The 57,671-nt window shown below is 52.4% G+C and carries 49 protein-coding genes and 1 pseudogene; 21 read left to right on the top strand and 29 right to left on the bottom strand.

What is annotated here, in order from left to right:
• Nucleotides 1-145 precede the first annotated feature (145 nt).
• On the top strand, nt 146-592 hold the full coding sequence (locus ACFPMF_RS24460) for a LytR/AlgR family response regulator transcription factor (protein WP_379850075.1): 447 nt from the start codon (nt 146-148) through the stop codon (nt 590-592).
• Between the two features lie 37 nt (nt 593-629).
• Here the strand turns inward: ACFPMF_RS24460 and ACFPMF_RS24455 are convergent, their stop codons facing one another.
• The 5 genes from ACFPMF_RS24455 to ACFPMF_RS24435 all read right to left on the bottom strand — a co-directional run bounded on the left by ACFPMF_RS24455 (nt 630) and on the right by ACFPMF_RS24435 (nt 7,021).
• Complete coding sequence (locus ACFPMF_RS24455; RefSeq protein ID WP_379850073.1) at nt 630-2,336, bottom strand: AMP-binding protein; 1,707 nt, start codon at nt 2,334-2,336, stop codon at nt 630-632.
• 301 nt (nt 2,337-2,637) lie between these two features.
• A complete protein-coding gene (gene argC, locus ACFPMF_RS24450; protein WP_379850071.1) occupies nt 2,638-3,621 on the bottom strand; it encodes an N-acetyl-gamma-glutamyl-phosphate reductase in 984 nt (327 codons plus the stop codon).
• The gene (locus ACFPMF_RS24445) at nt 3,618-4,868 is read right to left on the bottom strand and encodes a glycosyltransferase family 4 protein (protein WP_379850069.1); all 1,251 of its coding nucleotides are present in this window, start codon (nt 4,866-4,868) and stop codon (nt 3,618-3,620) included. Before ACFPMF_RS24445 ends, argC begins: the two co-directional genes overlap by 4 nt.
• Nucleotides 4,869-4,945: 77 nt before the next feature.
• Nucleotides 4,946-6,154 carry an argininosuccinate synthase gene (locus ACFPMF_RS24440; RefSeq protein WP_379850067.1) on the bottom strand — a complete coding sequence of 403 codons (1,209 nt, stop codon included), beginning with the start codon at nt 6,152-6,154 and terminating at the stop codon, nt 4,946-4,948.
• Between the two features lie 159 nt (nt 6,155-6,313).
• Nucleotides 6,314-7,021 (bottom strand): GNAT family N-acetyltransferase, encoded by a 708-nt coding sequence (locus ACFPMF_RS24435; RefSeq protein ID WP_379850065.1) that lies wholly within the window; start codon nt 7,019-7,021, stop codon nt 6,314-6,316.
• A gap of 362 nt (nt 7,022-7,383) precedes the next feature.
• Between ACFPMF_RS24435 and aat the strand changes: the two genes are divergently transcribed.
• The 5 genes from aat (at nt 7,384) to tnpA (ending at nt 12,049) form a co-directional block, all read left to right on the top strand.
• Nucleotides 7,384-8,010 carry a leucyl/phenylalanyl-tRNA--protein transferase gene (gene aat / locus ACFPMF_RS24430; RefSeq protein WP_379850063.1) on the top strand — a complete coding sequence of 209 codons (627 nt, stop codon included), beginning with the start codon at nt 7,384-7,386 and terminating at the stop codon, nt 8,008-8,010.
• A gap of 147 nt (nt 8,011-8,157) precedes the next feature.
• A complete protein-coding gene (proB, locus tag ACFPMF_RS24425; RefSeq protein WP_379850061.1) occupies nt 8,158-9,186 on the top strand; it encodes a glutamate 5-kinase in 1,029 nt (342 codons plus the stop codon).
• A 15-nt stretch (nt 9,187-9,201) separates the two neighbouring features.
• Nucleotides 9,202-10,452 (top strand): glutamate-5-semialdehyde dehydrogenase, encoded by a 1,251-nt coding sequence (locus tag ACFPMF_RS24420; protein ID WP_379850059.1) that lies wholly within the window; start codon nt 9,202-9,204, stop codon nt 10,450-10,452.
• Between the two features lie 123 nt (nt 10,453-10,575).
• Nucleotides 10,576-11,550 carry a sterol desaturase family protein gene (locus ACFPMF_RS24415; protein WP_379850057.1) on the top strand — a complete coding sequence of 325 codons (975 nt, stop codon included), beginning with the start codon at nt 10,576-10,578 and terminating at the stop codon, nt 11,548-11,550.
• Nucleotides 11,551-11,590: 40 nt separating this feature from the next.
• Nucleotides 11,591-12,049 (top strand): IS200/IS605 family transposase, encoded by a 459-nt coding sequence (gene tnpA / locus ACFPMF_RS24410; protein WP_379850055.1) that lies wholly within the window; start codon nt 11,591-11,593, stop codon nt 12,047-12,049.
• A gap of 174 nt (nt 12,050-12,223) precedes the next feature.
• Here the strand turns inward: tnpA and uvrA are convergent, their stop codons facing one another.
• Both uvrA and ACFPMF_RS24400 read right to left on the bottom strand, forming a co-directional pair.
• Nucleotides 12,224-15,136: an excinuclease ABC subunit UvrA gene (gene uvrA, locus ACFPMF_RS24405; RefSeq protein ID WP_379850053.1), complete on the bottom strand. Its 2,913-nt coding sequence runs from the start codon at nt 15,134-15,136 to the stop codon at nt 12,224-12,226.
• Nucleotides 15,137-15,238: 102 nt separating this feature from the next.
• Nucleotides 15,239-16,318, bottom strand: a complete 1,080-nt coding sequence (locus ACFPMF_RS24400) for a 2Fe-2S iron-sulfur cluster-binding protein (RefSeq protein ID WP_379850051.1) — start codon at nt 16,316-16,318, stop codon at nt 15,239-15,241.
• Between the two features lie 136 nt (nt 16,319-16,454).
• Here ACFPMF_RS24400 and ACFPMF_RS24395 point away from each other — a divergent pair, with 136 nt between their 5' ends.
• The 5 genes from ACFPMF_RS24395 to nhaA all read left to right on the top strand — a co-directional run bounded on the left by ACFPMF_RS24395 (nt 16,455) and on the right by nhaA (nt 23,378).
• A complete protein-coding gene (locus ACFPMF_RS24395; RefSeq protein WP_379850049.1) occupies nt 16,455-18,383 on the top strand; it encodes a hypothetical protein in 1,929 nt (642 codons plus the stop codon).
• Nucleotides 18,384-18,621: 238 nt separating this feature from the next.
• Nucleotides 18,622-18,756 (top strand): hypothetical protein, encoded by a 135-nt coding sequence (locus ACFPMF_RS24390; protein WP_379850047.1) that lies wholly within the window; start codon nt 18,622-18,624, stop codon nt 18,754-18,756.
• A 326-nt stretch (nt 18,757-19,082) separates the two neighbouring features.
• Nucleotides 19,083-19,496, top strand: a complete 414-nt coding sequence (locus tag ACFPMF_RS24385) for a response regulator (protein ID WP_379850045.1) — start codon at nt 19,083-19,085, stop codon at nt 19,494-19,496.
• 299 nt (nt 19,497-19,795) lie between these two features.
• Complete coding sequence (locus tag ACFPMF_RS24380) at nt 19,796-22,033, top strand: PAS domain-containing protein (RefSeq protein WP_379850043.1); 2,238 nt, start codon at nt 19,796-19,798, stop codon at nt 22,031-22,033.
• A gap of 160 nt (nt 22,034-22,193) precedes the next feature.
• Entirely contained in the window at nt 22,194-23,378 is a 1,185-nt protein-coding gene (gene nhaA / locus ACFPMF_RS24375) for a Na+/H+ antiporter NhaA (RefSeq protein ID WP_379850041.1), read from the top strand.
• Nucleotides 23,379-23,405: 27 nt separating this feature from the next.
• Here the strand turns inward: nhaA and arsN2 are convergent, their stop codons facing one another.
• From arsN2 to ACFPMF_RS24325, 10 genes are all read right to left on the bottom strand, one after another.
• The gene (gene arsN2, locus ACFPMF_RS24370; protein ID WP_379850039.1) at nt 23,406-23,966 is read right to left on the bottom strand and encodes an arsenic resistance N-acetyltransferase ArsN2; all 561 of its coding nucleotides are present in this window, start codon (nt 23,964-23,966) and stop codon (nt 23,406-23,408) included.
• A 345-nt stretch (nt 23,967-24,311) separates the two neighbouring features.
• A complete protein-coding gene (locus ACFPMF_RS24365; RefSeq protein WP_379850037.1) occupies nt 24,312-24,899 on the bottom strand; it encodes a TetR/AcrR family transcriptional regulator in 588 nt (195 codons plus the stop codon).
• Nucleotides 24,900-25,026: 127 nt separating this feature from the next.
• Nucleotides 25,027-25,884, bottom strand: a complete 858-nt coding sequence (locus ACFPMF_RS24360; protein ID WP_379850035.1) for an MBL fold metallo-hydrolase — start codon at nt 25,882-25,884, stop codon at nt 25,027-25,029.
• Nucleotides 25,885-25,956: 72 nt separating this feature from the next.
• On the bottom strand, nt 25,957-26,700 hold the full coding sequence (locus ACFPMF_RS24355; protein ID WP_379850228.1) for an alpha/beta fold hydrolase: 744 nt from the start codon (nt 26,698-26,700) through the stop codon (nt 25,957-25,959).
• Nucleotides 26,701-26,877: 177 nt separating this feature from the next.
• Nucleotides 26,878-27,075 (bottom strand): hypothetical protein, encoded by a 198-nt coding sequence (locus tag ACFPMF_RS24350; protein WP_379850033.1) that lies wholly within the window; start codon nt 27,073-27,075, stop codon nt 26,878-26,880.
• Between the two features lie 499 nt (nt 27,076-27,574).
• On the bottom strand, nt 27,575-28,714 hold the full coding sequence (locus tag ACFPMF_RS24345; protein ID WP_379850031.1) for a sialidase family protein: 1,140 nt from the start codon (nt 28,712-28,714) through the stop codon (nt 27,575-27,577).
• A gap of 23 nt (nt 28,715-28,737) precedes the next feature.
• Nucleotides 28,738-30,318, bottom strand: coding sequence for a RagB/SusD family nutrient uptake outer membrane protein (locus tag ACFPMF_RS24340; protein ID WP_379850029.1), 1,581 nt, complete (start codon nt 30,316-30,318; stop codon nt 28,738-28,740).
• 86 nt (nt 30,319-30,404) lie between these two features.
• Complete coding sequence (locus ACFPMF_RS24335) at nt 30,405-33,731, bottom strand: TonB-dependent receptor (protein ID WP_379850027.1); 3,327 nt, start codon at nt 33,729-33,731, stop codon at nt 30,405-30,407.
• 177 nt (nt 33,732-33,908) lie between these two features.
• Nucleotides 33,909-34,991: a FecR family protein gene (locus ACFPMF_RS24330; protein ID WP_379850025.1), complete on the bottom strand. Its 1,083-nt coding sequence runs from the start codon at nt 34,989-34,991 to the stop codon at nt 33,909-33,911.
• A complete protein-coding gene (locus ACFPMF_RS24325) occupies nt 34,988-35,593 on the bottom strand; it encodes an RNA polymerase sigma factor (protein WP_379850023.1) in 606 nt (201 codons plus the stop codon). The genes ACFPMF_RS24330 and ACFPMF_RS24325 overlap by 4 nt, the downstream gene beginning before the upstream one ends.
• Nucleotides 35,594-36,037: 444 nt before the next feature.
• On the opposite strand from ACFPMF_RS24325, the gene mgtA reads away from it, so the two are divergent.
• On the top strand, nt 36,038-38,548 hold the full coding sequence (gene mgtA, locus ACFPMF_RS24320) for a magnesium-translocating P-type ATPase (RefSeq protein ID WP_379850021.1): 2,511 nt from the start codon (nt 36,038-36,040) through the stop codon (nt 38,546-38,548).
• A gap of 91 nt (nt 38,549-38,639) precedes the next feature.
• Nucleotides 38,640-39,449 (top strand): CPBP family intramembrane glutamic endopeptidase, encoded by an 810-nt coding sequence (locus ACFPMF_RS24315; protein WP_379850019.1) that lies wholly within the window; start codon nt 38,640-38,642, stop codon nt 39,447-39,449.
• Here the strand turns inward: ACFPMF_RS24315 and ACFPMF_RS24310 are convergent.
• The 7 genes from ACFPMF_RS24310 to ACFPMF_RS24280 form a co-directional block, all read right to left on the bottom strand.
• Nucleotides 39,435-40,409 carry a 1-phosphofructokinase family hexose kinase gene (locus ACFPMF_RS24310; RefSeq protein WP_379850017.1) on the bottom strand — a complete coding sequence of 325 codons (975 nt, stop codon included), beginning with the start codon at nt 40,407-40,409 and terminating at the stop codon, nt 39,435-39,437. The two genes, ACFPMF_RS24315 and ACFPMF_RS24310, sit on opposite strands and share 15 nt — an antisense overlap.
• A gap of 65 nt (nt 40,410-40,474) precedes the next feature.
• Entirely contained in the window at nt 40,475-40,864 is a 390-nt protein-coding gene (locus ACFPMF_RS24305; RefSeq protein WP_379850015.1) for a hypothetical protein, read from the bottom strand.
• A gap of 18 nt (nt 40,865-40,882) precedes the next feature.
• Nucleotides 40,883-41,875: a 2-hydroxyacid dehydrogenase gene (locus tag ACFPMF_RS24300; protein WP_379850013.1), complete on the bottom strand. Its 993-nt coding sequence runs from the start codon at nt 41,873-41,875 to the stop codon at nt 40,883-40,885.
• 77 nt (nt 41,876-41,952) lie between these two features.
• Entirely contained in the window at nt 41,953-42,723 is a 771-nt protein-coding gene (locus ACFPMF_RS24295; RefSeq protein ID WP_379850011.1) for an LOG family protein, read from the bottom strand.
• A gap of 10 nt (nt 42,724-42,733) precedes the next feature.
• Nucleotides 42,734-43,261 carry a hypothetical protein gene (locus tag ACFPMF_RS24290; protein ID WP_379850009.1) on the bottom strand — a complete coding sequence of 176 codons (528 nt, stop codon included), beginning with the start codon at nt 43,259-43,261 and terminating at the stop codon, nt 42,734-42,736.
• Between the two features lie 12 nt (nt 43,262-43,273).
• Nucleotides 43,274-43,966, bottom strand: a complete 693-nt coding sequence (locus ACFPMF_RS24285) for a hypothetical protein (RefSeq protein WP_379850007.1) — start codon at nt 43,964-43,966, stop codon at nt 43,274-43,276.
• A gap of 176 nt (nt 43,967-44,142) precedes the next feature.
• On the bottom strand, nt 44,143-46,968 hold the full coding sequence (locus tag ACFPMF_RS24280) for a putative Ig domain-containing protein (protein WP_379850005.1): 2,826 nt from the start codon (nt 46,966-46,968) through the stop codon (nt 44,143-44,145).
• Between the two features lie 606 nt (nt 46,969-47,574).
• Between ACFPMF_RS24280 and ACFPMF_RS24275 the strand changes: the two genes are divergently transcribed.
• Nucleotides 47,575-47,739, top strand: a complete 165-nt coding sequence (locus ACFPMF_RS24275; RefSeq protein ID WP_379850226.1) for an Hsp20/alpha crystallin family protein — start codon at nt 47,575-47,577, stop codon at nt 47,737-47,739.
• 12 nt (nt 47,740-47,751) lie between these two features.
• Here ACFPMF_RS24275 and ACFPMF_RS24270 read toward each other — a convergent pair whose 3' ends face one another.
• Nucleotides 47,752-48,876 (bottom strand): L,D-transpeptidase family protein, encoded by a 1,125-nt coding sequence (locus ACFPMF_RS24270; protein ID WP_379850003.1) that lies wholly within the window; start codon nt 48,874-48,876, stop codon nt 47,752-47,754.
• 174 nt (nt 48,877-49,050) lie between these two features.
• Between ACFPMF_RS24270 and ACFPMF_RS24265 the strand changes: the two genes are divergently transcribed.
• The 4 genes from ACFPMF_RS24265 to ACFPMF_RS24250 are packed head-to-tail and all read left to right on the top strand — an operon-like array spanning nt 49,051 to nt 50,554.
• On the top strand, nt 49,051-49,296 hold the full coding sequence (locus ACFPMF_RS24265) for a hypothetical protein (RefSeq protein ID WP_379850001.1): 246 nt from the start codon (nt 49,051-49,053) through the stop codon (nt 49,294-49,296).
• A gap of 53 nt (nt 49,297-49,349) precedes the next feature.
• Entirely contained in the window at nt 49,350-49,529 is a 180-nt protein-coding gene (locus ACFPMF_RS24260) for a universal stress protein (RefSeq protein WP_379849999.1), read from the top strand.
• Complete coding sequence (locus tag ACFPMF_RS24255) at nt 49,508-50,170, top strand: universal stress protein (RefSeq protein ID WP_379849997.1); 663 nt, start codon at nt 49,508-49,510, stop codon at nt 50,168-50,170. The genes ACFPMF_RS24260 and ACFPMF_RS24255 overlap by 22 nt, the downstream gene beginning before the upstream one ends.
• 9 nt (nt 50,171-50,179) lie before the next feature.
• The gene (locus ACFPMF_RS24250) at nt 50,180-50,554 is read left to right on the top strand and encodes a hypothetical protein (RefSeq protein WP_379849995.1); all 375 of its coding nucleotides are present in this window, start codon (nt 50,180-50,182) and stop codon (nt 50,552-50,554) included.
• A 28-nt stretch (nt 50,555-50,582) separates the two neighbouring features.
• Here the strand turns inward: ACFPMF_RS24250 and ACFPMF_RS24245 are convergent, their stop codons facing one another.
• Complete coding sequence (locus ACFPMF_RS24245; protein WP_379849993.1) at nt 50,583-50,750, bottom strand: hypothetical protein; 168 nt, start codon at nt 50,748-50,750, stop codon at nt 50,583-50,585.
• Nucleotides 50,751-51,074: 324 nt separating this feature from the next.
• Between ACFPMF_RS24245 and ACFPMF_RS24240 the strand changes: the two genes are divergently transcribed.
• A complete protein-coding gene (locus ACFPMF_RS24240) occupies nt 51,075-51,443 on the top strand; it encodes a hypothetical protein (protein WP_379849991.1) in 369 nt (122 codons plus the stop codon).
• Between the two features lie 198 nt (nt 51,444-51,641).
• Here ACFPMF_RS24240 and ppsA read toward each other — a convergent pair whose 3' ends face one another.
• Nucleotides 51,642-54,038 (bottom strand): phosphoenolpyruvate synthase, encoded by a 2,397-nt coding sequence (ppsA, locus tag ACFPMF_RS24235; protein ID WP_379849989.1) that lies wholly within the window; start codon nt 54,036-54,038, stop codon nt 51,642-51,644.
• A 254-nt stretch (nt 54,039-54,292) separates the two neighbouring features.
• Between ppsA and ACFPMF_RS24230 the strand changes: the two genes are divergently transcribed.
• On the top strand, nt 54,293-55,120 hold the full coding sequence (locus ACFPMF_RS24230; protein WP_379849987.1) for a universal stress protein: 828 nt from the start codon (nt 54,293-54,295) through the stop codon (nt 55,118-55,120).
• Nucleotides 55,121-55,148: 28 nt separating this feature from the next.
• On the opposite strand, the gene ACFPMF_RS24225 is transcribed toward ACFPMF_RS24230, so the two are convergent.
• Nucleotides 55,149-55,646 (bottom strand): IS3 family transposase, encoded by a 498-nt coding sequence (locus ACFPMF_RS24225; protein ID WP_379850224.1) that lies wholly within the window; start codon nt 55,644-55,646, stop codon nt 55,149-55,151.
• Between the two features lie 570 nt (nt 55,647-56,216).
• Here ACFPMF_RS24225 and ACFPMF_RS24220 point away from each other — a divergent pair.
• Nucleotides 56,217-57,080: an IS110 family RNA-guided transposase gene (locus ACFPMF_RS24220; protein WP_379849985.1), complete on the top strand. Its 864-nt coding sequence runs from the start codon at nt 56,217-56,219 to the stop codon at nt 57,078-57,080.
• Between the two features lie 14 nt (nt 57,081-57,094).
• Here ACFPMF_RS24220 and ACFPMF_RS24215 read toward each other — a convergent pair.
• Nucleotides 57,095-57,427 (bottom strand): annotated as a pseudogene (locus ACFPMF_RS24215) (transposase); the annotation flags it as partial.
• Nucleotides 57,428-57,671 lie beyond the last annotated feature (244 nt).

The raw sequence follows: 57,671 nt of genomic DNA, 5'->3' as shown, positions 1-57,671 counted from the left end.
CTACTGTTTAAGGTAAATCAAGCAAATATTTATGCGTAAAGTGAATTTTTTTTTGCGGTTTGATGGTAAATTGTTGAAAAAATGTTGGTTTTGTCGCCCAATATAAACCACATTTGCATGGTTTTACTTTTCAATGGCTACGTATATGAAATTACAACTTCATTCGACTCCCCGGACGAGCTATTCTGAGTACCAATTGCAAGCCGTAACCCGCCATCTGAATTTGCCCGATATCGTTCTCCCGTTCTGGGGCCAGCGCAAGCGCATTCCGGCCTACCGGATTACCTGGCTCGAAGGCAAAGGAAATTATACGGTGGTTCATTTCAGCGATGGTTCGGAGATGATTGTGTCGTTGACGTTGAAAAAACTGGAAGCGCGTCTGTCGTCCGAAATCTTCGTGCGGCCCCACAAAAAATGCATCATTAATCTTCTCTACCTTCAGGAAATCCGCCCCGGTAAAACCACAACCCTCTGTCTGACAAATGGCTGCGAAGTTGAAGTTTCCCGCCGGAAAACGACGCAATTTATGCAACTGGTGGTGGCTTTCCAGCAGGAATTTCTGCCGCTGACGGCCTATTATGCCATTGCCTGACGAACAAAAGAAAAGCGGTTTTTCAACCGCTCATCGTTTACTTTTTATTCCGTTTGGCGAGTTCCTCGTCGCGTAACGGCCGTCGCAGGATTTTTCCGACGTTGCTTTTGGGCAGCTCCGTCCGGAATTCGATGTGGCGCGGCCGCTTGTAATTGGTCAACTGGTCTTTGCTGTATTTGAGAATATCCTCCGCCGTCAGGTTCTGATCTTTCTTTACCACGAAAATCTTGACGGCTTCCGTCGATTTCTCGTCGGGAACGCCAATGCAGGCTACTTCCAGCACTCCCGGGCAACGGGCGATTACCTCCTCGATTTCGTTGGGATACACATTGAAGCCCGACACCAGAATCATGTCCTTCTTGCGGTCGACGATCCGGAAAAAACCGTCTTCGTCCATCACGCCAATATCGCCGGTTTTAAACCAGCCATCCTCCAGCACTTGGGCGGTTTCGTCGGGGCGGTTGTAATAACCGGGAAACACCTGCGGCCCCTTCGCCCAGATTTCACCGGGCATCCCCATAGGGGCTTCGTTGCCGTCTTCCTGCATGATTTTCAGGTCGGTGCTGGGCAGTGGCAGTCCAATCGTACCCAGGCGGGCTCTACCGTCGCAGGGATTCGAGGTCAGGATGGGAGAGGTCTCCGAAAGCCCGTAGCCTTCCGAAATGGTCACACCAGTCAGTTGTTTCCAGCGTTCGGCCACCGCGCTTTGCAACGCCATACCACCGGCCGATGAAATCTGGAGGTGGCTGAAGTCGACTTCGTTGATCCGGGGGTGATTCAACAGCCCGTTGTACAGCGTGTTGAGGCTGACAAACATGTGAAATTTATACTTCTTCAGTTCGTCGATGAACGCGTTCATATCACGCGGATTGGTGATCAGGACGTTCATACAGCCACTTTTGAGGGCCAGCATGGCGTTCACCGTCAGGGCGTAAATATGGTACAGCGGCAACGGCGTGATCATGATACACTGATCGGCTTTCAGCCGGTCGATCTGCATCCAGTAGCTACCCGCTTCGGTATTGGCAATGATGTTCCGATGCGTCAGGGCGGCTCCTTTTGAGACACCGGTCGTACCACCGGTATACTGCACAAACGCCAGATCGGACCCCACCAGTGCTACTTTCTGTAAGGTATGGCGGCTTCCCCGGTTCAGGGCGTCGCTGAGCGAAACCGCCCGGGGCAGGTGATACGCCGGAACCATTTTCTTGACGTATTTCACCACGGCGTTGACAACCAGCTTCTTGGGGAATCCGAGCAGGTCGCCAATCTGGGTAACGATGACGTGCTTGATGTCCGTCTGATCGATGATCTTCTCCAGGTTGGCCGCAAAATTGGCGAGGATGATAATGGCCTTGGCACCCGAATCCTTGAACTGGTGCTGCATTTCCCGGGGTGTATACAGCGGATTGGTGTTGACTACTACCAGGCCCGCCCGCAAAATGCCGAAAATAGCCACGGGATATTGGAGTAAATTCGGCATCTGGATGGCCACCCGGTCGCCTTTTTGCAGTTTCAGCTCGTTTTGGAAGTAAGCGGCCAGGTGTCCGGATAGCGTGTAGATCTCCCGGAAACTCAGCTTTTTATCCATGTTGGCATAGGCGGGCCGGTCGGCGTATTTTTGACACCCTTCGTCGATCAATTCAACGAGGGAGGGATAGGCATCGGAGTTTATGTCGGCAGGAACACCTTCCGGGTAGTGCTTTAACCAGGGATACGGTTTTGCCGTTGAGGTTGCTGTCATGGGTTTATAATGTTTTTTGTAAAAATAAGACAAATCTACAAACTGCCTAGGTGCCTACCGTCTAAAGTCGGTGTTTTAAGGGAACGACGAATCGAAAAGTTGGGAAGGAGTCTAACCTACTCAAAGGTAAAAGCCTACCGTATGGGCAGCTAGGCGGAGTCGATAACTGGCGGGAGGCAGTAAACAAATACCGCGAAAGAATGGGCAGGAAGTGGAAAACCTGGAGGAGAAAAGGCGGTTTTACCCGTAAACGATGAGGATAAAACCGCCTTTTCGGACGAATGAGCAAGTCTTGTGACGCTTAAAACGCTACGGCTTTCAATCGAAGACCGGCCTCTTCCGGCAAACCGAACGCCAAGTTCAGATTCTGGACGGCATGGCCCGAAGCGCCTTTGGTCAGGTTGTCGATAATGCTGGTGATCAACAATTGACCGTCGTGCTTTTCGAGGTGAATCAGGCACTTGTTCGTATTTACAACCTGCTTGACGTCTACCGGCGTGCTGCTCAGGTGCGTAAACGGATGCCCGGCATAATACGTCTCGAAAAGCTGACGGGCTTCCTCCAGACTTCCGGCGTAAGGCGTATAGACATTGGCCATGATGCCGCGCGTAAAATCGCCCCGGTACGGCACAAAATGAATGGGCTGGTCAAAACCGGGCTGCAAGCTCGTCAGACTCTGGCGAATCTCCTTCAGGTGCTGGTGCGTAAAGGCTTTGTAAATCGAGACGTTGTTGTTCCGCCAGGTGAAATGGGTGGTGGCGCTCAGCGACTGCCCCGCCCCGGTCGAACCGGTGATGGCGCTCACCTGCACCGCGTCGGTTAGCAAACCGGCCTGTGCCAGCGGCAGCAACGCCAGTTGAATGCTGGTCGCAAAACACCCCGGATTGGCAATTTTGGTGGCGGTCCGGATGCGTTCGCGTTGCAACTCGGGCAAACCGTACACAAAACCGTTCGATTCATCCCGGAAATCCGTGCTCAGGTCAATCACTTTGAGGGTGTCCGGAACCGGGTTTTCGGCCAGGAACTTCGCGGATTCGCCGTGGCCCGAGCAAAGAAAAATGGCCGAAAGCCCGGCCTGTTGCACCAGTGCGCGGGTATCGTCGCCGGAAAAGGTCAAGTCCGTATCGCCCAGCAAATCCGTGTGGGTACTGTAAACCGGCTTGCCCGCCTGGCTTTTACTATGGACAAATGCAATCTGTACGTTGGGGTGATTGAGCAGAATTCGCAGTAATTCGCCCCCCGTGTAACCGGCTCCGCCGATAATACCAATTGTAATCGAATTCATAAGGTCTGATAGAGCCTGATGTGCTCGTTAGTGAAACGTTCCCAGGAGAACAATTGTGCCCGTTGGCGGGCTTTAGTTGCTAATTCGTTCCGCAAGTCGGCCGAACCGACCACGTTCAGGATGGCCTGTTTCAGGGCGTCGGCGTCGGTGGGTGACACCTGAATGGCCGCGTCGCCAACGACCTCGGGCAGCGAGGAAACATTCGAGGTAATGACCGGCAAACCGCATTGCATGGCTTCCAGCGGAGGTAAGCCGAAGCCTTCAAACAGCGACGGATACACAAACGCCAGCGCCCCGGAATAAATAGCGGCCAGGTCTTCATCGGGTACAAAACCGGTGAAAACCAGCCGGGAGCGAATCGCTTCCTGCTTCGCTAGTTCGCCCAGCACCTGATCCATTTTCCAGCCTTTTGTTCCCACCAGGGCCAGTTTGACGTCAGCCGGTAACGCCCCGCTTTCGACCAGTTCCACGAAGCACCGGATGAGGTGATCGAGGTTTTTGCGGGGTTCGAGGGTGGCCAGACTGAGCAAATACGGCTCATGGCCCAACCCAAACCGCTGCCGGATGATTTTGGCCCGCTCCTGATCGGTTAACGGGTAAAACAAATCTGGAGATGCCGCCAGGTGAATCGGCCGGACGCGGTCGGGATCAAAACCGGTGAACTGGCAAAAATCCGCTTTTGTCGCTTCCGAAACCGTGACTACCCAGGCATCCAGTGGTAAGGTTGTCAGCGCATCTTTAACGGCTCGTTCCCCGGCTGGAAACCATTCCGGATGATGAAGCGGAATCAGATCGTGTACCGTCAACACCTTGCGGACGTGTGGCATCCGGGCAATATCCGCGGGAATGGCAAAAAAAGGCGAATGGTAAATGGCGCCGGCTGGTAAACGAGCCGCCGAAAACCGGGCCTGGTCGGCCTTCAGGGCTTTCCGACTGCGGTAAAAAAGCTCCCGAACGATTTTTGACGGCAGGCTCTGGGGCGCAAACGGGTTAAGTAACGCATTTTCAAACGCAGCCCAGGCCTGTTCAATCGACCGGTTAACCAGCAAAGGAGCCTGACTCCCAAACGTTTCCCGGGCGTACCGCAGTGTTTCGGCCGGGTGCGTCGGAGCCGCCAGCGAAAGCTGAACCTGTTTCGATTCCAGCAATCCTTTGATCAGTTGCTCGGCGACCCGGCTGACCCCCGTTTTGGCCTGACGGTGGTAAAAACCGATTCCCGGCAAGCTGGCGTCAATAATTACGTTCAACGGCGTTTGAGTTATGAGTTAAGAATGAAGAGTTATGAGTTAATGCGTCAGCCAACTCATAACTCTTCATTCTTACCTCATCCTTGATTATTGGCTTCTTTTACTTTTTCGTAAATCATTACCTGATTCGACATGACTTTGGAGAAACCGCGTACGTCGTCGCCCGTCCAGGCGTTGTTCATTTCGCCGTAGCTGCCGAAGGTCGATGACATCAGGTCGAACGGCGATTCGATCCCCAGCACCTGGAACCGGTAGGGTGCCAGCAGCACGTGCACTTTGCCCGTGACGTGGCCTTGCGTGTCGGCCAGGAACGTCTCGATGTTCCGCATCACCGGATCGAGGAACTGGCCTTCGTGCAGCATCGTGCCGTACCAGTTCGCCATCTGGTCTTTCCAGTATTGCTGCCACTTGGTCAGGACGTGTTTCTCGATGGCGTGGTGGGCTTTGAGAATGATGAGCGGAGCCGGTGCTTCAAAACCGACCCGGCCTTTGATGCCGATGATGGTGTCGCCTACGTGAATGTCGCGTCCGATGCCAAACGGTCCGGCCAGTTCGGTCAGTTGCTGAATGGCCTGAATCGGATCGCCGACGGGTTCGGCACCAATGCCTTGCAGTTCTCCTTTTTCGAAGTGCAGCGTAATTTGCTCCGGTTCGGTTTTGGTCACCTGCGTCGGCCAGGCCGATTCGGGCAGAAAACCGTGTGATGTCAGTGTTTCGCGACCGCCCACCGACGTGCCCCACAAGCCTTTGTTGATGGAGTAAGCCGCTTTGTGCCATTCCTGCTCCACGCCTTTCGATTTCAGGTATTCGATTTCCGCTTCGCGCGAAAGCCGCAGGTCGCGGATCGGTGTAATAATTTCGGCTTCGGGCGCGATGATCCGGAACGCCATATCGAACCGTACCTGGTCGTTACCCGCGCCGGTGCTGCCGTGCGCAATGGCGTTGGCCCCGATGCTTTTGGCATATTCGGCCACGGCAATGGCCTGGAAAATCCGCTCGGCACTGACGCTCAGGGGGTACGTATTGTTTTTCAGGATGTTACCGTATACCAGGTACTTCAGGCATTGCTGGTAATAATCGTTGGTTTTGGCAATAGCAGCGTGACTTTTTACGCCCAGCGAATACGCCCGGGCTTCGATGGCTTTCAGTTCGTCTTCGGAAAAACCGCCGGTATCGACCAGCACCGAATAGATTTCGTACCCCAGATCTTCGGACAGGTATTTGACACAAAACGAGGTGTCGAGACCTCCGCTAAATGCAAGAACTACTTTTTTTTGTTGAGACATCACAATGAACTATGGAACGTATGGAAAAATTGGCGACGGGTTAAATTCCCCTGACGCGCTACGCTGCGCGTTTGGCTCAGGGCGCAAAAATAGAAAATCCCTTCCAGCGAACCGCCGAAAGGGACTTAAAATCACTTGACTACCAAGTAGAATGACTTATTACCCGACGGTTTCCAGCTCGCGCTCGGGTTTCCTCGTCCGGGGACGATCCTGAAAACGCATCAGAATACGCTGTTTGATGCGCATCCAGCGTTCGTAGAGCTTCGACTCTTTCAGGAAATTCCATTTCTCGGTTTTCTCCGTTTTTTTATGCTGCTCCGGATCGTAAAGCATGCCCGTACACAAGCAATGCTTCCGGTTCGTCCGGGTCAGAATGTCGTAGTTGACGCAACTCGAACACCCCTTCCAGAAGGCATCATCTGCCGGTAACTCGCTAAGAGTTACGGGCTCATAACCCAGGTCGGAATTTATTTTCATGACCGCCAGGCTCGTCGTCAAACCGATGATTTTGGCGTCGGGGTATTTTCGGCGCGACAGCTTGAAGGCCTCGTTTTTGATGCGGGTCGCAATCCCGCTCTTGCGGTGCTCCGGATGGACGATCAGCCCCGAATTAGCCACAAATTTGCCGTGCTGCCAGGTTTCGATGTAACAGAAACCCACCCACTCGCCGGTATTGGTGGTGGCGACAATTGCCTTGCCTTCCAGCATTTTTTCCATCAGGTACAAAGGCGAGCGTTTGGCAATACCCGTACCCCGCGCCTTGGCGCTTTCTTCCATTTCCTTGCAGATCGTTTCGGCCAGTTGAAGGTGGTTTTCGTCAGCGACCTGCACTATGTATGAAGTATCGTTGTTTACGTCGGGAATCATCGTCGTTTGATCGAAAGAATGAACCTGGTTCCGGCAGTTAACCGGTTCGGTTGGGATCAAAAAGTTTGTTGAAAAAGTAAAAAATCAGGGGGTGAGCCGCAGGGGCAGAGGTTTACCGCATAGGCAAACAGGTAGGTCGGGTCCTTTCGGACCTAAACCGGAATGGCGTTGTGTGGTAGAATGTCGGTATGTAGACAGGTGTTGCCATTTTTAAGAGTGCCAAAAAGCGGGACAATGATAAAGGAATTGTTCCGATTGTGCAATATCATAACGAAAAATTTGAGCAAATGTTCCTTCGGCTCTTCATTTTTTCGCTAACGATATTTTTATACATTTGTTATGAGACCTTTTCGTTACGCTGCATGTACCGCCTGTCTTCCGATGACTTGATTTATGGCTACATTAATGGGATTTTTCCGATGGCCGATACGGACAATACGCTCTATTGGTATTCGCCCGACCCCCGCGCCATCATTCCGCTGGATACTTATCAGCCCGCCAGATCGCTCCGGCCGATTCTGAATAAAAATACATTCGAGATTCGGATAAATGCTGATTTTGAGCAGGTTATGCGCTATTGCGCCCTGCCCCGTTCCGAGAGCGATGGCACCTGGATTTCCGATGAGATCATCGAAGCTTACACCGAACTGCATCAGATGGGAATGGCCCACAGCGTCGAAACGTACCTGGATAATCAACTCGTCGGCGGGTTGTACGGGGTGGCAATCGGGGCGGTTTTTTTTGGAGAGTCCATGTTTTATCGCGTACCAAATGCTTCGAAAGTAGCGTTTCATTACCTGATCGAAATCTTGCGAAAACAACATTTTGAGCTACTTGATACCCAGTTTATCAACGATAATGTCCGGCGGTTTGGCGCGATCGAAATTCCCCGTCCGGAATACATGAAACTTCTGAAGCAGTCACTTCCCAAAAAAACACAATTTGCCGAACCCGTATTGGCTAATTTGTTGAAAGATCGCCCGCATTAATTGTTTCGTACCTGACAAAGACGGTTTTTCGGATTTCAAAAGTCAGCCGATGGGTCGGGCCTGAATAATCTTTTGTATTTTCGCCCCTTCTTTCACTTCATCGCGGACGAGAGGCATCCATTCGTAGTATTAATTCCCGTTTAAAGCGTGTCTGTTTTAGTTATTAAATTCGGTACGGCATCGATTACCCTGCCGGACGGTTCGCTGAATGAAGCCGTGATTGCCGACATTGCCCGGCAGGTCGCCGAACTGCGTCGTTCGTACCACATTGTGCTGGTGTCGTCGGGAGCGGTGGGCGCCGGAAAAGGGCTGATCGAAGGCTACCGGGGCGATATGGCCCAGCGAAAAGCGGCTGCCGCCGTGGGTAATTTATTGTTACTAAATGTTTATAACCGGTATTTCTCCCAATACAACATCCCCATTGCCCAAACCCTCTGCGAACGCCATCATTTCGCCGACCGGCAGCAGTTTCTGCAACTGAAGGAAACCGTACAGGAGTTGTGGAAAAATGGCATTATTCCCATTGCCAACGAAAACGACGTGGTGAGCGACCGTGAGCTGAAGTTTTCCGATAACGACGAACTGGCGACGCTGATGGCCGTCGGGTTTGGTGCTTCAACGCTGATGCTCTGTACATCGGTGGGCGGTTTACTGGACGAAACCGGCCACATCGTTCCAACGGTTAAGCAGGTTGATGAATCCATCTTTAGCGTGGTGCGGAACGAAAAATCGGCGCTGGGGCTCGGTGGCATGGCCTCCAAGCTGACCTTTGCCAAACTGGCAACCCGCATGGGCATCCGGGTAACAATTTTTGGCCTGAAACAACCCGACGGTATCCTGCGGGCATTGCGGGGCGAAACCGGCACAGCGTTTAAACCGCAGCAGAGTACGCCCACGGCGCGGCAGCGGTGGCTGGCCAGTGGCAGCCTGACGGCGGGTGTATTGCGGGTCGATGCGGGGGCGGTGGCGGCTCTGGGCCGCCGGAACAGTTTGCTGGCCGTTGGTGTTCGAACGGTGGAAGGTGAGTTTGAGGCCGGTGAAGTCGTCGAAATCTGTGACGAAACCGGCACGGCAGTGGCCGTAGCCCGGGCGCGGCTGTCGTCGGCTCAATTGCTGGGGCAGCTGAATCAGCAGAATGTGGAAGTGGCAAATGCCAACGATATTGTACTTTTGTAAAAATACCGCGTAAATATGAATGCAGTAACTCCTCTCCTTCAGGAAACAAAGTTCGCTTCGGCAGCCGTCCGGCGCTTATCGGCCGGCCAGAAAACCGCCCTGCTGAACCGGCTGGCGGATGTGGTTTTCGAAAATACGAAAGCCATTCTGGTTGAAAATCAGAAAGATCTGGATGCGATGCCGGATACGGACCCGAAGAAGGATCGCTTGCTGCTGAACGAAAAACGGATTGGTGATCTGGTGGAAAGCCTGCGGGTGGTGGCTCAATTGCCCGATCCCGGCGGGGCGGTTTTGCTGGAACGAACCATCGAACAGGGGGTGCAGCTGCGGAAGCTGGCCGTGCCGCTGGGCGTGGTGGGGGTGATTTACGAATCACGGCCCAACGTGACGCTGGACGTGGCCTCGCTCTGCCTGCGGTCGGGAAATGCCTGTGTCCTGAAAGGTGGCAAGGAAGCGCATCAGTCCAACCTGGCGCTGGTCGGCCTGATTCAGAAGGTGCTGACCGAATTTGATATACCCGCAGCCGCCGTGACGCTGATGCCTCCTGATCGGGCGGTGGTCAACGAATTGCTGACGGCTACGCGCTACATCGATATCATTATTCCGCGCGGGTCGGATTCGCTGATTCAGTACGTCCGGCAAAACTCGCTGGTACCCACCATCGAAACCGGCGCGGGCGTGTGCCATACGTATGTGGAACGAACGGCGGATCTGGTCAAGGCCCGCGATATTGTCGTGAATGCCAAGGTGTCGCGTCCATCCGTCTGTAATTCATTGGATTGCGTGGTGGTCGATCAGGCCGTCGCCGACGATTTCCTGCCGATGCTGGTGGACGATTTTATCAAATGGGATGTGGAGGTGTTTGCCGACGAGGAAGCGTTTCGCGTGCTGGCATCCGTCGATTTTCCGGCGCTGCAACGGGCGGAACTGAGTGATTTTGGCCGGGAGTTTCTGGATTACAAGTGCGCGATCAAGGTTGTTGCGGATCTCGACGAGGCTTTATCGCACATCCAGGCGTATTCGTCGCGCCATTCCGAAGCGATTGTTTCCCGCGATCCGGCGGCCATCGACCGGTTTCTGAACGAAGTTGATGCGGCTGCGGTGTACGCCAATGCGTCGACCCGGTTTACGGACGGTGGCGTGTTCGGGCTGGGTGCTGAAATCGGGATCTCGACGCAAAAACTGCACGCCCGCGGCCCATTCGCGCTGGAGAAGCTGGTGACGGAAAAATGGGTCGTGGTGGGTGACGGTCAGGTGCGTTGGTAAGTTCGGATTACTTTTGTAGTTTCGAAGGATCGTACTCATTTTTAATTATTTTCTAATCGAGAATCCGATCCATGCGGGTTCCCGATGCGTTAACTTGCACCGTAGTCATCGTAACTTAAGAAAATGGTTGAGTACCGGGAATCTCTATTATTGTTGATTTCTACTCCTCTATACGCGCTGGTCATTGGCGCTGAGGTGCTGTTCAGCTATCTGCACCAAAAACCGTATTATTCCGTTAAGGGTATTCTTCAGAACTGCTACCTGACCCTGCTCAATATGGGGCTTGATTTGCTGGTGCGCGGTTTTTACGTGGGGGTGCTGGTCTGGGTTTATCAATACCGCATCCTGGAACTGACGAATCCGTGGATCTACTGGCCTCTGCTGCTGATTCTGGAGGATTTTGCATTTTACTGGCTGCACCGTGTCGATCACTTCTGTCGTTTATTCTGGGCCGTTCACGTCACCCACCACTCTTCCGAAGAATTTAACCTGACGGTTGGCTTCCGTTCGTCGGTGATGCAACCGCTGTACCGGTTTGTTTACTTTCTGCCGCTGGCCTGGCTGGGTTTCCGGGCCGAGGATATTGTATTCATGTATTCGGCGACGCAGATTTATGGCATTATTGTTCATACCCAATACGTTGGTAAACTCGGTTTTCTGGAATGGTTTCTGGTGACGCCCTCGCACCACCGCGTTCACCATGCGTCGAACGTTCGCTACCTCGACCGCAACATGGGCATGATGTTCATCATCTGGGACCGGCTGTTTGGGACGTTCGCGGAAGAAGTACCCGGCGACCCGGTTCGGTACGGCCTGACAACCAACCTCACCGATCATTCGCCTGCCAATCTGGTTCTGCACGAATGGAAAAAGCTCCTTGCCGACCTTCGTATGCCCGGACCGTTCCGGCAGAAAGTAAATTATTTGCTGGCTCCGCCCGGCTGGAGCCACGATGGCCGGAGCCAGACCGCCGATGAAATGCGGCAGGAGCTGGGGTTAGGTGAAGCCCCTTCGGCCATGAATCGGCTGGCGGATGAGTTTCCGCCGTTTCCGGAAGTAGAAAATTTCCAAACCGCCCCCTCTGAAGTGACCAAATAGGAAGTTTGTCGTCCATGGAAGGAACGATTGCGAACGCCCTATGTCACATTCCAAAACCAAAACCTGGATTCATGCGGTTTTTTCCACGAAAAACCGTCAGCCGCTGATTCGGAAAACGGTTCGACGTGCCATTCACCAACTGATTCGGCAGCAACTGATCGATCAGAGCTGTTACCTTGATAGCCTGAACAGCGTTGATGACCATGTACACCTTCTGTTTTTGCTGAATCCCCAACGGTTGGTTGCCGAGGTGGTGAAGCACGTCAAAGGGAGCAGTTCGCACGAAATCAATCGTCAAAATCTGATTCCGGAGCAATTTGTGTGGCAAACCGGGTATGGTGCGTTTTCCGGCAGCGAATCCCAGGTCGAACGGGTGCGCCAGTACATTGCCCATCAGGAAGAACACCACCAGAAACTAACGTTCGCGGAAGAATACCACCAATTCCTGAACTTCCACGGTTTATCAGGGGAGGAGAATGGAGAGGTGGGGAACCGTTAAAAGGGTTTTGGTAAAAACGATGAATCCGGTTTCGCATTCCCTTAAACGGACAAAGCGCCAAAATTGGCCCTTTATCAGCCCACCGCTAAAGCAGGGGCTGATAAAGAGTAATTCGCGGTTATTTAATTTAAATCAATAATCAGGGGTACAGCCCAGTGAGTGCACAAAACCGTTTCAACGGTTTCCGTTTCCGGCCAGCTCCAGCGCCAGAAACTTTCCGGTATAACTGCCTTTGGCTTTGGCGACTTTTTCCGGTGGCCCTTCGGCGATGATTTGACCACCTTTGTTACCGCCTTCGGGTCCCAAGTCGATGACATGGTCAGACACTTTGATCACATCAAGGTTGTGTTCGATGATCAACACCGTGTTGCCCTTGTCAGCCAGTTTGTTGAGCACATCCAGCAGGTGGGAAATGTCCTGAAAATGCAGGCCCGTGGTCGGTTCGTCGAGGATGTACAGGGTTTTGCCGGTATCCTTTTTCGATAGTTCTTCCGCCAGTTTCACCCGTTGCGCTTCCCCGCCCGACAGTGTCGTCGCGTGCTGGCCGAGCGTAATGTAACCCAGGCCGACATCGTTGAGTGTCTGGACTTTCCGCAGGATTTTGGGTTGGCTGGTGAAAAACTCCAGCGCCTGTTCGACGGTCATATCCAGCACATCGGCGATGGATTTGCCCTTGAAACGAACTTCCAGCGTTTCGCGGTTGAAGCGTTTGCCCTTGCAGGTTTCGCACATGACGTGCACGTCCGGCAAAAACTCCATTTCAATTTTCTTCATTCCCGCGCCTTCGCACTCCTCGCAGCGGCCGCCCTTGACATTGAACGAAAACCGCCCCGGTTTGTAGCCCCGGATTTTGGCTTCGGGCAGTTCGGCAAACAGGCTGCGGATGTCGGAGAACATGCCCGTGTAGGTCGCCGGGTTGGAGCGCGGTGTTCGGCCAATGGGCGATTGATCCACCTCGATGACTTTGTCCAGGTATTCCAGCCCGTCCACCGATTTGAACGGCAACGCTTCCCGCTTCGATTTATAAAAATGCTTGTTCAAAACCGGAAACAGCGTTTCGTGAATCAGGGACGACTTGCCGCTGCCCGAAACGCCCGTGATGCAAACCATCTGTCCCAGTGGCAGTTTTAACGTCACGTTCTTCAGGTTATGACCGGTAGCGCCTTTTATAACGAGCTGGTGACCATTGCCCATGCGTCGTTCTTGCGGTACTTCGATGGCCCGGCGGCCGCTCAGGTAAGCGGCTGTCGTGCTGCCGTTGCTCAGGAATTGCTCGGGCGTTCCGGCACCGACCACCTGCCCGCCGTGCCGACCAGCACCCGGCCCGATGTCCAGAATAAAATCCGACTCGAGCATCATGTCCTTGTCGTGTTCGACCACCAGAACCGTATTGCCCAGATCGCGCAGGTTTTTCAGCGAATCGATCAGTTTTACGTTGTCGCGCTGGTGCAAACCAATGCTGGGTTCGTCCATAATATACAGAACACCAACGAGTTGGGTGCCAATCTGCGTAGCCAGTCGAATCCGTTGTGCTTCCCCGCCCGAGAGGGTCCGCAGCGGGCGGTCGAGCATCAGGTAATCCAGACCAATGTCCAGCAGAAAGCCGATCCGCTTGCGGATTTCCTTCAGAATTTCCTTGGCGATCACGTTCTGGCGGTCCGACAGGCGGTTTTCCAGCCCGGTCATCCAGTCGGCCAGTTCGGTAATGTCCATCCGGGCCAGTTCGGAAATATTCCTGTTATCGATCCGGAAATACAGCGATTCTTTTTTCAGACGAGCCCCCTCGCATTCGGGGCAGGTTTTCACTACTGTAAAATCCTTCAGCCACTCCTGAATCTTGTCGGAACGACCCGCCGAGTCGGCGGTTTCCTGCTGCCGTTTCAGGAACGTGATGACGCCCTCAAATTTGAAGTTGTAATAATCCTGCCGATCGTCGGTCCGACCCGGAAACTTCTTCGAAGGCATCGTGGCGTCTTCTTCGGTGCCGTAGAGCAGGGCGTGCAGCAGTTCCGGCGGGTATTTTTCTACCGGCGTTGTCAGGCTGAGTTTGTACTTTTTCAGAATGACTTCGATTTCGCGGAAAAACCAGAGTTCGCGGTATTCGCCCAGCGGGGCAATGGCGCCCCGGCTGATACTCAGGGATTTGTCGGGAATAACCGATTCTTCCGTAATCTCTTCAATGACACCCAACCCGTTGCAAACCGGGCAGGCCCCGTAGGGCGAGTTGAACGAAAACGTGTTGGGCGACGGCTCGTCGTAACTGATGCCCGATTCAGGGTCCATCAGGTTTTGGGAGAAATACGTCAGCTGGTTTTTATCGTCCAGAATCTGCATGGCTCCCTTGCCCTGTTTCAGGGCGGTTTGTACCGATTGGCTTAAACGATACCTATCCTCCGGTTTGGGAACAATCCGGTCGATGACGATCTCAATGTCGTGGACTTTGTACCGGTCGAGCTGCATTTTCGGCACAATGTCCTGCACTGTTCCGTCGACGCGCACTTTGGTGTAGCCCAGTTTGGCAATCTGCACGAACAATTCGCGGTAATGCCCTTTCCGCCCTTTGACAATCGGGGCCAAAAGCGTCAGTTTTTTGCCGGCATGGTGCGTCAGAATCGAATCAATGATCTGATCCTGCGATTGTCGTTCCATTTTTCGACCCGTCACGTAGGAGAACGCTTCACCGGCGCGGGCGTACAAAAGCCGCAGGAAGTCGTAAATCTCGGTGGTGGTGCCAACCGTCGAACGCGGGTTTTTGGAGGTGGTTTTCTGCTCGATGGAAATCACCGGACTCAGGCCGTTGATTTTATCCACGTCGGGCCGCTCCATGTTTCCGATGAACGAACGGGCGTAGGCTGAAAAACTTTCCATGTACCGGCGCTGTCCTTCGGCATAAATTGTATCGAACGCCAGCGAAGATTTGCCGCTGCCGCTGATGCCGGTTACCACCACCAGTTTATTCCGGGGAATCGTAACGTCAATATTTTTCAGGTTGTGTTCACGGGCACCTAATACCTCAATCTGTTCGTAGCCCGTCAGGTCAATATCAGTAAGCCCGGTGTTCCGGGCAGGGGTGTTGTTTTCTGTCACGTTGTGAAGGCCTTATTCTAAACTCTAACAGAAAATAAAGTTATGAAGTTTCGGGGAAACGAAACTAAAGCGAGGAATGGTTTGCCGAGGGCCGATCCGGGATTATACATCCAGCACGACGCCCTCGGAAGCCGGATAACCGGTGCAGGTCAGCACCCAGCCTGCGGCCAGATCATGGTCGGTCAGTACGTCGTTGATCGTCATGTGTACTTCGCCCGCTTTCAACCGGGCCGCGCAGCTCGAACACCTTCCTCCTTTGCAGCTATACGGCAATTGAACCCCGTGATCCAGTGCCGCCTGCAAAATGGATTTGTAGGCCGGAACGTCGATGTCGTATTCGGTGCCGCGAAACCGCAGCAGCATCCGGTGATCGTTGGCCAGTTCGGGTGGGGGCGTTCTGGTCACGGGTTCAATGACAAAATTTTCCTTTTTTATGGCGTCGAGTCGAATACCGGTATAAACCAGCGTGAACTGCACCATTCGCATGAACGGAAACGGCCCGCAGACGTACCACCGGGCAGCTGCCCGGTCAAACCGGATTAGGTCCGGCAGCATATTCTCCAGTAGCCAGTTGTTCAGCCGCCCGCGCCGGATATGGCCCGCTCGCTGCCAGTCGTCGGAGGGCTGGCTCAGGAGATGAATCAACTGAAACCGGTCCGGGTATTGTTTTCGTAAGGCTTCCAACTGGTCATAAAAAATGATGGTCCGTTCACTGGTGTTGCAGTCGAGGAGCGTAATGTGGCTTTTCGGTTCGTCGCGCAGCACCTGTTTCAGAATCCCGAACAGGGGGGCAATACCGCTGCCAGCGCCGATCAGGACAATGTCGCGCTGTCGTTCCGGGTCGGTTTCCAGCGTAAACCGGCCAGCCGGTGGTAAGCTGGTGAGAACATCGCCCACCCGCAGGTGATCGAGCAGATAGCGGGAAATCTCTCCGTTTTCCACCCGCTTGATAGTCAGACTTAACGGTTCCAAATCGTTGCCCGGCAAATCGTCGCCCGGCGTTGAGCTGAGCGAATACGACCGGCGGACTTCGTGGCCGAGGTGGTAGAACAATAAGGTCAGAAACTGCCCGGCCCGGTAGCGAATCCGCCGACCGTCGGTGGGTTGTAAAAGAAGCGTTCTGGTGTCGTGCGTTTCCTGAATTATTTCGGATACCCGAAGCTGGATCAATTCCTCGTTCATGCGAGCTTGTTAACTTTGTACGACTATCTGCAAACTTTCCGTTATGTTAGCGAACTTTGTCGTTGCAAACCGTTTGCGCAAAGTTCGTTAACTTGAAGGGAAAGAACACCACGTTGGAAGTTGAAACCACAGTTGCATGAATAAGTTTACGTTGTTGAGTGTCGTTTTGGGAGTGATGGCTATGGTGGCGATTGGCGCGTCGGAAACCGGGCAGCGACCGGGTCGGCGGCTTGTGCTGGCGGATACGCTCATCGAAATCAGGAAAGATACCTTGATTGAAAGATACCTGAAAGACAGCGCGTACAAAGCGATCTTCCGGCGCGACACCACGATGCGGATCGACTCGGCGGCTTTGCGGGCGCAGGCCGACAGCCATAAAGTGGCTTTGCCGGAAGTGCTGACCGGCGACCTGAACGGGTTGGCGGTTTGTGCCGGATCGCCGGTTTCGGTGCCCTATTCCTCCTCGGGCGGGCGGTTTTCGGCGGATAATCAGTTCGTTCTGCAACTGGTCGATGCGGCCGGAAAAGTAACTAACCTGAGCGAACCCGCGAAAGCCGGACCCTTCGGCAACGGCACGCTGGCGGGTGTCATTCCGGTCAGTATCCCAGCCGGGAGTCGGTACGGTTTGCGGGTATCGTCAACAAACCCGGTCGTCAACGGCACCTTGCAAAGTCTGCGGGTGCTGCCCGCACCCACGGCCCGGATCGAACTGGCCGACGGCAGCAATGCGGTGACGGTTTTGCCGGGGCAACCGGCGACGTTCCGGGTGGCGCTGAGCGGCCACGGCCCGTGGTCGTTTCTGCTGTCGGACGGCACGAAGGTGCAGAATACCATGACAACGCCGTATGAAATAACGGTTACCCCCGATAAACCCACGATATACAAAGTCGTCAATGTCAGTGGTCCGTGCGGCAGCGGTACGGTTTCCGGGGAGATTATCGTCAATGTAAACGAGAACCCGAATCCGGAGATTGCGATCAAAGTGCCAGCCGGGGGTTACCGGATCTGTACCGGAACGCCTTTTCAGGTCGCCTTTACGGCCACCGGGAAATACCAGACCGGGAACGGTTTTCTGGTCCAACTGGCCGACTCCACCGAGAACTGGACCACGATTTCGGGTGCTGGCACAGCGAGTCCGTTAGTGGCGCGGTTGCCATACGGTATTTCACCGAAAGGAGGGTATAAAATCCGGGTCGTGGCGACGGCACCAGCGATCAGCAGTACCAGTGAAAATCTGACGGTGGCCGCTCAGGCGGTGGCGGTGCTGCGCCGGGATACGGTGAAAATTGACGAAGGTAAAACCGCCGAACTCACCGTCGATTTCGGCGGTGGCGGACCGTGGTTTGTGCTGCTGTCGGATGGAACTTACGAAAACAATATTATTAAAAGTCCGCACACGATTCGGGTATCACCGAATAACCCGACGCCGTACGCCATCACCTCGGCGGGGGGCGCCTGCGGGGTGGGCGAATACAGCGGGCGGGCGTTTGTGAAGGTTAATATTCCGCCATCGACCATCAAGACGGGCAATTTATCGGCCCGCACCATTTGTCACGGTTCGGAAATTACCGTGCCGTTTACCACCGGAGGGCGGTTTTATGCGAATAATAAATTCATCGTGCAGGTGGCCGACACCAGCGGGCGGTTTGTTAACCTGGCGACGACTTATAAAGATGGGGTGCTGAAGTCGGTGATCAGTCCGGCTTATCTGAAAGATACGCTCAATACGGTGCGGTTACGGGTTTCCTCCACGAGTCCGGCGGTAGCCGGTTCCGAAACCACCATTAAGGTGCTGGCTCCGAATGTGAGCCAGGCTGTGGTCACGGGGGAAGGCACGATTCGGCCCGGCCAGACGTCAAAAGTGAGGGTTTCGTTTAAAAACGGGTTACCGCCCTGGTCTTTCGTGATGTCCGACGGCACGCAGGTGAACGGTACGTTTCTCAATCCGTACGTGCTGACAGTCGCGCCCACCAGTTCGACCGAGTACACCATTACCTCCCTGAATAGTTCCTGCGGAGCGGGGATTCCGATGGGCCGGGCGATGGTGATGGTGGAGCGGAATTAATGCCTGGCCGAATGACAAACTAATTCCCCTTTCTAAAAGCCCGGTGTAAAGCGTCGTCTTCCAGATTGGCCCCACCACTCTGCCTTGCTGATCAAGTAGGCGGGTAGTACTCAATCGCTACCGGAGAAGAAGTTGCGTTGTACGGCTATTACCCATTTCTGGTCCTACGAAAGGAGGTTGACTTCCGCTTTTTACAGGAAGTCCTACAAGCGAGGAACGACTTGTAAGGGAGAAATTGATGGTGCCGCGCGCAAGTGCTTATGACGTCCTGATGCGGGCAGAAGAAATTATTGCGAACGAAAAGATGATTTTCAACTGGGTCCACGAAGGGCAAACGATTCAGGAAATTACCCGGAAAGGCGGTTATTTCTGATGGATAAGCCTGGCGACGGACGCTCCAACCGCTCCGTTCGCTGGCCCGTCGGCTATGCCCTGCCGCCAAGGCTGGAAGTGTTTCTGAGCCCGTATTCAGGGAAGAAAACCGGTCGATCAGGCATCCCGGTCGGCCGCATTGGCCTGATGCGAAGGGTTGTCAGATTTAAGCCAGCAGGTTGAGACTCTTTCCGATACGCAGCGTCCGGCGTGCATCGCACTTGACTCCCGCTCTTTTAATGGCATGTTTTTTGACGGTTTTAAAGATCATCCAGGAAGGAATCCATTCAGGGTAAAGGGTTCCATCGGAGATAAATAGAGCACGTTATGAAGATTGCTGTTGTTGACGATGATCCCATTTTTCAGTTTTTGACCTGTAAACTGATCGAAAAAATAGCACCCGGCAGTCATGAACTTTTAAGTTTCAAAGACGGTCAGGATGCACTGGAGTTTATCCGGACCAACCGAACGTTTCTGGCTGTGCTTCCGGAATTAATCCTGCTGGATATTAACATGCCCATCCTGGATGGCTGGCAATTTTTAGACCGCTTTAAAATGCTGGGCGCTACAGATTATCAGCCCGTCATTTATATCGTTAGTTCCTCAATTGACCAGGCCGACATCGTCAGGTCGCAGACCTATGCTGAGCTCAACGGTTATCTGAAAAAACCGTTGTCCAGACAGCAGTTAAGCGAGCTGCTGACCACCAATGATGCCTCCCAAAAAACGGATTCATTGTAAAGTAGAGAAACCGGGCCATTGACTTATCCTGTTAACGATAAGTCAATGGCCCGGTTCTCTGTATCGTATAGCTTTTCTATTTGTCTGATTAGATGCGGCAGGGTCAGGATGCGTACGCTTCTCTGGGGCAAAACCCCGGCAGGTCTTGCTGCTTACCCGTTCAGGGTTTTCTCCGGCCGCACCACAATGCCATTGGTTGCGTTTTACGGAGGATTTTTACAACGTTGCCGATAACGAAGTATACCTGGCTACCTATTCGAAAACCGGTCGATACCAGCACCGATTAAGGCAGTTGAATTATGTTGAGCTTGAACGAGATTGCATTACTTTATAACTCAATTCCTACGCCATGTGCCATTCTAAAGCCGGATAAACCGGGCTACACGATTGCAGCGGTCAATCGTGCATTTTTATCGGCCACGAATACCCATTCTTCCGCTCTGGTTGGCCGGCGTTTCTTTGACGCTTTCCCCATCAACCAGGATGATGATGGGAGCCGGACGCTAACGATTCACCGGGCATTCGACCATGTTTTAACGGATAAAACTCCCTGCGTAATCAGGAATCACCGGTATAACTTACCCGCTGCTTCGGAAAGCGATGAGGATGTGCGTTACTGGAATATAGAAACGTATCCTTTATTGGATGAAGAAGGAACGATTCACTATATCGTCCAAAGCTCCACAGACGTAACAACCTTGTTTAAAGCCGAAAAGAAACTCACCGACAATGCCCTTAAAATGGCGCAGGAGATCAACGAACGCAAACAGATTGAACAGAAACTTCAGCTAAGCAACGAGCGGTATTATTATGTCAATAAAGCAACGGACGATGCCATTTATGATTGGGATATTGCGCTTAATTTCATCCATTGGGGGGAAGCGTTCTTTCGCTGGTTTGGATACGCCGAAGATGACCGCTTCTCGATTGAAAAATGGGCCGCACTAGTACATCCGGAGGATATTCCGGCTCTGGAGTGTAGTTTGAATACGACGTTGGATGACCCGTTAAAGAATAGCTGGACAGTTAGTTACCGGTTAAAAAGAGCGGACGGGGTCTATACTTTTGTCGAAGAAAATGGATATGTTCTTCGGGACCAGCAGGGTCGTGCAACGCGGATGATCGGGGTTCTTCGTGATATTTCCGGGCGAAAAAAAGCCCAGGCCGAACTCGAATCCCTGAAAGATACCTACAGTGACCTGTTCCAACTGAGTCCCCTGCCCATGTGGGTTTATGACCTGGATTCGTTGATGTTTCTGGACGTGAATGAGGCCGCGATGGTGCATTATGGGTATACGAAGAAGGAGTTTCTGGCCATGTCCATCCTCCAGATCCGGCCGGAGGAAGATTGGCCGATTTTGGTTGGTACCATCCGGAATGAGGTCAGGCACGGGCTGTTTCACGCATCGGAAGTACGCCACCTGAAGAAGTCAGGAGAAGTCATCCAGGTCAATATCCGCGGTAACTCCATCCGGTTTGGCGAAAAACAGGCCCGAATTGTGGTGGCTACGGATGTCACCGAGTTAAAGAAGTCCGAACAGGCGCTCAGGAACAGTGAACGACGCTTCAAGACGCTGATCCAGGAGGGGTCGGATCTTATTGCGATCATTGAGATGGACGGTTATTGTAAATACGTAAGTCCTAATATAGAACGCGTGTTAGGCATTACTCTGGAAGAGTTTATCGGATATAATGCCTTCAACTTCATTCATGAAGCCGATCGGGACGTTCTCATACAGGAATTTGAACTGCTAAATAGCAAGAAACAGCATGAGGTGGCTCCCTTCAGGTATGTTGATAAGCAGGGGAAAATACACTGGGTCGAGACGGTTATCACCGACATGCGGGATGATGAGGCCATCGGCGGCATCGTTTGCAACTCCCGGATTGTCACTGAGCGGGTAGAAAACGAATTAAAGATCAAAGAACACCTGGATCGGTATAATGCCGTATCGAAGGCAACAAGCGATTCCATCTGGGACATGGACATGGTAGCTGACCGACTTTTGTGGAATTATGGCATAAAAGCGATATTTGGATACCAGGAGACAGCGTATGATCACCAATGGTGGCATGACCGGGTTCATCCGGACGATATCGAAAGAGTTGAACAACTCATTGGCCATAATATGATTCATAAAATACCGCGATGGACCAGTGAGTATCGCTTCCGGTGTGCAGACGGCGCTTATAAATATGTGCTGGACCGTGGCTTTCTGATTTTTGATGAGCATACCGGCCAGCCCGTGCGAATGATCGGAGCCATGCAGGATATCACGGAAAAAGTAGCTTATACGAAGGCCGTTGAAGCCCATAACGTGCGACTAAGGGAAATTGCCTGGACACAGGCTCACCTGGTCCGTGCGCCCCTCGCGCGAATCTTGGGATTGATCTCGTTGCTGGACGATCCGGACAATGATGACCAGACCCGGCAAACCGCACGGTCTTATCTGCTTCAGTCGGCCACGGATCTTGACGAAATCATTAAAGAAGTGATTAACAAAAGCCATGAGGCCTTAAAAGAGAGCGTTCAATGAATGGGATGGATCGTTCACCTATAGGACCCGAGCGCCGAGTGCTAGTCAATGCGGTCGGCATCATTGAGGTGAACAGCAGGGTGGCTCCGGAGAAAAGGGGCTGGTGGATGAATAGAAGCCGTTCCGACGAGTCCGCACCTGGCCTAACAAAAAGAATAGCATGAAATCGGTTTTAAAAATATTTCGAAAATTTTCCGCGTCTGGCTCATTTGGCGGGTTGCTGCTGATGGGGAGTGTCCTGATCTCGTTGCTAGTGGCTAACTCGGCATGGGGCGCTTCATACGCGCATTTTCTCACGCAGCAAGTCGGGTTTAATGGAGCGGGTCTGGCGCTAAAGTATTCACTCCTGAACTGGATCAACGACGGACTGATGGCGGTGTTTTTCCTGATGGTCGGACTGGAAATTAAACGCGAGCTGATCGAGGGGGAATTAGCCTCCTTCAAAAAAGCAGCGTTGCCCATTCTGGCCGCGCTGGGGGGCGTGGTCGTACCTGCGACCATTTATTTTGTGATCAACCGGGGAACGCCCACGGCCGTTGGCTGGGGCATTCCCATGGCCACTGACATTGCCTTTGCGCTGGCCATTATAACACTGTTGGGCAAACGGATTCCGGCTGCGCTGAAAGTGTTTCTGGCGGCCCTGGCCATTGTGGATGATCTGTGCGCGATTCTGGTCATTGCCCTGTTTTATTCCACCGAACTGCATGTGGGTTATCTGGTCTACGCTGGGATCCTTTTTGCGTTGCTGATAGTCTTTAACCGATTGGGAATCAAACATCTGGCCTTTTACCTGATTCCGGGTCTGGTCATGTGGTACTTCGTCCATCATTCCGGCATTCATGCCACCATTGCCGGGGTATTGACCGCACTCACCCTACCCACCACGCCGGATGATACCGAATCTCCGCTGGAAAAGCTGGAGCATGCGTTATTAAAACCGGTGAATTTTGTCATCATGCCGCTGTTCGCGCTGGCGAATACGAACATCCGTTTTGAGTCGGGTATGGTAGACGGCCTGACGACAACGATGGGCCTGGGCATCCTCTTGGGGTTGCTGGTCGGCAAGCCGCTGGGAATTTCGCTCTTTTCCTGGATGGCCGTAAAAGCGGGGTTAGGTCTCCTGCCAACGGGAGCCCGGTGGCGGCACCTGATCGGCGTAGGTATCCTGGGCGGTATTGGCTTCACCATGTCGGTTTTTATTGCCCTGTTGTCCTTTCCGGATCAGGTTTTGATCTCGTCCGAAGCGAAGTTTGCGGTGCTCACGGCATCCGTTTTATCGGGCCTGATCGGCTATATTTTCTTACGGATCGTCGGCCAGGAAAAAGAGTTTAGTTCTGAATCGTAATGAAGCGATTGGTTTACAGCTATAGACTCACAGGAGTCGTTTCATCACCACGGCTGTTGACGGGCATAAATCGCTAAACTGCTGTGTCTGTTGAATGGTGGTCGGCACGTCCTGACGATTGACCGGCTGAAAACCGTGTCGCTCAAAATAGCGATCAGCGGTTGTGGTGATCAGATACACTTCTCTCAGGCCCGCTGCTTCGGCCGTCTCAAGCAATCGGCCGATCAGTTGCGCGGCTATGTGTTGACCCCGGTAGGGTGGATCAACCGCTACCGAGCGCAGCAGGCCCACCGAACCGAAGCGCTCCAGGCCAGCCACACCAATTAGCGTATCATGTTCTTTGGCAATGACAAAATCGGAGAGATCAGCCGGTAAATCATCCGTCAGCAATTGGACTTTTTGGAGCAGGGTTATAAGAGCCTGCTGCTCATCCGGACGGACGTTTTGGAGCTGGATCATCGGTCTGGAATTGATTAGCAAACCGGCCCAAAGCAGGCCGTAGCTTCGGCTTTTAACGGTGTATTGCGGAGAGGCTACCCAGGTAGGCGGGTCAAAGTGGCCCACACTTTTGGAGTAGGAATCACGCAAAGATAGAGAGGATTCTGTAACAACACGTTGTTTACGGCGCATGAATCTCCTTGTAAGTCCAGAAGCTTTATGGAAAATGGATGCAGACGCTAAACGCAAGCCGATGGACGCATAGGGCCAGGTGGCAGCACCTTAAGGACTCTTGCCCCAACTATTCAAATGACGGGCAAATAGGAAAGCGGATGTCCTGAGATGTATGCCGTCAGGGAGAAAAGACGCGAGTTGGCTACAAGTATGGAAAGTCATAGGCTCAAGTAGGGGTTTCTGACACTACCCGTTCTCGAGGCATACCTATTCCGGCGAAATGCATTCCGGGACATTGACCAGCCGTCGCATACGATTGTCTTATGTCAGTTGCTGCATCACCATTTCCTTCAGGGTTTTGTTGATGATCTTCATCTTGGCATTATGGCCGGCTACGCGGATGATCAGGATACCACCCTCAAGCATCGCAAAAGCAACGGTAGCGAATTCCTTGTAATTCCAGTCGGCTTTAAACACGCCATCCCGGATTCCCTGCTCAATGATGTCTCGGATGATTCCCTGGCTGCTATTAATAACGTCGTTAACTTTTGCCCTGATCAATTCATTGGTATCATCGGCCTCGGTTCCAAAGTTCATCATCGGACATCCGCCTACCACGGGTGAATGCTGCGAATCCAGAAAAAAATCGAAGTAAGCAAACAGCCGATCTTTGGCGTTGGTGTGGCTGTTGACGGTGTCCAGTACCTTTTCAGCCAGTAATTGCATGTTGTAATCGACTACAACGGCCGCCAGGTCTTCCTTATTCTCGAAGTGCACATATAAACTGCCTTTTGAGAGCTTCGTGGCCGCCATAATGTCGCTCATGGCCGTTGCAGCAATCCCTTTGGTATTGAAAATGGGAGCAGAACGCTCCACGATGAATTGCCGGGTTTCTTCACCTTTTGTCATAATACACCTGTTTGTTTACAAATATAACTGACTGCTTCTAGGAGCCCTTCAAAAATGGTTTAGAAGCCTCCTGACCCGAAAAATGAGCCTGTTCGCCTGCTTCCTCACTACCGGATAAGGAGCGGTTTCACTGGTCAGCCGTTTCAGATTTGATCGTGTGAACGGCTCGCCATAAGGAGCCCGGATTGACGTAATCCGGATACCGGAGCATCATCTGGTCGAACAATGCTTCGGCGGAGGCCGTTTCCCGGGAAAGCGTTTCAATGGTTTCCAGGTATTCCAGCGTCTGGTTCACGCAGCGGGGATCGTCCGGGAGGGTCGGGTTTTTATGCCCTGCGATGACCACGGCGGGTTGTAGCGACGCCAGTTGCTGCAAGGTATGTCGCCACTCGTTTCGCGTCTGCTTCGTTGTTTCGGCCAGGTAGGGATGCACGCCATTATAAATGACATCCCCGCCCACCAGCAGACCGATGGAAGGCACCCAAAGACAGGTGGTATCCGCGGTGTCTGTAGGGCCCGCATCGATCGCCCGTAGGGCGTTTCCCTCCAGATACAGCACCGGCTCGCTCATGGGTTCGGGCGTCAGTAGGTTTTCCGAGATCTGACCGGGATAGAGCTTTTGCCAGAACTGGGACGTGTGTGCGGCCGCAATGTGATGCGCGATGGCCGAGACAACTTTGGGCGTGGCCAGGAACTGAACGTCCGGGTAACGTTCCCGGATGATATCCAGTCCAAAAAAGTGGTCTCCGTGACCGTGCGTGATGTAGACGGCTTTCAGGTTGCGGTTATGGGCCGCAATCCAGTTGACCAGCATCTGATTGTGTTCGACCGTCAGGAAGGTATCGACCAGAACCGCATCCTGATCCCCGTAAATCAGCGTTGCGGTATTGGAGACCCACATCAGGTTTTCATGGCCCGCGGGCAGATCGCGGTTTAATCCGGGACGTTTCGCAAAGAGCGTGTCCCATTGGAGTGTGGTATTCATCGTTTTGAACGGTTTGTGATGGTATTGAAAAGTAGAACGGAGGGCCCGTTCTACGGGTTGGTCTAAGCTTGTTTAGGCGGCTAGCAAAAACTCGGTTGCTTCCTTGACAAAGCGTTCACCGTACTGAAACATCGCCCCGTGGCCCGAATCGGGATACAGGCTCAGCCAGGCATTGGGCAGGTAGTGAAACAGGGTATAAGAGTTGATGGTCGGCACCATGATGTCATGACTGCCGTTGACGACCCAGACCGGGTGGTTTACGGCTCGTAACTTTTCCAGGCTACCGTCCTGGGGATGGCCCCAGGCAAGGATGGCTTTTAACTGGTTCTGAATGGATTCCAGCCTGGCTTTGGGAACACGGTCGACCGTACGGGCATTCATCCGCGCCAGCACGCTGCGGCCAATCCGCTGGCTCTCTTCGGAAGGACTGTAAAAAAGAAACAGTCGGGGATCTTCGGGAGTGCGGGCACTGGCCTGTCCGAGGGCTTCGGTAATGTTCAGCAGGCCTTCACTGCCTTGCGGGCCGGTACCGGTCAGAATAAGCTTACGGACCAGTTCCGGAGCCTTTTGAACGACTACCTGGGCCGTAAAACCGCCCATGGAAAGGGCCAGAATGTCTACTTTCTGGTACCCCAGGGCTTTGATAAAGGCGATGGCGTCATCGGCCTGGGCCTCGATGGTGTCCGGGGCCACGCCTTCGCTGCCGCCGATCCCCACGTTATCGAACAGAATGACTTCGAAATGGCGGGCCAGTCCGTTGGTAATCCGGGGGTCCCAGTCATCGAGGGTAGCCGTGAAATGGTGGAAAAAAACCAGCGGAACCGCACTGGGCTTTCCGAATTTGCGCTAGGCGATTTGAGTGCCGTTTACCGTAATATAGTGGGTTGGGGCGGTGCCGTGCAGGTCAGGAGTCCGAGCAAGGGACGGCTGTTGTGAAATTGACATAGGAGTTTGATGAAATGGTTTATGAAATATGGAGAGAATAGCGGTTAATCAGGCTTCGGTCAGGATGTTGCGGTCGGCTTCCCAGGCATCGACCTTCCGGGTCCTCTGCCGTACGTTGGTAGCAAAACCGGCATTATCTCCGGTCAGAATGGCGGTCTTGACAATCTCGAAGCCAATTCCCTTCGAGGCTCCGGTGACGAACCCTGCTTTCTGCACTTTCATCATTATTTCTGCTGGGTTAACCATCGTATTCTAAATTTGTGACCGATCGGTTGTTTTTTGTCCAAAAAAAGAACGGTTGCTGACCTGGCCCAGGCATTCCGCTTCAAGAGCCGCAAAACGAACCGCTGAATAATGAGACAAATATACCTGACCGATCGGTCATATTCAAATTTTTTTTCACTTTTTTTTCTTTGCCCTGTCCAGGCGTTTGTCTTGGGCCGGTTTCCCGGGCGCAACGTCTCGTCGGATATCGGTGAATTTTCCGGTTTTCCGGACGGGGTAACCGTCTTTATCGATATCTCCGGTTGAACTTTTGGTTGGTGCCATTGAGGAATTCGGGTCGGATCAATTCCTTGGCAAAGTCTTTAACCGAGAATGGCTATGGAATTGTCCTTTCCCTTCGCAAAGGACAATTCCATAGCCATTCCTTGAATTTGCTTGGCCGAACCTATTAGGTCCGGCCAAGAACTCCTCTCGGTGCTGCTCGATATAGTCAGGATTGATGGTTTCGGTAAATGTGCGGCTACAGCTTCAGTTTTGACGGGTCCAGAACCACGTGTTTGATTGACTCCCGGTTGTAGGTGTATGTGATATGTACCAGGCCGTTGGCAGCCTGAATCACCGCCGGATAGGCGTACCCATGTCTGATCGGCTCATTTTCGAGCGTGACGAAGGGTACCCATTTCTTACCGTCCTTCGACAACGCCACGTTCAGCATATTGCGGCCTTTGGGTTCGCTGCCGTTTTTCGTGCTGTGATTATAGACCAGCAGCTGCCGGCCGTCTTTCAGCGTCACCGCGTCGGTTCCGCTGTTTGGATTGGGCAGATCGAGCGCAGTCACCGGCCCCCAGGTTTTACCGTTGTCATTCGACCAGCTTTGTGCCAGCACATCCTGCTTGGTTCGGCAAATGACCTGCAGCTTCTTGCCGCCGTGAAATAATATGCTGGGCTGGATCGCGTCGAATTCGACACCGTCATGAATCGGGCCGACTACTTCCCAGGTTTTGCCGTTGTCGCGGCTGATTTCGAAATAAACCATCCAGTCCTGAACCTTATCTTTCAGGTATTCGATACTGGTAGGGTTAAGAATGGATCCGTCGCTGAGTTGTACAGGTTTGTTCTTGATGGGGCCGAGCAAATGACCTATTTTTTTATCTTCACCAAGCTTCACTGGTTTCGACCAGGTTTTTCCATTATCCGTCGATTCCATCAGCATTCCCCACCAGGTTGTGGGGTCCGGCCCTACTTTATAAAAAAGCATTACGGTTCCGTCTTTTCGCCGGAACAACACCGGATTCCAGCAGGGGTAACGCAGGGTTTCGTTCACCACGCCGTTGGCTACCTCTTCAGGCCAGGTCCATTTCCCGTTTTCCAGCCGGGAAACCCGGATGCCCACGTCGGGGTGTTTTTCGTATGTGCCTGAGAAAAAGGCCGCAATCATTCCCGCCGGGGTTTCCACGATAGTCGATGCGTGCGTCTGGGGAGTCGGTTTGTTATCCAGCGGATAAATCAGTTCCGCTTTGAGTACCGCTCCGCTTCCGGGTGTTGCTTTCTCCGGTAATACGTATTTGCCGGTAATATCGTTAGGCTGACCGGTTTTTGACTGGGCCAGGCCGACTGTTTTAAGGGCAAGAAAAAGAAATAACAATGAGTAACGAATCATAATCAGGGAGGGATAGTGACTAATTAATAACCGGGGTTTTGAACTAACTCCTTCGTAAAGTTAGCATCAATTGCGGTTTGCGGAATGGGAAAAAATTCGTGGTAATCCTGAATGGTCGTCCGGCTGATGTCGAGCAGGTTGTATTTCCGAACCCGCTCAACGAGTTTGCCCATCCGGATCAGCGTCCGACGGCGGGGTTCTTCGGTGATCAGCTCCCGCGCCCGTTCGTCCAGAATATAATCGAGGGTGACAGTACTGCTGGCAACGGGTTTGGCTTTGGCCCTAAGCCGCACGGTGTTAATGTCTTCAGCGGCTTTCGCCGGATCACCTTTGAGCAGATACGCTTCGGCCCGCAGGAGATAGGTTTCCGCCAGCCGATAAACAATCACATCTTTACCCGTGCGGCCCGAGGCATTGTTGTTGTTCCACGGTTTTCCTTCAATTTTTCGCGGATACGGGTAAATATTCCGCATGGTATCATCCAGGGCGGTTTTGGGTTCTACCGGTTTTCTAAAGTAGCTGGATCCCGAATTGTTGTAATAAAAGGTCCGGCGTATGTTATGGCTCGAATTCCGGATGTCATTCGTCGCATTATCCTTCCAGATCGTATAGAGAAAATACGTGGAACCCCGCACCCGGCCCACGCCCCGGCCCAGGCTGTCGGAAACCACAATGGCCTTGCCTTCAGGGTCGGTAATTTTGGTCAGAAAAGGTCCCCAGTTGCGTAAGGTATGGTTTCCGCCCGACGTGCCGCCCCCGCCGGGCGTAAGGCTCTCAAACTGCCAGACATAGATGGTTTCCAGGTTGCCCGAACTCCGGTTCTGGTTGCCATCCAGAAAGAGGTCCGAAAAGACATCGCCGGGCTGATCTTTGCCGCTGCCAAACCGTTCCGTCATCAGTTTATACCGTCCGGAACTAATCAGGCTGGTGGACGTCTCAATGGCTTTGTCGTACTCTTTCAGACTGATGTAGAGTTCGGTCAGCAAATGCTGTGCGGCTCCTTTCACAATCCGACCTTCTTTCAGCGCTGCCACCTGATCGGGCAACCAGCGTGCGGCAAATTCAAGGTCGGCTTTGGCAAACTGGTATACCTGCTGCCGGGTTGCCCGCACAAAATCCGATTTGGGTGAGGCATAGATGGTGTCGACGATGGGAACGCCCCCGTACAAATTCGCCAGCAAATTGTACGTGTACCCCCGAAAAAACCGGGCTTCAGCAATGACGGCATTCTTCTGGGCATCGTTATCCCAGATTTTCTGTAACTCCGGCTTATTGGCATACGTAATTACGGTATTAGCCCGGAGAATCATTTTCGAATAGGCCCAGTCCCAAATCATCCGCGCTTCCGTACTGACCGGTGTGAGGTAGGTCTGGTAGTTCTTGAAACCAATGTGTTCAATCCCGGCATCAGAACCGATGTCGGTTCCGGAAAAATTGGTTCCAAAATACACGTTGTCGTCCATCGCCAGTTCCTCCCGCGCAGCTTCATGAAGCCCGATGAGGTAGGTGTCAAATCCATTGGGATTCACCAACACACCCACCGCACTGAGGTTTGCGATCGGTTTTTCATTCAGAATATCATCCTGGCATGACCAGAAAGTCATAAGGGTAAGAGCGATCACCGGAAACAGCGACCAACCCGGCATTTTGTACTTGTATACTGATGACATAACGATCTATTTAGCCTTGATTAGAAACCTAGATTAATACCTGCGGAAAATGTTCGGGGCATCGGAAATAGCTCCCCTACGTTTCGGCCGCCACTTTCCGGGTCCGAACCGGGCCAATGGGTAAACACATGGGCGTTCTTTACGGCCACATAGGCCCGCAGGTTGGAAACGTACAACGGTTTCAGGAGCCGGGCCGGAAAAGTATAAGACAGTGAAATATCCTGAAGCCGGACAAAGTTTCGGCTCACGTACCAGCCGTGTTTCAGTGGATTGTTGTACACCAGCGAAGGGCGGGTATTCGACCGGTTTTCTTCGGTCCAGTAGCCCGCATCCAGCTGGTTAATTCCCCGACCGGGGGCATTCGGGCTTACGGCGGTATTCAGCAGCGGAAAGTTGGATTGCCAGCCCAGCATGGAATTGACCAGAAACGAAAATGACCAGTTGCCATAACTGAAGTTATTGGTGATACCGATCCGGAATCGGGGTTGTCCACCGCTGCCAACCACTGAACGGTCGCTGGCATTGATCACGCCGTCATTATTCAAATCTTTCAGCCGGACAAAACCGGGTTGCGAACCCGACGGTATTTCATCGCCTTGCTGGTAGATACCATTAAACGTATAGTCGAAATACGACGTGATCGGATGCCCGATAAACCAGTTGTTGGCAATGTCATCATCCTCTTTGCCGTCGCCGTTCAAATCCGTCCCGTATAGGCTGATGATCCGGTTTCTGTTATTGGAAAAGGATAAATCGGTCGTCCACTGAAATTGGGCCGAATTAATGTTCGAGGTGTTGAGACTCAGCTCGACGCCCCGGTTGTTTATCTCCCCGATATTGGTCAGAATGTTGTTGTAACCCGTCATGGTGGGGATGCTCCGATTCACCAGCAAATCCGTGGTTTTACTGGTATACAATTCCAGCGTTCCGCCTACCCTCCGCTTAAACAGTTCAAAATCAATGGCAAAGTTGGTCGTATAGGTCGTTTCCCACTTCAGGTTCTGGTTGCCGATGGTCGATGGGTAAACACCGGTCGAGGTGGGTCCGCCGTTGCCGAAAACATACTGCGTAATGGCCGATAAACTCAACGACTGGTACGGATCGATGCCCTGATTCCCGACAGCGCCGTACGATAACCGGACTTTAAGCATATCGAGGAAATTGAGTTTCCGGATAAACTCCTCGTCGGAAGCAATCCAGGCCAGAGCTGCCGACGGAAAGGTTGCATACTTATGATTCACCGAAAATACCGAGCTGGCATCCCGGCGGGCTGTCAGGGTCAACAGGTATTTGTCGCGGAAACGGTAGTTCAGCCGGGCCATCGATGAAATCCCTTCCAGGGCTCTGGCCGTTGACGCTATTTCGCGGACACTCGCCAGGTTCAGGTCATTGTAACCCAGTGCATCCAGCGTTAACTGGCTGCCCCGGGCCGTCGTCGATTCCATCTCCTGATGGTTTCGTCCGTACAGAAAGGTTGCGTCGATAGCGTGGGCGGTTCCGATCCGTCGGCTGTAGGTCAGGATATTTTCAAGCACCCAATCAAACGACTTGGTGTTGATTTTCGAAGCACTGGTCGTGTTGTTGGTCAGGTATTTATCCTGTTTGAAGAACGTATAGTTTTGCCCCCAGCGAAAATTCGGTGAATAATTGACCCGGTACGATAATCCGTCGATAAACGGCACCGTCACCTCCGCAAAAAAATTACTGAACAGGTTGTCGTTCACCTCTTTGTTGTCGCTCATTTTGGCGTCATAAATCGAGTTGGACGATACCTGATCTTCGTCAACGATGTATTTTTTGGGTTGCCCATCCGGATGATACCAGGTACCCAGCGGGCTGTTGTTGTAGGCCTGCGAAATACTCGCATTGATCCCCGAAAGATCCCTGCGTACATACGTGGAGTTCAGTCCCACCGTCAGCCAGCTTGTCACCGTATTGGTTATGTTGGCCCGAAAGGAGGTCCGTTTGACATTATCGTTATAGACAATCCCTTTTTCGTTGACCATCGACGCCGACAGGTAATAGTTGGTGGCTTTGGACCGGCCCGAAATGCTCAGATCGTACGACGTGATGCCCGCCTTCTGGAACGCTTCTTCCCACGGATCGTGCGAAATACCCTTGCTGTAATTCTCGGCTTCCGTTTTGGTCAGGTACGTTAGGATTTTAGCCGGATCGGCATCCAGCCCCGACTGCTTGCGCCAGTCGAGCTTGCTCTGAACATAGCGATCCAGATTAAACAACTGCACATCCCGGTTTCGGTCAGATACACCGGCGAAGGCATTAAAACTGATGGTCGGTTTTTCGGACACTCCGCCTTTGGACGTGATCAGGATAACCCCGTTGGCCGCCCGCGAGCCGTAAATGGCTGATGCACTCGCATCTTTCAGAATATCCAGACTTTTAATGTCGTTGGGGTTGATATCCGACAGACTCCCGCCAAAAATGATTCCGTCGAGGACAATCAACGGATTATTCGAGCCACTCAGCGACCGCGGCCCGCGAATCAGCACGGTTCCTTCCTGTCCGGGCCGGCCCGTATCCAGAATCTGGACACCCGCCACCCGCCCCCGAAGGGCCTGGGTGATGTTGGTGTTGGGTAAAGTCTCGGTAACGCTCATGTTGACGCGGGAAATTGCCCCCGTTACAATCCGTTTGGATTGGGCGCCATAGCCGACAACGACCACTTCTTCCAGCGATTTTTTGTCTTCCGTCAGCTTGATTTCCAATACCGACTGACTGCCCACGGCAATTTCCTGGGGCGCATAGCCCACAAACGAAAAAACCAGCACCGGAGCTTCGTCGGGAACTGTGATGGTAAACTTCCCGTTTGCATCGGTCGTGGTGCCCCGCGTGGTGTTCTTGACGACCACACTCACCCCCGGCAGCCCTTCGCCGGTTTCGCTGGTGACTAGGCCCGAAATGTTTTTGTCAACCGGCTCGGGCGAACGGTTTTCAACCTTCGTTTGATCATCGGATTCGGAAATTCCCACCGACGGAGCGGAACTGATCACGATCTGCCGCCCTACCACCTCGTACCGGAGTTTGAGCGGTTTCACGACTTTATCGAGAACTTCCGCCAGTGATTCATTGGTCGCAATAACCGTCATTTTGCGTTCAAAGGGGATTTCCCGGGGCCGAAACGCAAATCGAATATGCGTTATGCTTTCAATTTCCTTGAACACTTTCCGCAGGCTTTGATTTTCGATCCGAACACTCACCCGCTGATTGAGCAACTCCTGGGCGTTTGCGCCGTGCGCCAGTGTTATTCCTGTATAGACCAGGGCCAGAATAACCTGCATGAGCGACAGTTTCATGAAGTGAAGGAGAATAGGGATGCTTTTTTTCATTGGCTTGAATCTAATTTATTTGGCACAATACTTTCCTGCCCCCTCGCAATACAGAGGGTAAAGACACGACGGATTTCAGTCAGATTACAAGCGGGCGTCTACGAACCGGGTGGGTGCCTGCGTCGAAAAAAAAGGGTGTTTTTCACGTTTATATGGGCTTAGGAAATAAGGTGAGAGTTAGAATGTCTTTGGGCAGCCTTCTTTGGTGTAGATGACAATCTGGCCATCAATGAGTTTATAATCGGCATTGAGCACTTTGCAGATGACGGTCAATTTCTGAAAAAGAGTTTCTTCATTGAGGTTGAGCGTCAGCGTACAATGCTGCATGATTTCTTCGTCATAAACGACATCGACGCCATAGGACTGTTCGATTGCCTGAAAGACGCGGGAAACCCGGGCATCTTCAAAGACGAACGAGACGGTTTCTTTGGGGAGAAGTAGCCGGGGCGATTCCACCAGGGTTTTATTGAGAATCGCCCGATCCCGTTGAAAAACCGCTTTCTGGTTGGAGGTCAGCACCACGCCCTTCGACTCCTGATCATTCGGTTGTCCCGGATGAAGCGCATACACCGACACCCGCCCGCTTTTGACATCAACCGTTACCGTGGGCGCATCCGTTGGGGCTTTTATTTGAAAACTCGTTCCCAGCACTTTGGTCACCAGGCCGTTGGCGTATACCACAAATGGTTTCTTGGGATTCTTTTTCACCTCAAAAAAAGCTTCTCCCGTCAGGTAGACCTCCCGTTGCAGGCCCGCCAGGTCCTTCCGGTATCGCAGGCGACCGCCTTCCTGTAAATCAATCCGACTGCCATCCGCCAGCTGAATGTGCATGATCTGGCTGGCTTCATTGAGGGTTTCGACCCATTCATTGGGGATTTGGGCGGTTTTTCGAACGGATTGGGAGTGTAAATTGTGGTGCAGTACCAGCCAGCCAGCGCCCGCGATGAGCACCAGAGCTGCGGCTGCCTGCCACACCCAGCGGCTCCACCCATTCACTACCGGCATCGCCGAGCCATCGGCCAGGGTATTTTCTATCCGGTTCCAGATTTTTTCGGCTTTCTGCGTTAATCCGAACTGGTGTTGAACTTTCCACAAACCCTGAACCAGTTCGCGGGCCTCCATAACGTGGTAATACCGTTCGGGAAACTCGCGCAGAAAATCCCGCCAGAACGTTTCGGTCTCGGGCGTCGGAGTGCAAACCCATTCTTTGAAGAACTCGTCGGCAGCCAGGTCTTCCGCACTGAATTGGTAATAATTCATGGTTGTATTATTTTAAAAATCGCATCCAGACCGCACCACATCAATCCCAGGGAAAAAATCCGGACGGATTCGCGGAGGGTTTTTAGCGCGGAGTAAATAAACCGGCAGGCCGACTGGTAATTGACCCCCATAATCCGGGCGATTTCTTCGTTGTCAAAGTGCTGGTAAAAACGCAGATTCAGGGCTTCCTGCTGTCGGGGTGTCAGCAGGACATAACTTTTTCGAAGCTGACGGTGCACGTGTTCCGTTTCTTCCTTCTCAATCAGCTTTCCTTCAATGATAAAATCATCCGTCGGCATCGATACGGTTTCGATATCCGATGCCTGAAAGAAGAGATCCCGTTGCCTCACCTTGGTGATCTTGTTGCGCAGCGACCGGAAAAGGTAAAATTTAATGGAGTCGGTTTCGCTCAGATTGGTCCGGCTTTGCCACAATTCAATAAACAGATCATGGATGCTGTCTTCAATGAGGGGGACGTCCTGGGTAACGCGATGACCGTAATTCAGCAAGTCCCGGGCATACAACCGGTAGATCTGTTGAAAAGCCGCCTGATCCCCCTCCCGAAAGGCTTGCCATAAATCCGTCGTTGAATGAATTGGCATAGTAGATATCGCTTGATCAGGGGATTTAGGAATACATCAATCACCGGTTCGGACTGGCTAAGATCCGGGTGGTTTTTCTACTAATGCCAGAAAAGGCGGTTTTTAATCCTGTTTTTTCTGAAAATATTTTGATTTAGTCAATAAACGCATCCGTTTGTTTACTCTTTTTCCGAAATCACGACGTTGAGAACTTGTGGACACGGCTGGATGAAGAATGAGCGACTTTTCTAGATAATAGTCTTGGTTGTAGTTGAAAATTGTCTGGTAATCAGAATGTTACTTCTTGATTCTGCAAAGCTGATACGGGCTTGCTGTAACGGTACCGCTCAGAATATGCTATACCAGATGTTATGACAATTGTTGCGTTCCTGGCTGATGGGAGTCATCGGCTCAAACCGGCCAACTGCCTAGTTTTGAGGCACAAAACGAACCGCGCCGGTCAGCATGCCTTCCTTTCCTATTTCATCCCTTTCCGTTGAAGCACTGTTCGCTCGGCTGGATTCCTCGTCGGCTGGACTACAAAGTTTTCAGGCGGCCGATCGGGAGAAGCAACAGCGAAAAACGTTTCGAACCGAAAGCCGGTTTCGTCGCGAGCTGAAGCTGCTTGTTCGCCAGTTTACCAATCCCCTGACCCTGCTTCTGGTCGTTGCGGTGTTATTATCCGCGTTTCTGGGGGAGATTTCCGATACGGCTATTATCCTCGCCATTTTACTGGCCACCGGTTTACTGGGTTTCTGGCAGGAACGCAATGCAGGAAGAGCCATCGAACGACTGCAATCGATGATTGAAACAACGCATACCGTGCTGCGTGACCACAAATCGGTCAAGGTCCCTACCTCACAGGTCGTATCAGGCGATGTGCTGCTCTTTGAAGCCGGAGACATCATTCCGGCCGATTGTCGGCTTCTGGACAGCAACGAATTACACGTTAATGAGAGCGCGCTCACGGGCGAGTCCTTTCCTGTGGAAAAACAGGTGGGGATCATCCCGGAAACCGCTCCGCTTCTTCAGAAAACGAATTGTCTCTGGCAGGGGTCTAACGTCATTAGTGGCACCGCGCGGGCACTTGCCGTGCAAACGGGGACCGAAACAGTCTTTGGCCAGATGACGCACAGTCTGACGCAAACGGCCGAAACCGCTTTTGAAAAAGGTATCAAGCATTTTGGTTATTTCCTGCTGCGGATTACGATCGTTCTGTCGATCATCATTCTGGGCGCTAATTTATATTTCCAAAAGCCATTCTTTAATTCGGTTTTGTTTTCACTGGCGTTGGCAATCGGCATGGCTCCGGAATTACTGCCCGCCATCATGATCTTTGCCATGTCTGCGGGCGCACAACGTATGCTGGCGAAAAAAGTCATTGTGAAGAAATTATCGTCCATTTTCAACTTCGGCGAGGTTACCGTGTTGTGTACAGACAAAACCGGCACCATTACCGAAGGCAACGCCACGGTGAAAGCGATCGTCAACTGGGAGGGCCAACCCGCTTACCGTTTATCCCAGTTCGCCTACCTGAATGCGGTTTTTCAAAAAGGTTTTTCCAACACAATCGACCAGGCTATCGCGGCCTTGCCGATTTCACAGGATGGCTTTGAAAAACTTAATGAAATCCCGTATGATTTCATCCGGAAACGCCTGAGTATTGCCGTTCGTCACGGACAAGAACGGTTTTTTATTACCAAAGGCGCCCTTGGCAGTGTGCTGGACGTGTGCAGTTACCTCGAAACAGAGCCCAACCGGCCCGAACGGCTGGAGACCGCCACCCGCCAAAAAATAGAAGACCGCTTTGCCGATTACTGCCAGAAAGGCTACCGGGTGTTGGGATTGGCTTATAAACCGGTCGAAACCGACTCGATCACCCGGCAGGATGAGCAGCAGATGATCTTTCTAGGCTATATTCTGCTGGAGGATCCGTTGAAAAAAAGTGCGCTCGAATCCATTCGGCAACTCCGACAGGAACAGGTCGTTGTCAAAATCATTACAGGCGATAACCGGTTTGCGGCCCTCCATACAGCTCAGTTGATTGCAATCAAGCAGCCTGTTCTGCTGACGGGGGAAGAACTCGATCGGTTATCCCCCGAAGCACTTCCGGTTCGGGTGTCGAAAACCGACGTATTTGCCGAAATTGAACCTCATCAAAAAGAGCGGATCATCAAGGCTCTGCAACAGTCAAAGGCTACGGTGGCCTATATGGGCGATGGAATCAACGACGTGGCCGCCATTCACGCGGCCGATGTCGGCATTTCGACCAGCAATGCCGTCGATGTGGCGCAGGAAGCGGCCGATTTTGTGTTGCTGGAAAAGGATTTGTCCGTATTGGCCGATGGGATTCTGGAGGGGCGAAAATCCTTCGCCAATTCCATGAAGTACATCTTTATCACCACTGGCGCCACCTTTGGCAACATGTTCAGCGTGGCTGTTGCCTCCCTTTTTCTTCCGTTTTTGCCCATGTTGCCCAAACAGATTTTGCTGACCAATCTGATCACCGACCTGCCTTTTTTAACGATTGCGGCCGATGAAGTGGATTCCGAACAACTTTCGGCACCCCGGCGGTGGGACCTGAGTATGATCCGCAATTTTATGATCACGTTTGGTTTACACAGTTCCCTGTTTGATTTTATCACCTTTTATACCCTTTACCACTATCTACACCTGTCGGGTCCTCCATTTCAAACCGGCTGGTTTCTGGAATCAGCGATAACGGAACTGCTCATTCTTTTCATTATCCGCACCCGGAATTCGTTTATCCGCAGTAAACCGGGTATCTGGCTGATGTTTACGGGCATCTTTTCGCTGCTGTTAACCATTTATTTGCCGGTTTCGCCCTTAGCGCCCCTGTTCGGGTTTTCCATCGCTCATCTGCAACAAGTTATAGCACTTCTTATCATTTTACTCTTGTATGTTTTGACGGCAGACTTATTGAAAATTTATTTTTTCCGGCTCAACAAAATATAGCCCTTGTCAAGCGGGTAAAAAGGAGTAAGCCTAGTTTGGTTGTTTTAGCTATCGTCTCATTTACAGTATTTTATCGCTAGACTGTTTAAAAATGAAAAGGGTTTTGGTTTACTTTCTGACGGCCTGTTTGATCTCCTGGCTGTGCTGGATGCCCTATTTTGTGCCCGGATTTCCCGTCGCCTGGCAAACCTCCTCTTTTTTACACTACCTGGGCTTAACCGGACCACTGTTATCGGCCCTGATCGGGACCTGGCAACAGGACGCCCAACCCGGATTGCGCAAACTCTTCCGTAGCATGTTGCTGCCCCGGGGGGCGTTTTTTTATGCAGTGATCGTTCCTTTACTGCCTTTTCTTCTGCTGTTTTTGGCGGCTAGTTTTGCTACACTGGGCTACTTCTCTTCGCTCGATTGGCGTGGTCTTTGGCGTACGAGGGAACTCGGCCCTGTCCATCCGTTAGCCTTCATCGCCTTGAATGTTGGTGTGGTGGGGCTGGGCGAGGAAACCGGCTGGCGGGGCTACGCTCTGCCTCGTTTGCAACAGCACTTTTCGGCCTTCTCCTCGTCCCTGATTTTAACCGTCGGCTGGGCCATCTGGCACTGGCCTTTATTTTTCTATGTTAATTCGGGCTATCATTCGATGGAAATCGCGGGGATCGTTGGCTGGCTGATGAGCCTGCTGACTGGTTCTATCCTGTTTACCTGGTTGTTCAACAGCAGCCGGGGCAGCATTCTGTCCTGCGCCTTGTTTCATGGCTTCATGGATATCGCCTTTATGGCCGACCTGGGAAAGCCGGAGATCGCGAATTATGTGGGAATGTCCGTAACGATCTGGGGCCTGAGTATTCTTTTTCTATATAAGTTCAGGCATTTGTCGCCCTGGCCGAGGCTACGAGTTGTGTGACCCGGGGGCGGTTTTGATCCAGTGCAGCAACCGCGTCACATCGGCTTGGTGGAATAGTTCGGTGCCGGGATTCATCGTTGCGGCTGTTCCGCAAGCCACGCCGAGTTGCAAAATAGCTTCGTATGACTGCCCTTGGGACAGGCCGTAGACCATTCCGCCCACCATGCTATCGCCCGCGCCCACTGTGCTTTGTTTTTTAACGGTCGGTGCCGGAACGTAAAAACAGGTCCGCTCCTGACCCGATAAAGCAACCCCGGTTTTTTTGGTAAACAAGTAGGCTCCGGCGGGGCCTAGCGAAACGACCATCAGTTCACAACCACCCTGTTGCAGAATGGTCTGGGCCGCTTCTTCCACCTCATTCAATTCCAGTTTGTCCGTGCCGACCAAAGCGGCCAATTCACCTACATTCGGTTTCAGCAAAAAAGGACTTTCCCGAATGGCTTGCTTTAGCGGTTCTCCCGAGGTATCAAGAATGAGCCGGACGCCCGATTTTTTGGCCCGCCAGGCAATCTCCGCACAAAACCCAACGGGAACACCCGGCGGCAGACTACCGCTGACTACCAGGAAATCGATTCGGTCCAGAAAACCGGACAAATGATCCATCATAGCCAACCCTTCGGCTTCGGTCCAGACCGGCCCGGGTAACCCGAATCGAAATTGCTGGTGGGTGGTGGATTCGGTGACGACGAAGCTTTGGCGGGTCCAGCCCGCGATTGGAAAGGTTTGAAAGGCCAGTTGTTCCTGCGTGACCAATTCCTCCAGGAGCATTCCCGGTGCTCCTCCTGTTGGAAAAAGACAGAGGGAGGTGCCGCCCAGCCGGTGGATTGCCTTCGAAACATTGATGCCGCCCCCACCGGCATCATACCGGGGCGCATCACACCGTAATTTATGATCAGGTCTCAGTCGATCTACTGTCGTGCTGATGTCGACGGCCGGATTCAGGGTCAGGGTAAGAATCATCGGAAAGGGCAGGATTGGCCGCTGAGACGAATGGGAAAATCGCTACCCGGTTTTTTCATCAGAGCTCAGCGGTTGGACGTGAACAAGGTACGAAACGTTTGTTTAAACTGCCGATAGCTCTGCTCGAAATCATCCATTTCACTGCGCAGGTAGGCATGGTCCTTCTTCTGAGCAGCACTCACGTTATCCGTGGCTTTTACGTCAGTCGCCAGCTGCTTTTCGGTCTGTTGAATGTCCTGTTTTAGAACGGGGATCAACCGATTGAAATGATGAAGATTACTCAGTATTTCATCCAGATAATCCGCTCCGGGCGAATTGGGAAGTCCGATCGGGTTGAGTTGATCGAGCAGATGCTCAAAAAAAGTGAGTTCCTGCTCGGCCATGATCAGATCGTTTTGCCAAAGCTGGTGACAAAAGTGTTCTTCGGTCAGGGTACGATACGATTGCTTGTTCATGATTGAGACGATTGGCTGTTAGCACATGGAAGAACGAGTAATATGCCGCAATTGGCTATTTTCATAGAAGGAGAGCTGGTTCAGGAGGGTAGCCGCGATTTGCTGCAAAGCTTCCTGAGTCAGAAAGCCCTGATGCGCCGTCAGGAGAACCCGGGGGTGAAACCGCAACCGGTTCAGGACCTCATCCGTAATCGGCTGATCCGTAAAATCCCGGTGGAACCAGGCGCTTTCCCGGGTATATACATCCGCAGCATAACCGGCCAGCTGGCCCTGATCGAGCGCATCCAGAACGGCAGACGTGTCCACCAGCTTCCCGCGTCCGGTATTGATCAACAGGGCGGTCGGTTTCATGCTTTGCAGCGTCTGATTATTGATGAGGAATTCGGTATGTGGGGTCAGCGGACAATGCAGCGAAACAATATCGGATTCCTCCAGGAGGGTGTTCAGGCGCACAAACCGTACGCCCGCTTTGACGAGAGCCAGGTTGGGTTTGAGGTCATACGCCAGAATCCGGCAACCAAACCCCAACATGATGCGGGCAAATGCCCGACCGATCCGACCGGTTCCGATGATGCCCACGGTTTTGCCGTGTATATCCTGACCGATTAATCCATTCAACGTAAAGTCCCCGGCTAACACTCGTTGATTAGCGGCCGGAAGGTGTCGGTTCAGGGCCAGAAGCAAGGCAGCGGCCTGTTCAGCCACCGGATAGGGGGAATACGCCGGTACCGTCAGTACGGCAAGCTCCAATTCCGAGGCCGTCTCCTGATCGACATTATCCAGCCCCACACACCGCATGGCAATTACGCCCACACCCAGTTCTTTTAGGAGCCGCAAAACCGACCCACCCAGGTCGTCATGAACGAAGGCACAAACGGCCTGGTGACCAGCCGCCAATTGGGCCGTTTGGGCGGTCAGCGGTTGCTCAATGAAGGTAATGGTATGGTGACTTTTGCCCGATTCAAACCACTGGCGGTCGTAGTCGGCTGTACTAAAAAAGGCGATTTTCATGATACTGGCAATTGGTGAGCCTAAGGTAAATCCAACTGGGCTGAAAGTCAGCCGTACAACCTGATCGTTTTGAAACGTTACACTCTTTCCAGCAACCACCAGAGCGGTTTCCTGCGGTGAGTAATGCGCAAATTGGTTTCTACGTAGCGTCGGATGTGGGCCATTGCCTCGTCGACATCGTCGGTCAGGAGCACCAGCTTCAGATCTTTTTCACTAATGGTTCCTGCCTGTTTCATTTGGTAGAGGTAATCCAGCAGCGGCTGGTAATAACTGCAACCCATCAGGACCACCGGAAACGATTGCAGAATTCCCGTTTGAACCAGCGTTAAGGTTTCAAACAGCTCGTCCATGGTTCCCCAGCCACCCGGCATGACAATAAAGGCATACGAGTATTTGACGAGCAGCACTTTGCGGACAAAGAAAAAATCAATGGTGACCCACTTGTGCATGTAGCGGTTTGGAGCCTGTTCATACGGTAGCCGGACGTTACAGCCAACCGAGCGCCCGCCCGCTTCGTAAGCGCCCCGGTTGGCCGCTTCCATAAGGCCGGGGCCACCGCCCGTCATCACCGTAAAACCCAATCCGGCAACGGCCCGGCCCACTTGTTGGGCCATTTCGTAAAACCGGTGTCCGGGCTGAAACCGGGCAGAACCAAATACGGTCACACAAGGGCCCACGAAATGTAAGGCCCGAAAACCTTTCAAAAACTGCCAGCTGATCCGGAAAATAAACCGCAATTCGGATTGGCGGCTTTTAGGGCCTTCCAGCGCGGTTTGGAGGGCGTGATCTTCCGGGGTGCGAATCAGCAACGGCCGGGTCAATGCAGCATCGGATGGCGTAACTTCCATAGCAAACGAATTAGAAAACCAGGGTGGAGGGTGTATGCCTGGGCTTCCTGGCACCCGCCAACGGGCCCGGTTTTCGCTCCCAGAGGTAGGTGTTGTCGTGATTTTTTTGCAACCGATAAAACGCAATCGCCATTAAAACGGTCGCGGGGAAAGCCGCATACCAGCCGATCGGTGCGATCGCCAAACCAAAGATCAGTCCATTCCAGCACCCCAGTCGAAACAAATCGCCTTTGAGGAGCATGGTCAGGGCGATCAGGGCCTGGACCACTACGATGAATAAGATCATGGGTTTGATAATGTAGGTAAAGGCCCCCAGAATAAACCACCGGTACAGCGGAACGGCTGTATCCGCATAATCCTGATAAACCCAGGGCGAGTCCAGGACGGTTGAACCATTGAACCAGGCCGCCCAGCCAAAGAGCAGCAGGAAAAACAGCCGGGTCAGCCGGGGCCAGTGTTTGCTGCTCCAGATCGTGAACAGAAACACCAGGTTGACAACGGCGTAGGTCGTCCAGAAAAAGGTGAGTGAGAAGAACATGGGCGTTACGGGTTAAGGGTGATGGGAATACTGAAACCGGCTACCACCGATCGTTAGGGTGACGTAAAAACCGTTCATTGCATATGTGGGCTTGAGTTGCAGCAGGTTTCCATCCGGAATTTGCTGCCAGAGCGAGGATCTGGCGCTGATCACATACCCCAGGTGTAGGCCCAGACCCAGGCCCTGGGCGGTTTTTTCATCGGCGGGCCTGGGGCGGGCCAGGAGTGTATGCAGATGAACCGAGACATCCGTTGTGTGACTGGGCAACATCCAGGTAACCGGCTTCGAACCGGCCGAATTGACCGTAAGCATGACCGACGAAAAGCCCTGACCAACCGATGAATAGCAAAGCCATTGCCGATTATCAAACAGGACATAGCCGAGTTTCAGCTGCCCGATCCCGCCGACCCGATCAACCCGGGTTTGCTGAGCCGAAACCGGGTGAGCCGTCAGGGCCGTCGCAGCGAGTCCGGCCATCAACCGGTTGAATCGCAACCAACCTTCTCCGCCACTGTAAATAAAATGGTCGTTCAGCCGGGGAAACCAGTCGGGAGCGAAAGTCTGCGCAACCGGCCCGGCCTGGGGGGCGTTGAGATAGCCCATTTGAAAGTAGACCAGATGCCCCCGAACCGCCTGCGGATAAACCCGGCTTCCTCCGAAAAGAAAGGTAACCAGCAGCACACTGAAGAAGATGATGCGTTTCATGATCGTATCGGGTTACTCGTAATGGTGCTTAAACTGCTGTAAAGCTGCCAGTTAATCCCGTGAAGAGGTATGAGCGGAAAGGGTTGTTCGGCTGATTGTTGTCAGCTGGATTGCCTGAGAATTCCGCCAGTTACAGGTTGCAAGTCCACCCACGTTTTGGGCTCGTTTCGAAGCGCCTACTTTTCGATCACGATTTTCTGCGTTTCCCAACCGGCGGTTTTCCGCAATTGAATCACAAAGAAACCCCTGGCATTGGGGAATGAAACAGGCTGTTGCTGCATTCCGGTTTCCATAACCGGTTTTATGGCCTGGCGGAATCGTTCCTTACCCAGCGCATCCACAATGACCAACTCGGCGGCTTGTCCGGGTTGGAGCCAATACCGGACCTCAAACTCCCCGTGCGAAGGGTTTGGCCAAACGCTTAATGCATGGGTTGGCTCGGCGCTTTCAGTGTTGCCAATACGATAGGATACCGGACAATTCAGAACCTTGGGGGACCACATAAGCTCGTAGTTGCTGTTGCGAACCTTCGCCGTGATTTGGTACGATATTCCATTTTTAAGGCTGACTGGCGTCACGAAGCTGTAGCCGTGGACCCCATTGCCCTTCCCGGCGGCTACCAGGTCCGCGCGGTGAATGTCGGACAAAACGGTTCCAACGGAAACCGAGTTGGCGAAGAACTCGACTGTCAGCGGGGTATTCGGTAAATTACGATCCCAGACCCACCCGTCGATCAAATTGCAGTTTACCTTATCCAGATAGCCTTCAAAATTCCCGGTAACGACTCCGCCACCCGTCACGGTGAGGAGGAGCGATACCTGGGTTTGCGCCCGACCGTCGGTAGCCGCATACACCAGGGTAAAACGGCCCGACTGGGTGGGCGTTCCGCTAATGCTATGCGTGGCTGCATTGAAGCTTAATCCGGTAGGGAGTCCTGACAGCGAATAGGTTAAAGGATCATTGTCAGCATCCGAAAAAGCCGGCAAAAGGACCGAAAAAACCGTGTTGACCGTTGCTGACAGGGCCGTGACGACCGGAGAAACCGGTGCGGTATTGCCCGGCATGGGCGGACATTGTAGGGTTTGGGGAGCCCACTTGAGGGTATAACTGGAGCTCTGCACGCGTCCCCAGATGGTGTGAGGCTGGTTATTTTTGAGACTTTCGGGTGTTACAAAGCTGTAACCGTGCGCGCCATTGCCTTTTCCGGCGGCCAGCAAATCGGGGCGGTATAGGTTGGCGGTGGCAGTGCCCAGGGAAGTGGCCGAAGCCAGCGTGGTACCTTGCAGAAATTCAACGGTGATAGGCGCATCAGGTTTGTTGCGGTCCCAGACCCAACCCCGGATGGTTCCGCATTCCACTTTGTCCAGGTAACCTTCAAAATCCCCGGTTATCAAAGGGGGTTCGCCGGTCGCCGGTTGAACGACCAGCGTTAAGCTGGTCGATACGGCTGCGTGCTGTTCATCTTTGGCCGAATACGTCAAGGGGAACGTACCACTGCTTGCGGGTTTTCCGGTTATGGTCCGGGTGGCAGCAGTAAAGGATAAGCCCGCAGGCAGACCCGACAAGGTATACGTCAGCGGATCATTATCAGCATCCGAGAAGGCAGGAAGCAGGGTTGTATATTCCTTGTTAACGGTAGCGGACAAGGAAGAAACGGCCGGCGCAACTGGCGCAGCATTGCCAGCGGGTCCTTCACAAGTCAGGGTTTGGGGTGACCATATTAATACATAACTGGAGTTCTGAACGCGTCCCCAGATGGTGTGAGGCTGGTTATTTTTGAGACTTTCGGGTGTTACAAAGCTGTAACCGTGCGCGCCATTGCCTTTTCCGGCGGCCAGCAAATCGGGGCGGTATAGGTTGGCGGTGGCAGTGCCCAGGAAAGTGGCCGAAGCCAGCGTGGTACCTTGCAGAAATTCAACGGTGATGGGCGCATCGGGTTTGTTGCGGTCCCAGACCCAACCCCGGATGGTTCCGCATTCCACTTTGTCCAGGTAGCCCTCGTAGGAAGGGTTGCTCAACCGAACGGGGAGTTCAATTTCAGTCGTAAACACGGAATTGGCGCCGTTCCGGAAATAAACATTCTGGACATCGTATAACGGCATCCATTTATACACGACCACTGAATTATACGTGGCTTTGATCAGAAAGTTGGGATACCGGATGTGCCAGGGCGCAGAGAGGGTGGAGGGGCGGAACGGATTCGAGCTAAACTGGTAAACGCCATTGCCGGGTGTGGAAACCTTCAAGACGGGCGTTCCCGTCACGGCGTACGAAAACCACTCAACGGGATATAATTCCAGTGTTACATTGCTCACCGGCATGCCGGCGGCATCGACGGTTTTGATGGTCAGGGTGTTGGGAAAAGGTCTGACAATCCACTGGTCTCCCACGATGGGCTGATCGGTGGTGGAGTTCAATAAATGGGTGGTGTATTCATCCCAGACAATGTTTCCATAGGGGAAATTCATGATGGAGTTGACCGGTTCGAAGGTTTGTCCATTCACCGGATTCTTGGAACCGTCTACCCGCATACCATAAATGTCGACAGCGCCCCGGGCGTGGCCGAATTCATGCGTCAATCCATCGGTGGCACCGGGTCCAAACGGGCCGCTGTTGAAATCATTACTCCACGTCCATTTGTGGTAAATTACCTGTTGATCGCCCCACCAGCCTCCACCCAGAGAATTCTGGGAAAAGTTACCATCAATCACGACCCCATACGTGAATTTAGGGTGGGGCCGAGAGACTTCCGTGCCAGCATACCCGCTAAAAACATAAATAGAATCGACCTGGAAATTATACACGCCGTTGAAATGACTTGCTTTGTTAAAATTAGCATTCACCGTCGCCATCTGTTCCCGAACGATTTGTTGAATGGGTTTGGAAAGCATTGTCTGGTAGAAATCGGCCGTCTGTTTTTCAACGGCGATTACAACACTAAATCGCCAGATGGGTTGAGCCATGACGAACCAGGGAAGCAGCATGAAAATTACCAGATTCATGCCAGAGCGGAAGCGTAGAGAAAGGTTCATGAGATGGTTAGAAAGGATAGAGATGATCAAAAAATTTGGAGAAGCAAGCGCCTTTAGGTCAGGGCAGAATCTTCTTTCTGGCCACGACCAGTTTTGTGATGAATCCGAATCTATTCAAAGCTATCATCCGAATAACCACCGATCTATGTCCTTCGTCAGCCTTTAAGGTGACTTTGATTATGGGTAACTTGTTGTATGACAGCATGTTGCATATGATGCTGGATCGGTTTTGCTTGGCCGCAATAACCAATCAGGTGAACCATCAAACTAGTAGACTAAACTTTTAAACCAATAAGACCAGCCCTGCGGAATTCATTGCTGAAACCTGTTTGAGGATGATTTCTTGGCCAATCCATGCTGGCGCGACGCGGCCTTACCGGCCGTTAAGGTCCGGGGAGAAAAGGGTCAGGACCAATTGGACGTTAGGGCACCAGGTATGAAAAAAGAAGATTTTAAACTGGCCCTGAACGCTGGCGCACTGACTGTCTCGCCTGAGAATCAAACCGAAGTGGAAGAGAAGACAAAAAGTACCGGCGCAAAGAATACAATTCCCCATTGTTCTAGCCACTCTTTTATCTGCCAGAAAATGTCGAAGAGGATTCGATTCAGGCCAATGATACGGATGGAATCCTGAAGATCGATTTGATGAAAAACGCTCGGGACGGAACCGAAACGAACGCCGGTTGGATCGGAAATCAAATCGTGAAAACGGCGGAGAGCTTCTCACCGCTTTTTGGGTAGCTTGCCGTCCGGTTATAGTTTAACTTTCTGCCAGCCGTATACATCCGGGTAATAGACCAGCCCGCTGGTCGGCTCTGCTTCGACGGTAGTGTACTGAATGACAACCGGAACCGGTTGAGGAAGAGGGATGGTTCGGGAAGGAACCTGCACCTGACGGGATTCCAGAAAAGCCGGTGTAAAAACCGGTCTGCCCAGCAGCAGGTTGGCCAACTCGATCGGTTTGGCAACCCGAATACAGCCGTGACTCAGAAACCGGTTGGCCTGGTTAAAAAGCGCCCGGTGGTTGGTGTCGTGCAAATAAATATCAAAAGGACTATTCAGATCAAACTTCATGAGGCCGAGGGCATTGTCGCAGCCGGTTGACTGACGGAGCCGGTACGGGAAATGGTGGGCCGAGAGACTTTGCCAGGCAATCGATTCGGGCGCAACCACCCGCCCCCGGGCGTCCAGTACCTGCAATTTCATGGCCTCCAACACGCCCGCCGGATTGCGTTTGATTTTCGGCAGCAATTCGTTGACGGCAATGGAGCGCGGCACATTCCAGTAGGGATAGGTGATGATGCGTGTCAGCTGAGCGCCAAACAGCGGGGTAGGAGTTCGAAGGCTGCCCACAATGACCCGGCAGCGCAGGACTTCCTTTCCCTGGCGGTTCAACACCCGAAGCGTGGCCGATGGAATGGAAACCACGACGAGCTGATCGGAAACCAGTCGATTAAGCCAGCGGTACGCGTTCAGGGCATTTCGGATTTCGCGCCAGCGGGGCAGGGAGTCGTGTCCGTTGGCCAACAGGGAATCCAGGCTGGTTTGGAGCCAGCGGTAGGGTTCAAAACGGGGTTCTAGGGAGTGCCATTGGGTCAGCCAGTCGGGTGCATTTTGCCGGATCGATTCTACCACCTGGTTGACCTTGCCGGAATCAATCTGCTCCGGCAATTGCCAGTAACTCAAGCGGTCGGGGCGGTTTCCGTACGCCAGTTCATACGCGGCCCGGCTGATGCCGGTGCTGTCCAGCCGGACGTCGGTAGAATCCAGCCCCGACCGGTGGAGCAGAGTTTTCCACTCCGAAAGATGTTGCGCACCGGCTTTGGGATAACAGGTCAGCAGCACAAGGATAGTTAAGGCCAGCGGTTTAAGATTCATTGGGGAAAGTAGACAAGGGTAAATTCTCCCCAAAGAAAACGAGTCCCAATCAGGCGTTTGCTAACCGGCATAAGGTCGTAAACTGATTAATATCAGTCCCTTGCAGAACTGCCCTCAGGGTATGTATCCCGGCTCTCGTCTACTTTTACGAACGACCCTAAACAAAACCACAACATGACCTTTGAACCCATCCACCAACAACTGGCTTTCGTCCTGCCGGAATCATTCCGGAAAGCCGAGGTCACCTTTCAGAAGAAGGACCATCATGACGAAGAAATACATCTGGTGGTTCAGCCCAACCGACGGCCGCGCCAGGTTATTTCCACGCATCAACTTAGCCGGGGAATCTGGCATGTGATTCTGAACTGGTGGGACGGAAAAAGTCATTACTGGTCCGAAAAGGATATCCTCATTTCGTGAGTCAAATCGATCCTCGTCCAGCCTCCATACTACCATTCCTACCTTCTCTTTTTATGAAAACGATCCTTTTAGCGACTGATTTTTCCCGCCAGGCGCAATCGGCAACTGACTTTGCGTTGCACCTGACCGAGCTGTTCCAGGCCAGACTGGTGATCCTGCATGTCTACCATCATCCCCTTCGGCTGGCACCTTTGCAGGCGGTTTTACACCGATGGAACAAAAAAACAAGGTAAGCGCCCGGCAGAAGCTCTATCGACTTCGGAATCGGTTAAAAGCCGCCAGTGGACCTGACGTGGCTATTTCCGTGATGGCCCGGCAGGGCGAAACCCTGGAAACGATTGAAACCGTGGCCCGGGAGCTTACAGCGGATTTGCTGGTTATGGGCACCGCCGGGGCGGATTCGCCGGGAGTTAAGTATTTCGGCAGCCAGTCAACAGCCCTGATTCAACGGACCCCTGTGCCGCTGCTGCTGGTGCCGCCCAGCACGCAGTTCGTTCCTTTTAAAAACATTGTCGTCGCGCTGGACCTGGCCCATACGGTGGATGCCCTGGCCCTGGACAAACTGTTACGGTTTTCGGCCCACTTCCAGGCGGTTTTAAACGTCATCTGTGTGAGTACCAACGCTACCGATCGGACGATTCAATCGGCGGCCCAGGGCATTAGGGACTTATTGAAACACGCTCCTCATACCGTTAGCCTGGTAAAAGGAGAGGACCTCATTCCGGCGTTGCTGCGATTCACGGCCGAAAACCGGGCGGATCTGGTGATCATGATGCCCCAACCGCATACGCCCATTTTGTTCCCGTTGTGGGAAAGTAATACGCAGCAGATGGCCCGGCAATCGGAGGTGCCGGTTTTGGCGCTGGTTTCCTGATCTATTCCTATGAAACCGTTTGTCATCAACTCTCTGCTGACCGTTGACCAGATTAACCGGAATTTTCAACGCCATTATCCCTTTCTCAGACTCCAGGTTTTCGATCCGGCGGGACGGCTGCTGGCGGCAACCGGGCAGGCGCTTCCAATTCTCCGGCTAAACCCGTTTTTGAGCGGCTTACGCCTGATGTCGGTGGAGCCGACGATGTCGATCAATGCGTTTGAAATTGCGTTCCATTACACCTTCGGCTTACGGGTGGAGGTACAGCGAAAAACCGGTTTTACCTGGGACGATCTGGAATACACCCGTTACTGGACCTTGAAGGAGCAAAACCACAAGGGGGCAGAGATTGCCCGGATTCGTCACTTACAACAGGCTGTTTAACGGATACGTATGGAAAAGATTCTGTTGCTCAACGACTTTTCGGAAAGCCATCCATTTTACCCAGGCGCTGTTCGATGATACGGCGATCGAGTTTTATCTGCTGCACGCGTATCCCGCAACGGATCGCCCAGGTTTTTGATGCGGTTAAAACCGGGCCCGATTTTATTGGGGACGAATTGGTTGAAAATGCATCCATACGTATCTGGACACGCACTCGGTCGACCTGCTGACGACGATTCTGCACCGGCAATCGATGCCGGATGTTGTCTGGAACCGCAGTCTGACACGTCGGTTAGCCTACCGGCTCCGCTACGGGCGCTGCATGACCCATGACCCGGCACCCGTGGAGCAAACCTTCAAAAAGCAGTGAAGACGACTGGACTACCCTGATTTTGGATGGGTCAAACGAAATAAATAACTGGTTTTACGTTTAATCGCTTAAGTAATGGACCAACTACAAAAACCTAAATGGTGGGGCAGCATTTGTATAAGCCTACTGAGCTGTTTACCCTGGTCCTGTATGGAGGACCACCGTCCATTGACCACTGCCGAAGAATTCCTCGTGAATTGCCAGTCCGGCTGGAAACCGGTTGGTGTCTTCTACCAGGGAAGTCGGGTGGGGGATGCGGCACCGGCCTGTTATCAAATGATTTTTCAGCGCGATGGGCATCTGATTTACGACCGGAGTCATTGTGCGGGGCCGGACACTTCACCCCTGGCGGGCGGTTCCTGGTCTATTAATGCCAACTCTCTTGACCTTTCCGTCCGGCCTGGCAACATCTATGGTCCGCCGACGGGTGGTCATATTGAAGAATTGACGGCTACGTCCCTGAAATTCAGTTTTCGGGGCGACCCCGACAAAATCACCGAAGTCTGGGCTTGTCCATAAATGGCTACCTGTCCCAACCGAAAACGGGGAAAGGAATGAACGGCTACTCTTCAATCAACCAGGTCTGGCGCTTGTTTTGGCGTAGTTCATAAAAATGCCCCTGGATAATCCAGGAGCGTTTATTTTGTTTTTCGGAGTTTCAAAATGCCTTTCAATGAAATATCCCGGACTGTTAATCCGGGATATTTCATTGCGTATTCATAAAGCATCGAGTGCCAGGGCGGTTTCGGCTTCATAGATCGTCACTAACCCCCGCAGGAAGGCGTCGGGTGTCAGCGAAATGCTGGTAATGCCTTCTTCGGTCAAAAACCGGGCAAACTCCGGATTGTCACTGGGTCCCTGCCCACAGATACCGACCGGGCGGGCGGCATGCCGAGCCTTCCGCAATAACAAGGCTATTAATTCGCGCACGGTCGGATTGTTTTCGTTGAAAAGCCCCTGTACCGTTGAGGAATCGCGGTCGACCCCCAGCGCCAACTGGGTCAGGTCATTGGAGCCGATGGAAAAACCGTCGAACAACTGGGCAAACGCTTCGGCCTGGATAATGTTACTCGGGATTTCGGCCATGACATAAACTTCCAGGCCATTTTCGTGCCGCGACAACCCGTAATTCGCCATGACCTCCAGAACGCGCTGCCCTTCCTCGATGGTTCGGCAGAAAGGGATCATCAGTTTGACGTTGGTCAATCCCATCTGATTGCGAACCCGGTGCATGGCCTGGCATTCCAGTCGAAACCCGTCCGCGTAGCGCGGGTCGTAATACCGGCTGGCTCCCCGCCAGCCGAGCATCGGGTTTTCTTCCACGGGTTCAAACGGCCGGCCCCCCAGCAGATTGGCGTATTCATTGGTTTTAAAATCACTCATTCGGACGATAACCGGCCGCGGATAGAAACTAGCAGCCACCAGGCCCACAGACTGTGCCAATTGATCGACAAAAAACTCTCTTTTGTCCGCGTACTGGCGCGTACGCTGGCTAATTTCCGCCTTGACTGTTTCATCGGTCAGTTCATCAAACCGCGCCAGCGCCATCGGGTGGATGCCAATGGCATTGGTAATGATGAACTCCAGCCGCATTAATCCTACGCCATCGCTGGGTAAGAGCGATAACCGCAGGGCCTGGGCCGGGTCGCCCACAATCAGGTTGCAGTTCGTTCGGGGTTTGGGCAGGTCCTTTACCGGAACAACGTCGCGGGTAAACGGCACCGATCCTTCATAGACGAAGCCTTCCTGGGCATCCACGCAGGAGACGGTAATGCAACTACCATCGGCGATGGTTTCTGTGCCGTTGTTGGTTCCGACCACGGCCAATGCGCCCAGTTCCCGGGCCACAATGGCGGCATGGCTTGTGCGGCCTCCACGGTTGGTGATGATGGCCGAAACTTTTTTCAAAATGGGGTCCCAGTCCGGGGTGGTGATGTCAGTAACCAGAATATCCGTCGCTCCAATTGTCTCCGGAACCTCCGCCGGGGAGCCGACGACGCGGGCCGTGCCGGTCACGACGCGCTGGCCAATTCCTTTGCCCTGGGCCAGAATCTTTCCTTTTTCGCGCAAACGATATTCAGTCAGTTCAAGCGAATCCGGTTTTAGGGTTGTGATGGGCCGGGCCTGTACGATGTATAAATGCTGGTCTATGCCGTCTTTTGCCCATTCGATGTCCATCGGTTTGCCGTAGTGTTCTTCAATCAGTTTCGACCAGCCTGCCAGTTGATTGATTTCAGCGACGGTTAGCACCCACTGATCGCGTTTTTCGGCTGGCGTATCGATATTGACGGTTTGCTTGCCCTTTTGCGCAGGGTCGGCATAGATCATTGTAACGGATTTCTCGCCGGTTTTTCGGTTCACGATAGCATTCATCTGCTTCCCGAGAAAGGGTTTGAATACGTAAAATTCATCAGGATTAACATTGCCCAATACGACGTTTTCGCCTAACCCCCAACTACCGGTGATCAGCATGAGGTTTTGGTGACCCGTATCGGGATCAACCGTAAAACACACCCCGGAAGAGGCCAGATCGGAGCGAACCATCTTTTGAACTCCAATCGAAAGCGCAACTTTCAGGTGGTTAAAACCATTGTCATGGCGGTATTTGATGGCCCGATCTGTAAACAGGGATGCAAAACAAGCCTGACAGGCGGCCAGGAGCTGTTCGTCGGTTTGGATATTCAGAAAGGATTCATGCTGGCCCGCAAAGCTGGCCGTAACCAGATCTTCGGCCGTGGCGCTACTCCGGACAGCCACCTGAACCGGATCCGGGTAAGGGTGCCGTAGCGTAGCGAAAGCCGCTTTGACGGCTTCAGCCACTGAACGGGGAAAGATTGCCCCTTGAATCAGATCGCGGATTTGTCCTCCGATGGTCGACAGATTGGAAAAACCGTCCAGATCCAGTTGATCGAGTAGACTACGAATGGGTTCTTCCAGCCGGTTGGAGTGAATAAATTCCCAATACGCATCGGTTGTTAAGGCAAATCCGTCTGGAATGCGGACGCCATAAAACCGGAGACCGTTAAACATCTCACCGAGCGAAGCATTTTTTCCACCAACGCGGGCAATCATTCCGTTGTTGATCTGGCTGAAAGGAAGGACCCATGTGTTCATGTTCGTCTGATTTTGTTTTAAAACGACGGCAAGCTAAGGGTGTCCCGGCGGTTACAAAATGACGGTTGTCAGCGGGTTTACTGATGATTCTCTGGTGGTTAGTCTGTCTTTCATAGCTGGGTAATAAGTTGATCATCAGTTGGGTTGTTCATTCTGGTCGGGGTGATAACGATCAACCTGAGCCATGCCGCAGGTCATGCAAAAAGAAAGGGCGATTGATGAGTTTTGGGTTAGAAACTCAATCGACGCTATTCATGAAGAAAATTCTTGTACCAACCGACCTGAGTCCGTTAGCAACCAACGCCCTGGACGTAGCGGCTGATCTGGCCCGGACTCATCAGGCAGAAATCATTTTATTGCATACCATGCTGTATCCACTGGTTGTCCAGCCCACCGGCGCTTACACACCAGAGTATGTGACGCTGATGGCGGAAAGCTACGAAACCGCCTATCAGGAAGTCGAAGAAGCGCTTCGAAAGCAGGTGGCCGACCCCAACTATGCAGGTGTTCGTATTGAAATCAAATTGACCAATAATTTGGACGGATTAGTTCGGAGTATTAACGATCAGTCGCCAGATCTGATTGTGCTGGCGTCGGAAGGCGCATCCGGACTCATGGAATGGTTGGAAGGCTCAAATGCCGAACACATTGTCCGTCACGCGAACTGCCCGGTTTTGGTCATTAAACAGCCGGTTAAGCATTTTCAGCCCCAAAACATCCTTGGTGTCATCGATATGGACGATAAACTGAAGACATTTCATCCGTATCCATTTCAACTGACCGATCAGGGCCTCCAGCAGTTTGTCTATGTGCTGACACCGACCGATTCCCGGCAGCCGGAGGGGATCCGGGAGTGGATGAATGAGTTTGCCCTGGCGAAAGGCATTGCGCATTATAACCTGGCCATTTGTCGGGCCCCCACCGTATCAGAGGGCATTCTTGCCTACGCTGAAGAGATCAAGGCCGATTTAATTGTTCTGTACACACACGGCTATACAGGCCTTCGGCATTGGATCCAGGGAAGTGTTGCGGAGGATGTTCTGAATCACTCTGTTTGTCCCGTTTTAATTATGCGGGTGTGAGGCAGGAGTGAGGTGGTCCAGTTTAGGTTTACAGTGAACTCTCTTGTTTAGTGTAATATTCTCGTTCAAAAAACAGTGGGCTTTTATACCCCAAAGATGAATGCTGACGGATTCTGTTATAATACATTTCAATGTACTCAAAGATTTCAGTCCGCGCATCGGTCACATCTAAAAAAGCTCCCCCTTCCAATAATTCCGCTTTGAAGCGGCTCCAAAACGATTCGGCAAAAGCGTTATCGTAAGGATCGTCAGCCCGACTCATGCTGGGCCTTAACTGCCAGAAATCACTCAGTTCTTTTAACTCATTGGAGATGTATTGACCTCCCCGATCGGAATGGACTATCAGGCCAGAAGCAGGTTTTCGCATCTCCAGGGCTTTCTGTAAGGGCTTGATGACCAATGTGTCTTCTATATTTTCATCCACGTGCCAGCCCACAATTCGCCTTGAGAATAAATCCATCCAGCTTGTCAGGTAAAGCCAGCCTCCTTTCACTAATGGAAGGTAAGTGATGTCACTGACCCAAATCAGGTGATTGGGGCATGGGCTGGTTCAGCAGCAAATTGGGCCAATAACCTTTATTATGGTTACTATCCGTTGTGCGAGGCACAAAGCTTTTACTTTTGAATTAATCAGTAAATCGGGCTAACTTATCGTAGTTAGACTAGATGAGTGACCCCATGGGAAATGAGACACTTCAAAGCTTGGTAGGCGTTCGTCATACCGTAAAAAAGGAACCTCCATTTCCCTTTTTTATTTTCTTCTGAGTCTGAACAGTATAGCGCGGCTGCCGCTTAAGGCTACCACTCGTAAGCCTGTGTAAGACAAAAGGAAAGATGTGCAGGAAAATAGGGGTTTTCGTCATAAATATACCTTTTTATGCAAACCCTTCTCCGCCAAAGTGTCGGTATCGACATCGCCAAAAACAGCTTTACAGCCTGTCTGTGTCAACTTCATGCCGATCAAACCTTGATGTACAGTGTGGTCTTACCTTTGAGAATACGGCCACGGGCTTCAATCAACTGCTCAAATGGGTTCGTAAACAACCCCCTAAAGATGTCGCTATCACCGATGTGATGGAAGCTACGGGGGTTTATTATGAACCGCTGGCCTACCATCTGCATAAGATTAAACAAGCCGTCCGAATTGTCTTGCCCAACAAGGTCAAACATTTCGCTAAAAGTCTCAACGTCAACCGGGCTGCCGGCGCAGTCAAAAACGGATGCTATCGACGCTCGGCTGATTGCTCAGTTAGGCCTTGAACGAACCCTGGAAGCTTGGCAGCCAGCACCTGCAATCTTTCGGGAACTGCGCTCATTAACCCGTTTCTACACGGCTCTCAAACAGCAACGAACCGCTATTTCCAACTGGAAAGAAAGCCTCGACTCAGGTCATCAGCCCCTAGAGTTTCTGCGCAAATCCAATCAAGCGCTGCTTCAGACACTGGATCGTCAGATTCAGCAGTGTCAACAGCAAATTCAACAGCTTATCGCCCGAGAGGCCTGGTTGGCCGCTAAAGTCAAAAAGCTGTTGACTATCAAGGGAATCGGATTGGTTACAGTAGCCATCATCTTAGCCGAAACCCAAGGTTTTGGTACGATTACCAATGCCAAACAATTAGCCAGTTATGCGGGCTATGATGTAGTCGAACGCCAATCTGGCAGCAGTATCAAAGGCCAAACCAGGATTTCCAAGAAAGGCAATAGCCATATTCGAGCCGCCTTACATTTTCCAGCTTTAGTAGCCAGTCGTCATAATCCCGTCCTCCAGCAGGTTTACCAACGGATCAATCAGAACAAACCCAGTAAGATGGTGGGCGCTACTGCTCTACAGCGAAAATTGCTTTTGCTGATGTATGCGCTGTGGAAGAACGATACCGAATACCAAAAAAGAGAAAGTAAACCGGCCGCTCAACAACCACATCGGTTGGCTGATGATCAAAAAGCAATAGGCAGACGGTAGACCGGTTGATCTGCCTACACAGGATGAACCGTTGACCGTGGCCAGGGAGGTTCTCCTTCCGTTACAAAGTTCATGATTTTATGGCAGAAAAAGTTGCTTTTTAACACAGTACCTTTTTTTAGGATCTCACGTTCAGTTTCCAGTTGCTGAACGCGTTGTTGCAACCGCTGGTTCTCAATAAATAAATCTGCAGCCTGTCCGGCAGATAGCGGTTTTTCTTCCCCCTTTGTTCTTTTCTTCCACTTGTAGATTAAAGCTTCGCTAATACCTAAAGCTTGGGCCGTGTACGCAACGCTCTGGCCGTTAGTAATCATTTTGAGCACATTGGTCTTAAAATCAGCATCATATTTACGACGCTTAAAGGACTTGTTTTTTGGTTACATGATCTTGCAAGTTAAGCAAGTTCACTGTGCCGATTTATTAGACCATCTCATCTTACAATTTCCTCTGGCTTGCCATCAACCTTATAGAGGTGTGAATTAACTTGTAATGAATCCTATCTCCTTTTTATGAAAGAAGGCCTGCACCAGTTCTGGGGTTTCCGCCAAATGTTTAATTTGACTAAGAACCGCTGTGGTTAGCTCTTCCAAG

Source organism: Larkinella bovis (genome assembly GCF_042655385.1).
In the GTDB taxonomy this organism is placed as follows: Bacteria; Bacteroidota; Bacteroidia; order Cytophagales; family Spirosomataceae; genus Larkinella; species Larkinella bovis.
This window is presented reverse-complemented; position numbering and strand designations above follow the sequence as displayed.

What these genes read in the sequence shown, in the direction of transcription:
- ACFPMF_RS24240 (WP_379849991.1), top strand. Translation starts at nt 51,075, where the DNA reads ATGGAGGACCACCGTCCATTGACCACTGCCGAAGAATTCCTCGTGAAT.
- ACFPMF_RS24325 (WP_379850023.1), bottom strand. Translation starts at nt 35,593, where the DNA reads ATGCCAATTCATTCAACGACGGATTTATGGCAAGCCTTTCGGGAGGGG.
- ppsA (WP_379849989.1), bottom strand. Translation starts at nt 54,038, where the DNA reads ATGAACACATGGGTCCTTCCTTTCAGCCAGATCAACAACGGAATGATT.
- ACFPMF_RS24420 (WP_379850059.1), top strand. Translation starts at nt 9,202, where the DNA reads ATGAATGCAGTAACTCCTCTCCTTCAGGAAACAAAGTTCGCTTCGGCA.
- ACFPMF_RS24250 (WP_379849995.1), top strand. Translation starts at nt 50,180, where the DNA reads ATGAAACCGTTTGTCATCAACTCTCTGCTGACCGTTGACCAGATTAAC.
- ACFPMF_RS24435 (WP_379850065.1), bottom strand. Translation starts at nt 7,021, where the DNA reads ATGATTCCCGACGTAAACAACGATACTTCATACATAGTGCAGGTCGCT.
- ACFPMF_RS24255 (WP_379849997.1), top strand. Translation starts at nt 49,508, where the DNA reads ATGGAACAAAAAAACAAGGTAAGCGCCCGGCAGAAGCTCTATCGACTT.
- ACFPMF_RS24440 (WP_379850067.1), bottom strand. Translation starts at nt 6,154, where the DNA reads ATGTCTCAACAAAAAAAAGTAGTTCTTGCATTTAGCGGAGGTCTCGAC.
- ACFPMF_RS24365 (WP_379850037.1), bottom strand. Translation starts at nt 24,899, where the DNA reads ATGACAAAAGGTGAAGAAACCCGGCAATTCATCGTGGAGCGTTCTGCT.
- ACFPMF_RS24295 (WP_379850011.1), bottom strand. Translation starts at nt 42,723, where the DNA reads ATGGAAGTTACGCCATCCGATGCTGCATTGACCCGGCCGTTGCTGATT.
- ACFPMF_RS24310 (WP_379850017.1), bottom strand. Translation starts at nt 40,409, where the DNA reads ATGATTCTTACCCTGACCCTGAATCCGGCCGTCGACATCAGCACGACA.
- mgtA (WP_379850021.1), top strand. Translation starts at nt 36,038, where the DNA reads ATGCCTTCCTTTCCTATTTCATCCCTTTCCGTTGAAGCACTGTTCGCT.
- argC (WP_379850071.1), bottom strand. Translation starts at nt 3,621, where the DNA reads ATGAATTCGATTACAATTGGTATTATCGGCGGAGCCGGTTACACGGGG.
- ACFPMF_RS24345 (WP_379850031.1), bottom strand. Translation starts at nt 28,714, where the DNA reads ATGATTCGTTACTCATTGTTATTTCTTTTTCTTGCCCTTAAAACAGTC.
- nhaA (WP_379850041.1), top strand. Translation starts at nt 22,194, where the DNA reads ATGAAATCGGTTTTAAAAATATTTCGAAAATTTTCCGCGTCTGGCTCA.
- ACFPMF_RS24290 (WP_379850009.1), bottom strand. Translation starts at nt 43,261, where the DNA reads ATGTTCTTCTCACTCACCTTTTTCTGGACGACCTACGCCGTTGTCAAC.
- ACFPMF_RS24285 (WP_379850007.1), bottom strand. Translation starts at nt 43,966, where the DNA reads ATGAAACGCATCATCTTCTTCAGTGTGCTGCTGGTTACCTTTCTTTTC.
- ACFPMF_RS24360 (WP_379850035.1), bottom strand. Translation starts at nt 25,884, where the DNA reads ATGAATACCACACTCCAATGGGACACGCTCTTTGCGAAACGTCCCGGA.
- ACFPMF_RS24330 (WP_379850025.1), bottom strand. Translation starts at nt 34,991, where the DNA reads ATGAATTATTACCAATTCAGTGCGGAAGACCTGGCTGCCGACGAGTTC.
- ACFPMF_RS24400 (WP_379850051.1), bottom strand. Translation starts at nt 16,318, where the DNA reads ATGAACGAGGAATTGATCCAGCTTCGGGTATCCGAAATAATTCAGGAA.
- ACFPMF_RS24385 (WP_379850045.1), top strand. Translation starts at nt 19,083, where the DNA reads ATGAAGATTGCTGTTGTTGACGATGATCCCATTTTTCAGTTTTTGACC.
- ACFPMF_RS24415 (WP_379850057.1), top strand. Translation starts at nt 10,576, where the DNA reads ATGGTTGAGTACCGGGAATCTCTATTATTGTTGATTTCTACTCCTCTA.
- ACFPMF_RS24390 (WP_379850047.1), top strand. Translation starts at nt 18,622, where the DNA reads ATGGTGCCGCGCGCAAGTGCTTATGACGTCCTGATGCGGGCAGAAGAA.
- ACFPMF_RS24340 (WP_379850029.1), bottom strand. Translation starts at nt 30,318, where the DNA reads ATGACTTTCTGGTCATGCCAGGATGATATTCTGAATGAAAAACCGATC.
- ACFPMF_RS24395 (WP_379850049.1), top strand. Translation starts at nt 16,455, where the DNA reads ATGAATAAGTTTACGTTGTTGAGTGTCGTTTTGGGAGTGATGGCTATG.
- ACFPMF_RS24220 (WP_379849985.1), top strand. Translation starts at nt 56,217, where the DNA reads ATGAACCGCTGGCCTACCATCTGCATAAGATTAAACAAGCCGTCCGAA.
- ACFPMF_RS24380 (WP_379850043.1), top strand. Translation starts at nt 19,796, where the DNA reads ATGTTGAGCTTGAACGAGATTGCATTACTTTATAACTCAATTCCTACG.
- ACFPMF_RS24350 (WP_379850033.1), bottom strand. Translation starts at nt 27,075, where the DNA reads ATGGTTAACCCAGCAGAAATAATGATGAAAGTGCAGAAAGCAGGGTTC.
- ACFPMF_RS24245 (WP_379849993.1), bottom strand. Translation starts at nt 50,750, where the DNA reads ATGGATGCATTTTCAACCAATTCGTCCCCAATAAAATCGGGCCCGGTT.
- tnpA (WP_379850055.1), top strand. Translation starts at nt 11,591, where the DNA reads ATGTCACATTCCAAAACCAAAACCTGGATTCATGCGGTTTTTTCCACG.
- ACFPMF_RS24270 (WP_379850003.1), bottom strand. Translation starts at nt 48,876, where the DNA reads ATGAATCTTAAACCGCTGGCCTTAACTATCCTTGTGCTGCTGACCTGT.
- ACFPMF_RS24260 (WP_379849999.1), top strand. Translation starts at nt 49,350, where the DNA reads ATGAAAACGATCCTTTTAGCGACTGATTTTTCCCGCCAGGCGCAATCG.
- aat (WP_379850063.1), top strand. Translation starts at nt 7,384, where the DNA reads ATGTACCGCCTGTCTTCCGATGACTTGATTTATGGCTACATTAATGGG.
- ACFPMF_RS24315 (WP_379850019.1), top strand. Translation starts at nt 38,640, where the DNA reads ATGAAAAGGGTTTTGGTTTACTTTCTGACGGCCTGTTTGATCTCCTGG.
- ACFPMF_RS24335 (WP_379850027.1), bottom strand. Translation starts at nt 33,731, where the DNA reads ATGAAAAAAAGCATCCCTATTCTCCTTCACTTCATGAAACTGTCGCTC.
- ACFPMF_RS24230 (WP_379849987.1), top strand. Translation starts at nt 54,293, where the DNA reads ATGAAGAAAATTCTTGTACCAACCGACCTGAGTCCGTTAGCAACCAAC.
- ACFPMF_RS24280 (WP_379850005.1), bottom strand. Translation starts at nt 46,968, where the DNA reads ATGAATCTGGTAATTTTCATGCTGCTTCCCTGGTTCGTCATGGCTCAA.
- ACFPMF_RS24265 (WP_379850001.1), top strand. Translation starts at nt 49,051, where the DNA reads ATGACCTTTGAACCCATCCACCAACAACTGGCTTTCGTCCTGCCGGAA.
- ACFPMF_RS24455 (WP_379850073.1), bottom strand. Translation starts at nt 2,336, where the DNA reads ATGACAGCAACCTCAACGGCAAAACCGTATCCCTGGTTAAAGCACTAC.
- ACFPMF_RS24460 (WP_379850075.1), top strand. Translation starts at nt 146, where the DNA reads ATGAAATTACAACTTCATTCGACTCCCCGGACGAGCTATTCTGAGTAC.
- ACFPMF_RS24300 (WP_379850013.1), bottom strand. Translation starts at nt 41,875, where the DNA reads ATGAAAATCGCCTTTTTTAGTACAGCCGACTACGACCGCCAGTGGTTT.
- ACFPMF_RS24305 (WP_379850015.1), bottom strand. Translation starts at nt 40,864, where the DNA reads ATGAACAAGCAATCGTATCGTACCCTGACCGAAGAACACTTTTGTCAC.